Raw genomic sequence first — 50,476 nt, forward strand, 5'->3', positions numbered from 1 at the left:
GAGCTAGGCTGACAACGAGACCTGTTAGCCCCATGTAAAAACCGATTTGGCTGCGCGGAATGCGTTCGACGATAAGGTTAAACATAAGAGGAATAGCAATTCCAGTTGCTGAACCTTGCAAAATGCGTCCTAGCATGAGCAGGGCAAAATTAGGCGCAAGCATCGCCACACCATTTCCGAATGTAAAAATAGCTAGGCTAGTGAAGAGAATTCTACGCTCAGACCAGTTGTGTGCTAATGTAGCTCCGAGCGTAATTGTAATGGAAACAGCAAGTAGATAGCCTGTTGTAATCCATTGCAATGTGCCAAGGTCTGTATGAAAAACTTTCATAAGATGCGGAAAAGTGACATTCATGCTGGTTTCAGAAAGAATCCCAGCAAAAGTAAGTAGAGCGGTGGCAAAAATAGATAGCAACGTTTTTCTTGAAACGGCTTGGTTGTGCTGTGACATAGTACCTCCTAAAAAAACAAATCTCTCTTAATTTTATCATAATTGCTCACAAAAGAGCATAATAGGAGACCTAGAGAAATACTTCTCAGGTCTTCTTTTGTTTATTCAATGTAGGTTAAAAGACACGATAGACATAAGGATTGCCAGGTTTTTCAACCTTCTTGAAACTATCTACTTCAAGAGTTGGCAAACTTTGTCCTAGTTGTTTATGGTAGCGAATAGTAATTTTCCCACTCGCTCTTATCCAGGTATTATTTTCAAAATGCTCCGTATTACCAGTTGTCAGAAGTCCATAAACCCCCGAATCGGCGATACAATGAATAATACCAAAGCGGAACAAAAATTGACTTTTAGCATCGCTTGGGTCGTTGTAGACAAAGCCAGTAAATTCCAAGCGTTTTCCTGCAAATTCATCTGGGTAATCATAGAGGACTTCCATGACTTCCATATAATTCTCGGTCGTAACGGAGATAACATCTTTTTTCAGATATTTTTTTGCAGCTACCCGCATTTCTTTCTCATAAGCACTTTTAGTAAAATAGGTACTGGTATCAGGCTTTAGGTATTGATTGGTAGTGCCTTCATCAGCTTGAATGCTCTTTGAGCTACCGTCAGCCAGCGGGAAATGGTAGCCCTTAGCAGAAACGGTCGTAGAGTCCAAACTGACTGTTGGAAAGAAGAGAGCAACAATCAGTGGCATAATAAGAAAAGCAATACTAGCAAATTTTGCTGAACGACTCGTCAAATGGCTGTGTACTTTCATTTTTTTCATCCAGACAATGAGCTGGACAATGGCTAGCACGAAAGAAAGAACCATTGAAATATATGCTAAATAAGAAAAATGCATGTTGATGTATTGATTGAGCTTGCCAGAAAGTTGCAAATACATGGTGATTTCAAAATAAGCAGCTAAAATTAGAAAACGAATCATAGCACTACCCCCACAAGCCAAGAATAAAGGACAACAACTAAACTAACAATTCCAATAAATTGCCAAATAAAACGTCCTTTGAGGTAATTTTTCATCATGAGGATATTTTTCACATCTAACATTGGTCCAATGACGAGGAAAGCTAGAACTGGCGCTAAACCAAAACTAGAAATGAGCGAACTACCAATAAAGGCGTCTGCTTCACTGCAAAGTGAAAGAAGAAATGCAAGCAACATCATTAGTAAAATAGCCATAAGTGGTGTTGCACTAATGGAAGTCAGAATGCGTGTAGGCACATAGACTTGGACAATACTGGCAAAGAGACAGCCAAAAACTAAGTAACGACCTGTATCGAAAAATTCGTCAATGGATTGCACAAACACTTGAAATACTTTCTGAGCTTGGTTTAAGTGGGAAAAGTCATGCTCATGCCGAATGACTCGATTCTCTTTTTGAATAGTTGCAGTATTGAGAAAGCCAAAGAAAATTCCTAGAACAATTGCTACAACAATAGAGCCGAGAGCTCTGAGCAAAGCCATTTTAAAGGAATTCCCGAAAGCAGAGTAAGTCGCAAAAAGAACAATAGGATTGATAACCGGTGCTGTCACCATAAAAGGCACAGCCGTGTAACTTGGTACTTTCTTTTCCAAAAAGCGATTGATAATAGGGACGATTCCACATTCGCAAGAAGGGAAAATAAAGCCAATAAAAGTACCAAAGAAAATCCGACCCCATTTATTTTTAGGCAGATAGCGATAAACTTTGTCTGGTGTGATATAAACCTCTATAAAACCTGAAATAATGCTCCCAATCAGCACAAAAGGTAGTGCTTCAATAATAATGGAGAGGAAAATCGCACCAGCTTGCAAAACGCTAGGTGGCAGTTGATTAAAAAAGCTCATGACTTTTTAGCCTTCTCCGCTTTTTTAATCTTTTTTTCTTTTTCATCAGGAAATTCTACTTTTTCAATTTTAGGTAACGTTGCAAATTCTTCAAACATTTTGTCCAAATCATCTGAACGTGTAAATTTAATAGCCATAACAGCCTCCTTTTCCTTTTTAACTATTATACTATCATTTTGAAAATTATGGTGAAATAAAGTCATTAGCATAGAGATTAGCTTGTGAAAGAAGGGGAGGAATATGGTATAATAAATAGACTATGTGTGTAAAGGAAGGGTCATGTCTTCAGATAATAATATAAAACTAAAATACTATAATCTGCAACCTTTTACCAAGTGGACGGGCGGGAAGCGGCAACTTTTGAGTGAATTGAGAAGCTATATGCCTGAAAAGTATAAGCGTTATTTTGAGCCTTTTGTAGGCGGAGGTGCTTTATTTTTTGATTTAGCTCCTGAACGAGCTGTTATCAATGATTTTAACGAGGAGTTGATGAATGTTTATCGGCAAATAAAGGAGAAGCCAGCTGACTTGATTGATTTGCTTCTTGAGCATAAGAAAAACAATAGTAAAGACTACTATTTGGAATTGCGTGCGGCAGATCGAGATGGTCGCATAAATCAAATGTCAGAAGTTGAGCGAGCTGCTCGGATCCTTTACATGCTGCGAGTTGACTTTAACGGTCTTTATCGAGTTAATTCTAAAAATCAATTTAACGTTCCTTATGGTCGCTACAAAAATCCTAAGATAGTAGATGTAGATTTAATTCATCAGATTAGTGGCTACCTGAATGAGAACGATGTGGAAATTCTGCAAACAGACTTTGCTGATGCAGTTGCGGGAGCCCAAGCAGAAGATTTTGTCTATTTTGATCCGCCTTACATTCCTTTAAATGAAACGAGTTCATTTACTTCTTATACTCACGAAGGTTTTTCTTATGAAGAACAAGTTCGCTTGAGGGATACCTTTAAGGAATTAACTGACAGAGGAGTTTATGTTATGTTGTCAAATTCTTCCAGTCCTTTGGTGGAAGAACTGTATCAGGGTTTTAACATCCACTTTGTCAAAGCGCAGCGGACTAATGGTGCAAAAAGTTCTAGTCGTAGAAAAATTTTTGAAATTATAGTAACAAATTATGATGAATAGCGAATATAAGTATGGAGGTGTATTGATGACCAAGCCATACTATCATAAAGAAAATACCATTTTAGTTCATGCTGACACTTTTTCTTTTTTAGAAAAAATGAAACCAGAAAGCATGGATATGATCTTTGCTGATCCACCGTACTTTTTGAGTAATGGTGGCTTTTCGAATTCTGGCGGAAATATTGTCTCTGTAGACAAAGGAGACTGGGATAAGGTTTCTAGTCTTGATGAGAAACACGGCTTTAATCGGCGTTGGCTGCGATTGGTTAAACCGATTTTAAAACCTAATGGGAGTATCTGGGTTTCTGGTAGTCTTCATAATATCTATTCAGTTGGAATGGCTCTAGAGCAAGAAGGCTTTAAAATTCTTAACAATATTACTTGGCAAAAGACAAATCCGGCACCGAATCTATCCTGTCGCTATTTTACTCATTCTACTGAAACAATTTTATGGGCTCGTAAGAATGACAAAAGGGCCAAACATTATTACAATTACGATTTGATGAAGGAAATAAACGGTGGCAAACAAATGAAAGATGTTTGGACAGGCTCATTGACAAAAAAAGCTGAAAAATGGGCTGGAAAACATCCGACTCAAAAACCAGAGTATTTATTGGAGCGGATCATTTTAGCTAGTACAAAAGAAGGTGATTACATTTTGGATCCTTTTGTTGGAAGCGGAACTACAGGGGTTGTAGCTAAAAGACTAGGCAGACGGTTCATTGGTATTGATGCAGAACAAGATTATTTAGAAATAGCAAAAAGAAGATTGGAGGCCGAGTGATGAAGAAAGATGGTGTCGGTGGAGCAAATACAAGGACTGGTCTTGTTTTTGAGCTAAAAACGGATTTACCTACTTTTATTGCTAAACAAAAAGGATACATTGTTGAACCAAATGACTATGATGTTAGATGTTTAAAAAATGGGACGATTAGAAAAAAACTTCGGCAAAAACAGGGGAGATGGAAAGTATTTTTTAACTCAGAAGAAGTTGGTGAGATATTTCAGAAATATGGCTTGTATCGATATTTTGATGAATTAGAATTTGATTACAATAAAGTTATTTCAAAAAAACTTTTACCAGATGATTCAATATTTGTAATTAACAATAATACTGTTTTTATTATTGAGAAGAAAACTCAAAGTACTACAGGTAGCGTAGATGAAAAATTACAAACTTGTGATTTTAAGTTAAAGCAGTATAGAAAATTATTTGCCCCACTCAATAAAGAAGTCAAGTACTACTATTTGCTAGATAAAAAATGGTTTGATAAGCCTAGCTATCAAGATACACTAAACTATATTATTGATGTTGGCTGCGGTTATTACTTTAATTATATTCCGTTAGATGCACTAGGGTTACCAATTCCTGAGGAGGAAAAAGAATGAATCTTGAATCTTATTTGCAATTGAACTCTGACGAAAGATTGGGCCATTTTCTCTCCACCCTTTCTGTCACCAACCGTACACCAGGATACTATGTCAACTGGGAGAAAGTAGGAAGAGAGACGAAAAAGTTTGAATTAGAACTGAATACGCTTAATTATTTGATCGGAAAAGATGATATTTACCAAACAGCTCTTAATTTATTTAAGAAGCAACCTGATTTGCTGAAGGCGATTCCAAGTCTGATTGCTAGTAGAGACAAAGTTTTAGATGTTTTGAGTCTGGATGAAGAAGACAACATGTCCTTCCATCAGCTTAATTTTAAAAAAATTGCAACAGAAAAAATAGAAGATTATGTGGAGTTTGTCGATCAGTCTGGCCTGCTTGATTTTCTACAATATGAAGCCAATCGCTCACTGGTGGATTATGTATATGGTGTTGAGGCTGGTTTAGACAGTAACGCTCGGAAAAATCGGAGCGGAACAACTATGGAAGGCATTTTGGAGCGTAGTGTAGAAAAAGTCTGTTTAAAATATGGTTTGGAGTTTAAAGCTCAGGCGACATCGGCTTATATTAGGGAAAATTGGGGAATTACTGTTCCAGTTGATAAATCTGAGAGACGCTTTGATGTAGCCGTTTTTTCTCCCCAAAATAGAAAGTTGTGGTTAATAGAAACGAACTATTATGGTGGTGGTGGCAGCAAGCTGAAAGCTGTTGCGGGGGAATTTACAGAACTAAGCCAATTTGTCGAGAGTTCAACGGATGATGTGTCCTTTGTCTGGGTAACAGATGGACAGGGCTGGAAAACAGCACACTTACCTCTTGCGGAAGCATTTGCTCATATTCCAAATGTATTTAATCTTGAAATGATGAAGCAAGGGTATCTAACTGAATTGTTACAATGATTGGTTAAGTACATAATCTGAGGAATAATTCATCTTTATCAGTGTTTTTAGAGTCCTGCTTGAGGGCTCTTTTACTTTTTAGAATGATAAATTGCACTTGTTCTTGTCATTTATCAAATAAATAAAATAATGGTGAAAGAAGAAAGTAGTTAGGGAGATAATTGTATTTGGACTGCTGTATGAGATATGGTATAATATTTTTCATGGAAACAAATATTATCGAACTATCGCAAAGTTTAAAGATTGGTCAGAAGCAAGTTGAAAAAGTATTGGAACTGACAGCAGAAGGCAACACAATCCCATTTATCGCTCGTTATCGGAAGGAAATGACAGGGAATTTGGATGAGGTAGAGATTAAGGCTATTCTTGATTTGGATAAAAGTCTGACCAACCGTTCAGGCTACTCGACAGCTCAATCAGGATTTTGCAGGCACATTAAATGCGGTCACAAGCGGTTATGGAGCGATTGATATTTTGCAAAAAGGGATCCATAAAGCTTGGGGATTGGAGCAGTTGATGCAAAAATGGGAAATTCAAGAGCAGGAAATCATGGCCTTTGGAGATAGTGAAAATGACATTGAAATGCTACAATTAGCAGGAATTTCCTATGCTATGGAGAATGCGGATCCTAAAACCAAGGCAGTTGCCAATCACCTTGCACCAGCAAATACAGAGGCGGGTGTCCTGACAGTATTAGAGAATTATTTGAGCAAAGGAGATAGTCAATGGCTGTCCAATTATTAGACGAATGGCTTTTGAATGAGCAAGAGCAGATCAGAAAAAAATACCACGATTTGAATCGAATATCCGTCAAAGATCCCGATGTACTTTTTCTGGGAGATTCTATCGTGGAGTATTTCCCCTTACATGAGTTATTTAAAACGTCAAAAACGCTAATAAATCGTGGAATTCGAGGTTATCGATCCGATTTGTTGCTAGAGCATTTAGAATCTCTTTTATTTGGGCAGGCAGTTGATAAGGTCTTTCTCCTCATCGGCACCAATGATATTGGCAAGGAAATTCCGCAGCAAGAAACGATAAAAAATGTGGAAAGTATCATCCAAACGATTGCTAGGAATTATCCCCTTGCAGAAGTTTGCCTTTTGTCTGTCCTACCAGTCAATGAAACCGCTACTTACAAAAAACGCGTTCATCGAAGAAGCAATCAAAAAATTCAAGATCTCAACCGTGCCTATGAAAAGTTAGCTTCTGCTTATATGAATGTGACCTTTGTAAATGTCTATGACAACCTGCTGGATGAAACAGGACAATTAAAAGAAGCATTTACCACCGACGGATTGCATTTGACGGTCGCAGGCTATCAAGTAATGGCAGAGCGAATCGCAGAACAGTTATAATCTTTGGGTCAACTATAGATTGGCAATTTCAGCCTCGTTTCAATAGATATAATATTAAAAAATTATTATTGTCATAAAAATTTAATTTTATATACTTTAACTCATATGATATAATCAAAAATAAATTATAAAATGTTGAAGGAACAGTATGAGTACATTATTAGCTACAAGATTAAAAAGTAAGCGATTGGAATTAGGGTTATCCCAAAAAGAATTAGCAGAAGGGGTATGTGAGCAAGGTCAGATTAGTAGGATGGAAAAAGGCAAGTATATGCCTGGTTCGGATCTGTTATATTCATTGTCAAAAAAAATGAATGTAACAATGAACTATTTTTTTGATGATAGTGTACTTGGTGAGACATCTAAGTTGGTACAATTTAAAGAGCTGGTAGAATCTTTTCTAGTAAAGCGTGAGTATGATTCATTAAAATATTTATACAGTTTAGAAATTGATAAACAACATAGATTGCCACTATCAGACCAAAATTATCTTGAATGGATAGGCGCACTTGTTTCATTTCATTGTGATAATAAAAGAGAAGAGGCTATTAAAAAATTAGAACAAATGCTTGTGCGATTAAATAAAGATGAGTTAATGTACCTTCGTATCTCTAATACCTTGCTTAATTTCTTTTCAGAAGAAAAAAATAATGATGAATTTGAAAAATGTTATCAAGCAGTACTACCTAAACTTCAAAGTATTGACTTTACTCATATAATAGAGCTGAAAATTTATATTAAAATTAGATATAATTTTTGTCGCTATCTTTGGAAAAGCTCTCAGATTGAAAAGGGAATAGAGGAAACGCTTGATGTTATTGAAAAATGTAATAAATACAGTTGTAGTTATTTATTAGCAGATTTATACTGTATATTAGCAAATATTAGCGAGGGTTTTTCTAGCCAAAGTATTGTAAAACAATATTTTACGCTTTCGCAAGTATTATATAAACTAAGCGGCAATGAAAAAATGGCATTGACGCTTGAAAAGTATCTTCGTGATAATTTTCAAACAGTGTAAGTTAAAGATAATTGTAGAAAAACACGAATAATCTTATGTCCAGTTGATTATGGGGATAATTTTATTCGTGTTTTATTTTTTGAACTGCTACCTTAAAACTAAGGGAATATATCCAAATGCAGAAGATAATTATAGTTATAATTATAAAAAAAATGACTATTTTTATAAAAATCTATTGAAATAGTTTATTCAAAGGTATATAATGTGTACCTAGAAAGGAGATTTAATTCTGTGAAAAACATAAAAAATGTTATCAAAATTTTGTTGTTTTTATCAGGAATATGAGAACAAGATAATTGTTACAAATAAATTACAAATATTTCTAAAATATGTTGATTTTTACAAAACAAAGTTATATAATGACTTTGGAATTTAAAGATTCCTGAAAAAGAAAGGAAATACAATGAAAAAATCATGTAAATTAGCAGGTGTAACCATGTTGTGCTCTATGCTCTTACTTGGTGCTTGTCATAAAAACGAAGTCAAAAGTGGGACAAATGGACATTCAGTAAAAACAACGAAAACAACAAAAAGTAGTAGCTCTAAAAAAACAAAAGCTTCTCAAAATAACAAAACGTCTACTAATGATAATAAAACAACTGATAAAGAGCAAGACAATTCGGTTACAAATGCTCAATCATCAGAGATTAGTAACTCAAATAGCCAAAATAGTGCAAGTAGTCAGCAATCTTCGACTCCTTCAATTGTCCAATCTCAAGGAGGAGGTACTCAAGTGACCTCTGGAACTCTTGAACTGTATCAAGACACGCCAGTTTATGCTTCACCAGATAAATCAAGCGAAGTTGCTTACACTTATCCTAAAGGAAATGTTGATTGGGATCAGTATGTTTTTGAAAACGGTGAAAATTGGTATAGTTTTGTAGTTTCTAATGGAGCAGAGTCTAAGCGTTACTACATAGCCTACTCAGATGTAAAACATTAAAGATATTGTTAACCTTTTCTTCTTGGGCAAGATGAATGTTACAAATAAATTACAAATATTTCTAAAATGTGTTGATTTTTACAAAACGAAGTTGTGTAATGACTTTGGAATTTAAAGATTCCTGCAGGCATAGCTGATCCTATTACAGGGCAAGTTTCAAATGCAGATCGGATTTTAAGTGGGCAAGATGAAAATGCCGATGCACATCCCTTTTATAGAAATTAAGATGATAAACATAAATTAGAAAGTAGGACAAGTGATGAAAAAAAGAATGTTTGATTACGAAGAACAACGTTTTTCCATTCGCAAATATTCGTGCGGTGCGGCTTCTGTTTTGATTGGATGCGTCCTCTTTATGGGCGGTCAAACCGTGTCAGCTGACGAACAAGCCACGACTGGGATAATACCTGAAGCGGCTCAAGTTGGCACAGCAAATAAGACTCAAAATACAACTGAATCAACTGATGTATCTTCTCAACCAGCAACAACTCAGACAGAAACTGCTGTAATAACAACTGCACCAGCTAGCTCATCAGCAGATAAAGCTGTTTCTGTAGCTACAGAAACGACACCTTCTCAAACAACGGCTGTTGATGCAGCGACACAGACAGAAGACGAAACAACGACTGTTGATGCAACAACAGACACAGCTACTCCTTCAACAACTGCAAAAGTTGAAAAGAGTCCTGTCGAAAAAGAAGCAGGGAAAGAAGAAATTGATGTTGCGAAATTGATGGATAAAACGCAACCAGTACAACAAGCTCGTCTTGCAGAATCCAAAGCAACGCAAAGTGTACCTTCCTTACCAAATCAGGGCTATTACACTTATACGAAACGTACGGAAGTGAAAAATGAACCGAAAGCGAGTGCAGCATTGCAATTTTATGTGAATGCGGGGGATCGCGTTTTTTACGACCAAGTTTTGATTGCAGATGGATACCAATGGCTAAGTTACCGCTCTTATAGTGGTGTTCGTCGCTATGCGGCTGTGACAAAATTAGTTCAGTCAGAGTCTCAAAAACCAGCTCAAAACAAGGTTACAGGCACGATTCACATTGAAAACAAGACTTCGCAAGGCTTTGACGTGGTGGTAACGAATGTCAGCTCGACCAAGGGTGTTAAAACGGTGAAGTTGCCTGTTTGGTCTAGCCAAGGCGGTCAAGATGACATCATCTGGTACGATGCCGCTAAGCAAAATGACGGCAGCTATAAATTGAGTGTGGATATTCGTCGCCATAAAAACAACTATGGTGACTACAACGTGCACATGTATTACGTTCAGTCGGACGGTAGTTTGCAGGGTGTAACGGGTACAACGACCAAGGTAGAAGAGCCAAAATATAGTGTGACTGGTACGATTCACATTCAAAACAAGACCTCGCAAGGTTTTGATGTGGTGATTACAAATGCGTCAGACAGCAATGGAATTTCTAGAGTGAAAGTTCCTATCTGGACAGATAAGGGCGGTCAAGACGATATTATCTGGTATGATGCCACTAAGCAAAGTGATGGAAATTATAAAGTTTCTGTCAATATTGATAAGCATAAGGGGGAATATGGCGAATATAATATTCACCTTTACTACATTGAATCAAATGGCAAAGTAAGAGGTGTTAGCGGAACTAAGACAACCGTAGCTGAGCCAAGTTCTGCGAGAGAAATCATTCCGTCTCAAGGAGTTTATACTTTTAAAAAAGAGGTTGAAGTCAAAAATAGTCCCGCAATGGCAGCTAAGACTGAATTTACCTTTGCAAAAGGAGAACGAATTCGCTATGATAAGGTATTAGACGCAGATCATCATCAATGGATTAGTTATGTTAGCTACAGTGGTACACGTCGTTATATCCCAATTGCAACCTTAACAAATGAAGAAGCTCCTAAGCCTGTTCAAGTGACAGGCACGATTCACATTGAAAACAAGACTTCGCAGGGCTTTGACGTGGTGGTGACAGATGTCAGCTCCACCAAAGGCGTGAAGACAGTGAAGCTGCCTGTTTGGTCCAGCCAAGGCGGTCAAGATGATGTGATTTGGTACGATGCCGCTAAGCAAACTGATGGTAGCTATAAATTGAGTGTGGATATCCGCCGCCATAAAAACAACTATGGTGAGTACAACGTGCACATGTATTACGTTCAGTCAGACGGTAGTTTGCAAGGTGTGACGGGTACAACAACTAAGGTGGAAGAACCAAAGTATAGCGTGACTGGCACGATTCACATTGAAAACAAGACTTCGCAAGGCTTTGATGTGGTAGTAACAGATGTTAGCTCCACCAAAGGTGTGAAGACGGTGAAGTTGCCTGTTTGGTCTAGCCAAGGCGGTCAAGATGACATCATCTGGTACGATGCCGTTAAGCAAAATGACGGCAGCTATAAATTGAGTGTGGACATCCGCCGCCATAAAAACAACTATGGTGACTACAACGTGCACATGTATTACGTTCAGTCGGACGGTAGTTTGCAAGGCGTGACGGGTACGACAACCAAGGTGGAAGGCTCTCAAATGGGTACAAAAGAAGTACAATATAACGGCTCTTACTACTTTATCCAAGGCAAATATGACGAAATTGTAGTGGCAAATAAAAAGCATCCGATGGCTGCTAACTACAATCCTGGTGAAAATCCAACTGCTAAAGCTGCTTTTCTTCGATTAAGAAATGATATGATTGCGAAAGGCTATAATGTCGGATATGCTTATAGTGGGTTCAGAACTTATGATTATCAAAAAGTTTTATACCAAAATTATGTGAACAAAGATGGTCAAGCTGCTGCGGATCGTTACTCTGCACGTTCGGGTTATAGTGAGCATCAAACAGGTCTTGTCTTTGATTTAACGGATAAAGCGGGCAATCTTTTAGAGGACGCTGCTGCAAGTAATTGGCTGAAAAACAACGCCCACCATTATGGTTTCGTGGTTCGTTACCAACCAGGCAAAGAAGCTTCAACAGGCTATATGCCAGAAGCCTGGCATATTCGTTATATTGGTAAGGAAGCTGATGAGGTTTATCATTCTGGTTTGAGTTTAGAGGAATATTATAGCTTTGAAGGTGGAGACTATGTTTCATCAGCCACACCGTCAAAACCGTCTACTTCGCCTTCTCAAAAGCCAGCTATCCCTGCTCAAGGAGTCTATCGTTTCACAAAACGTTCCTCTATCAAAGCGGAACCTAGAATATCGGCTCCTGAACTAGCCTATTATAATGCTGGACAATCGGTCACTTATGACAAAGTTTTAAATGCAGATGGCGCGACATGGATTTCTTACATTGCTTTTAGTGGCAACAGACGATATATTGCTATCAGCTGATTCAGCAATCTATAAAGCGAGTTTGGCTTTATTGCCAGACTCGTTTTTTTCTATTTACTAAGAAACTAGTGCAAGCAAATGCTAATAATTGGATAGATTAAGTAGTAGTTTCATAAACTTTCTAGCTTTAACAACGTAAGGTATTCTGTAGCATGTCTTCTTCCTCTAAAGCATTGATGTGCTGTACATTTTCTACCAAAATGCAGAGCTGTAGTTTCTTTATGGAATTTGAAATCACGATGCAAATATAAAAAGTGATTTTCTCGTCAGCAAGATTTACGACAATGTGATAATAAAAACAATTTCTTAAAAAATTTCATGATGATTTTCTTTTGAGATTTATAAACCTCTGGATAAATAGATTTCAATTTTGTAAAAATGCAAACAATATGAAAATATAGTTGAAATTTTTCTTCATAATAAACCTTGTTTCAAGCCTTTTCTGAAATCTATTATAAAATACATTGCAGAATTTTGAAAAATTTAGGTATTTTGTTATGTAATAGTTATCAAAGATCTATGAGCATATCCTTATACAAGTCCAGAAAAACGTGCTAAATTGGTAGAGTAAAGTTTATTAAAACGTTTTCATTATATTATCTGAAAATTGTTTTACTGAACAAGAAAACATATATTGAAGGAGAGTTATGATGACTCAAGGGAAAATCACTGCTTCTGCAGCAATGCTCAACGTTTTGAAAACATGGGGTGTGGATACTATCTACGGTATTCCTTCTGGAACCCTCAGCTCACTCATGGATGCTTTGGCTGAAGACCAAGACATCCGCTTCCTGCAGGTGCGCCACGAAGAAACGGGTGCTCTGGCTGCGGTTATGCAAGCAAAATGGGGCGGATCAATTGGTGTAGCGGTTGGTTCAGGTGGACCAGGTGCGACTCACTTGATCAACGGTGTCTACGATGCGGCTATGGACAATACGCCATTTCTGGCGATTCTGGGCTCTCGTCCAGTCAATGAGCTCAACATGGATGCTTTCCAAGAGCTCAACCAAAATCCAATGTACAATGGTATTGCGGTCTACAACAAACGCGTGGCTTACGCAGCGCAATTGCCAAAAGTCATCGATGAAGCCTGCCGTGCTGCTGTTTCTAAGAAGGGCCCTGCAGTTGTCGAAATTCCTGTCAACTTTGGTTTTGAAGAAATCGATGCGGACTCTTACTACGGATCAGGTTCTTACGAGCGCAAATTTATCGCTCCAGCCCTCAACCAAACTGAGATTGACAAGGCTGTTGAAATCCTCAACAATGCGGAACGTCCAGTCATTTATGCTGGTTTCGGTGGTGTCGGTGCTGGTGATGTCATCACAGAATTGTCCCGCAAGATCAAAGCTCCAATCATCACCACTGGTAAAAACTTCGAAGCCTTTGAATGGAACTATGAAGGTCTGACAGGTTCTGCTTACCGTGTTGGTTGGAAACCAGCCAACGAAGTGGTCTTTGAAGCAGATACAGTTCTCTTCCTTGGCTCAAACTTCCCATTTGCAGAAGTTTATGAAGCTTTCAAGAACACTGAAAAATTCATCCAAGTGGACATCGATCCATACAAGCTGGGCAAACGCCATGCTCTTGACGCTTCTATCCTTGGTGACGCTGGTCAAGCCGCTCAAGCTATCCTTGACAAGGTAAACCCAGTTGAGTCAACTCCGTGGTGGCGTGCAAACGTTAAGAACAACCAAAACTGGCGTGATTACATGAACAAGCTCGAAGGTAAAACTGAGGGTGAATTGCAATTGTACCAAGTCTACAATGCTATCAACAAGTACGCTGATGAGAATGCTATCTACTCTATCGATGTCGGCAACTCTACCCAAACTTCAACCCGTCACCTGCACATGACTCCTAAGAACATGTGGCGGACTTCTCCGCTCTTTGCGACTATGGGTATTGCCCTTCCTGGTGGTATCGCTGCTAAGAAAGACAACCCAGATCGCCAAGTTTGGAATATCATGGGCGACGGTGCCTTCAATATGTGCTATCCAGACGTGATCACCAATGTCCAGTATGACCTGCCAGTCATCAACGTGGTCTTCTCAAACGCTGAGTATGCCTTTATCAAGAACAAGTACGAAGATACTAACAAACACTTGTTTGGTGTAGACTTCCCTAACCCTGACTATGCTAAAATCGCAGAAGCTCAAGGTGCGGTTGGCTTTACAGTAGACCGTATCGAAGACATTGATGCAGTTGTCGCAGAAGCTGTCAAACTCAACAAAGAAGGTAAGACAGTGGTCATCGATGCCCGCATCACTCAACACCGTCCATTGCCAGTAGAGGTATTGGAATTGGATCCAAAACAACACTCTGAAGAAGCAATAAAAGCATTCAAAGAAAAATACGAAGCTCAAGAACTGGTGCCATTCCGCTTTTTCTTGGAAGAAGAAGGCTTGCAGTCACGCGCCATTAAATAAGATTTATAAAGGGAGTGAGACAGAACTCATCTTGAAAATTTTTAGTTCGTAGTCTCACCTCGCAAGGTTGCTCAATAGTCTAAGAGGCTATTGCGGTGGTGGATAAAGAAAACGAAGTTTTCGTCAAAAGTACTCTTCCGAGCTTGAAAAGCGAACAGCCTTGAGCCTTGCTTCGAAAGTTCTATCCGCCACCTAAAAGCAATGCTTTGAGCAATCGGCTAGGGTGTTCTTAGTTTATTGCACTGTATACTATGAAGCTGGAGACTTTCGTTCCAGCCTCTTTTATTTAACCAAGAATAGTACCAACATTTGACAGGATTTTATAAGAAACTTTCCTATTTGTTTGTTATAATATAAAGTGTAGAAAACGTTTTATATTACAAGGAGGAAGACATGGTTGAAAAATTGACATTTCCAGATGGTTTCTTGTGGGGCGGAGCGACGGCTGCCAACCAATGTGAGGGGGCTTACGATGTAGACGGCAGAGGTCTTGCCAATGTGGATGTGGTGCCGATTGGTGCGGATCGTTTACCGATTATCACTGGTAAGAAAAAGATGTTTGACTTTGAGGATGGATATTTTTATCCAGCAAAAGAGTCCATCGATATGTACCACCATTTTAAAGAGGACATTGCTCTCTTTGGCGAAATGGGCTTTAAGACTTACCGTCTCTCTATTGCTTGGTCTCGGGTTTTTCCAAAGGGAGACGAGCTGGAGCCCAATGAAGCAGGCCTGAAATTTTATGAAGATCTCTTTAAGGAATGCCACAAGTATGGTATTGAGCCCTTGGTAACTATTACTCACTTTGACTGTCCGATGCACTTGATTGAGGAATACGGGGGCTGGCGCAACCGCAAAATGCTCGAATTTTACGAGCGTCTTTGTCGCACTCTCTTTACCCGCTACAAGGGTTTGGTCAAATACTGGCTGACGTTTAATGAAATCAATATGATCCTTCATGCACCGTTTATGGGAGCAGGACTTTACTTTGAAGAAGGGGAAAATGAATATCAGGTCAAATACCAAGCAGCTCACCATGAATTGGTAGCATCAGCTATTGCGACCAAGTTAGCCCATGAGATTGACCCTGAAAACAAGGTTGGCTGTATGCTGGCAGCGGGTCAGTATTATCCAAATACAGCAAATCCGGCAGATTACTGGGCAGCTTTACAAGAAGACAGAGAAAGCTATTTCTTCATTGATGTACAGTCCAGAGGTGAATATCCAAACTATGCCAAAAAGAAATGGGAACGTTTGGGTATTGAAGTGGAAATGACAGAGGAAGACCTAGAATTGCTGAAAAACTATACGGTTGACTTCATCTCCTTCTCTTACTACTCCAGCCGAGTGGCTTCTGGTGATCCTAAGGTCAATGAAAAAACACAGGGAAATATTTTTGCCTCGCTTAAGAATCCTTATCTGGAAAGCTCTGAATGGGGCTGGCAGATTGACCCGCTGGGCTTGCGAATTACCCTCAATGTTATTTGGGATCGCTATCAAAAACCCATGTTCATCGTAGAAAACGGTCTGGGAGCAGTTGATACACCGGATGAAAATGGCTATGTAGCAGACGATTATCGTATTGACTATCTAGCAGCCCATGTCAAGGCGATGCGTGATGCGATCAATGAAGACGGCGTAGAACTTCTAGGATACACTACTTGGGGCTGTATTGACCTTGTTTCCGCTGGAACTGGTGAGATGAAGAAGCGCTATGGCTTTATCTATGTGGACCGTGACAACGATGGAAACGGAACACTCAAACGTTCCAAGAAGAAATCCTTTAACTGGTATAAGGAAGTCATCGCAACCAATGGAGCAAGTGTGAAATAGAGCAATTGTGGAGTGAGACAGAATTTAAAATCATTTTAATCGGCTTTCTTATTTCAAGAATTCGGTGAGAGTGGGACAGAAATCAGTAGTTTCGTAGAAACTTGATTTCGTCATCCCACTCTCTTTTTGCTTTCCGTTGACTTCCGCCTTTTTCCTTGCTACACTAGGGATAAGAGATTTTGTTGGAAATGGACGTAATATGGCTACTATTTTAATCATTGAAGATAATAACGACATTCATGAACTGTTAAAAGATTTGTTTCAAGTTGAGCACAGAGTTTTTTCAGCTTATTCTGGAACGGAAGGACTGCTTGTTTTTGCACAGGAAAAGATTGATTTGGTGCTACTGGACATTATGCTGCCAGGGAAAAATGGCGATCAGGTCTTGGCAGAAATTCGTAAAAGCAGTCAGGTTCCAGTTGTCATGCTGACAGCTTTGGGAGAAAAGTCGCTGGTCAGTCAGTATTTGCTGGACGGCGCGAATGATTACATCGTCAAACCGTTCGATCTAGACGAGGTTTTTGCGCGTGTGACAGTACAGCTGCGCAACCACCTTTCACAAGAGCAAGCAACGGAAATTCAAGGGATAAAAAATATCCGTCTTTCACCAGATACATTTGAAGTGGTCAATGGTGAGAAACGGGTTCGTTTGGGGAAGAAGGAGTATCAGATATTTCAAACCTTACTTTGTCACCCTAAGAAGATTTACACAAAAGAAGAACTGTTTGAATTGATTTGGGAAGAGACATATTTTCCGGGAGATAATACGCTCAACACTCATCTCAGCAATCTCCGTAAGAAATTGGCACAAGTGGATGATTCAACAGAATATATCGAAACAATTTGGGGACTGGGTGTACGGCTTAAGGAGGACTGAGAGTGCTTGATTTTATACTAATTATGTTCATCAGTCTGCTTGGAATTTTGCTGTTACGTTACCATTTGGCAGTGAAAAATCTGTCGGCACAGATTCGAGAAAAACGAAAAACAAGCAGTGAAATTCGTTTGACACCTCAAAACCATAACCAAACGATTGTTGAATTGGCAGATGAAGTTGAAAAACTCTTTCAAGAAGTAGAGCAGACACGTTTTATCGCTCGTCAGGAAAAGAGAACCTTGGATATGGCCATTAGCAATATTGCTCACGATATTCGCACGCCTCTGACGATAGCAAGCGGCTTTACTCAGCAGCTGATGAAAGAAAAACGTGACGAAAATGAGCAGTTAGCAAAAGTAGCAGAAAACCTCGTCATCGTTTCAAAACGGCTGGAGGCTCTCATGGAATACCGCCGTCTTATGGAAGGTGCAGTTCGACCACAATTTCGGCAAATAGACATTTCCAAACTGGTTGCAAAGCAAATGCTTCCTTATTATAATGCCTTTCAAAAGCAAGGAATTGAGCTACAGGTGAATTTGCAGGAGAGTTTAATGATAGAGTCAGACCCAGAAATTTTGGAGCGGATTGTCCAAAATATGCTGAGTAATGTCCTCAAGCATGGAAAGGAAACTGCCCAGCTGTCTTTAATCCGAAAAGATGTGGCTATTCATTTAAGTGTAAAAAACATTGTCCGTCAGCCCATTCAACATTTGGAAAAATTAACCAATCGCTTTTATTCTGAAAACCTCTCTAACACGGAAGAATCTTCTGGTTTGGGACTTTATATCACTCAACAACTGGTAGATATTCTTGGCGGTGATTTAACCATGAAAGCTAAAGGAAATTGGTTTGAATTGCTTATCCGTTTGTGAATATTTTATACCGAAAAACAGCTAATCTTTGACTAGCTGTTTTCTTTTGTTATAAATCTTTTCTTTTAAACACTTGCAAACCACAAAATGTAAAAAGAAGTGTAATGAGAAGAGCGATGGTCATGGTTTTAAATACCATATCATGCTTAGATGCCATATTTAAATAAAATTGCATATTAAGGTAGTTAAACCAATCAATATCTGGGTAAAAGGTAATTGGCAGACTTAGTAGGGAAATACCGATAAAATAGGTGAAAATAGCAGCTATAATAGAGTTGGTAGCATACAGTACGAAAGAAACAAGACTAACCCAAGCTAGGGTACAAATAAATTGAATCCCTATCGTAATGAGAAAATTAGAAAGGAAATGTTTGGGTGCGGTTCCCATGCCATTGATGAGTGTAGCAGGAATAAATGAGGAATAGGTTAGAATCAATTGAAGTACGATGAGACTTGCCAGAACAAGAAACTTAGATAAATAGAATTCTGTCCGTGAGATACCACTAGTAATAGAATTTTTATATAATTTCTGAGTGAGATCAATTCCAATCAATAAAACAACAAGGATAATAATAAAAATAATAGTATTACTAAAATTACCGGAAATTTTATTGATAGCTTCAAAGCCAGTCCAGCCTCCGTTATCACCCAGTTTTTCTAAAGCTTTTGTATCTGTATGAACCCCGACACTTCCCACAACACCGTATAGCACACCTAATAAGAGTATGGTGATAAAAAGGAATTCTGTAATCCAAAAACCTTTTGAGCGAAAAAGACGATAAAAGTCTGCTTGAATTGTATGAAACATGATAAACCTCCCTATTCTACCAAATCTGTGAAGTATTTTTCTAAATCTTGGCGAGCATAGTAAATTTCGTTAATGGTAACATTCTCTGCCCCTAGCGTTTGAACAATCTTGTTGATTTCGTGCGAGTGAGTGAAGATGTGTATTTCATCTGTCGCATTCACGACTTTGAGACGGTAGCCTAGTTGATCGTGGAGGATTTTGCTTGCTCTAGCAAGGTCACTTGTTTTCAAAACGATATAATCTTCATTTTCTTCTTCAAACTCTGCTTTAGTGATTTCTTTGATAAGTTGACCGTTTTCGATGATACCGAATTTTGTAGCGACCAAGTATAGTTCGCTTAAAATATGACTGGAGATGATGAAGGTCATATTCAATTCTTCATTGAGACGCTGCACCAATTGACGAAATTCTTTAATTCCGACGGGGTCAAGCCCGTTAATCGGTTCATCCAAAATCATTAGATCAGGCTTGGATAGAAGTGCAATGGCAATGCCCAAGCGCTGTTTCATTCCAAGAGAAAAATCTCGAAATTTTTTCTTACCAGTATTGGTTAGTCCGACGTAAGAGAGAGTTTCTCGGATAACCTTGTCCGCATTTGGGATATGCCGTATCTTGCAGCAATAGTTTAAGTTTTCATAGGCCGTCAAATGATTGTAAGCAGCGGGTGCTTCAATGACAGAACCGACTCGCTTGAGAGCGTGCGTCCATTCGGATTTATTAGAAGAGCCAAAGAGCGCAATCGTACCGCTATTGGGCTGAATCATCTGGGTAATCACTTTGATAAGCGTTGTCTTACCAGCTCCATTTTTCCCAATTAGCCCGTAAATTTCCCCTTGCTTCACGGTGAGACTGACATCATCCAAAGCGAGTTGTTGTCCAAATCTCTTGCTGATGTGTTTCACATTTACAACAGTTTCCATAACGTGACCTCCATTTTTTCTATCGTAGAGTTCTCCCTCTTTTCACTATTTAGTATACAAAATGCCTGTCAAATAAGTCTCAAGCAATTCTCAAATATTTCTAAAATTTAAAAAATCTGAGAAAACCTCAGATTTCACAATTTTGTAGGATAAATCTTTCAATCATAGCGGCCATTTCTTGAGGGTGGTCTGTGTTAAGTGTATGATTTCCACCTGAAAGTGTAACAAAATCTGCTTGTGGTAAAGCTGCAACTAATTTTTTAGAGGAAGGCAGGTTAGGCCAATCTTTGCTGCCGCAGATGATGAGGCTGGGAAGTTGTATTGCACTTAATTGATTTGATAAATCTAAATTTTTCAAGTCTTTTAACAGACCAACAAAAGATTTTTTATGAAGCCCCTCTTTTTTAAATAGGGAGTCTGGTAGGCAAGAGAAAATAAGCAGCTGGAGTTTATAGAGTAGATTGGAGCTTAGTTTATATTGAGTTCCTGATAAAACGAGTGCTTGGAGCTGAGGAAATTGTTGCCCCACCTTTAAGGCAAGAGTTCCACCGAGAGACAATCCAACTAGAACAAATGGCTCATTGATGGCTTGAAGTTCCTGACAAAGGTGTTGTTCTAGCTGAGAGACTGTCATGATGTTGTTATTTGTGTAAAAGAGGTCTAAAGCCTCGGTGTCATATTGTGGCAGAAGTTCACGGACTTTATCCCAAGAGTGTTTATCCTGTCCAAGTCCGTGTAAAAAAATGATTTTCATGAGTGATTCCTTTTTATTTTCAGCAAAAGAGATGGGAACGATTGTAAGAGTAAACCTATTAAAATCTATCATAAATTGGCTTACTTGATATCATTATAGCATAAAGACGGTGCTTGTGTTGCGATAGAATTAGACGATGACCGACTTTAAGTGGATAAAAAGGCCTTCTAAAAAGAATAAAATTCAATGAAAACGCTTGCAAATGATTCAAATTTTGTATAGTATGGAAAGTGAAAAAAGAAGAAAGTGAGATGTCTAATGCAAAGAAATGGTAGCATGCTGCCGTGATTTATCAGATTTATCCCAAAAGCTTTATGAATAGCAATGGAGACGGAAAGAATTACAAGTAAATTGGATTACTTGAAGGAACTTGGGATGCTTTCTGTGTGGACATTGAGTAGAAAGTTCGATGAAAATAGATATACAAAAACACTGCGATAAATTTCACAGTGTTTTTTGTATCCAATCTTACTTTGGGATAAAAAGGGTTAAATTGATGATGAGGAAAATCAAGAAACAGACAAGGCTTGCACTTTTTGGGGTTTCCAAATGTCGGCAATAGCTTCGCCTGACAGTCTCATCAAAGCCGTGTGCATACATAGCTTCTACATAGGAATCACGCCAGTTGAAAGCGATAAAAATAGCTTTGATATAAAAGATTGGCGACCAGAAATGTAAGGTTTTACCTCGCAAGAGACTGGCTTCGCGAACTGCTTGAATCTCCTTTTGAATGACTGGAATGGCGTTTAGCACAACGAGCAGTCCGTAGGTAAAATGACTCGGAAGCCCTTTTTGATGTCCATAGCGAAATAGCTGATTGAGATTGACACCGTATAAAAAGGTCATTCCCAAGGCGGCTAAAGCAAAGGAGCGAGTAAATAGGATCATTGCCTGACTGTTGTCACCATGAAGTTGAATGGCCCAGTAGTTTGCCAGTGCCGGCAGTAAGGGCAAGAGCAGGGCCCAGAAAATGCCCCACCATTTTCTAAGGTAAGTAAGGTAGATAAGTGTTCCTGCGACAATAGCGCAGTTGAGCCATGTTGAGCGGACAAAGGAAATTTCTAACGTCAATACAATGAGAAGGAGCAAGAGTGCTAGGACATTTGTTTCTTCTTTTTTCATAGCGCTCTCCTTTCTGTCAGCCCGTGAGATGTCAGCTCTACCAAGTAATCACTAATGCCGTCCAAAGGCTCTAAGCGGTGAGAAATGATAATGAAGCTCTGTCGTGCAGCTTTTTCTTTGATCCAATTAGCAAAAAAATCACAGGCTTTTTTATCTAAGCCAGTAAAGGGCTCGTCCATGAGTATGACAGGGGTTTCCAAGGTCAGGATAGCCAATAATTGAATGATTTTTTTCTGTCCGCCGCTCAAGTGAAAAAGACTAGAATCCATTTTGTCCGCTAAACCAAATAAATCCAAAGCTTCTTGTACCTTTGCTTGGTTTTCACTGGAAAGAGAAGGCAGGTTTAATTCTTCTGCGGGTGTCGTCCGAATGAATTGCTTTTCAGCATCTTGAACAACGGCAGTAATATGGCGATACAATTGCTTGCTCTTCTTAATTTTTCGTCCCTGATAACTCATATTGCCTTTGTACTTTTGTAATTGCAAAATGGCACGAAAGAGAGTTGATTTTCCGGCACCGTTAGCTCCGATGAGAGTCGTAATACCTTGCTGAAAAGTAAAATCCTCAATCGTAAAAAGTATTTTTGAGTCAAATTGACAGGAGACATGCTGCAATTGTAAGAGAGGACTTCGCTGGGGATTTTCACGTGCCAGCTGATAGCTTGGGAGCTCCTTTTTTAAAAAAGCTACATCTCGTTCAAAAAGCTCACCATTTTTTAATTCAACAAGGTGGTCAACATAGTCAGCATAGAGGCTACGATCGTGGTCGCACAGAATCACCGTTTTCCCTATTTTTGTCAAATCTGCTAGTAAATGAATCAAGCGCTTGCGTGCTTCTTGATCGACAGAAGCAAAGGGCTCGTCTAATAGGATAATCTGTGAATCCATAGCCAGCAGAACCGCTAGAGAGACTTGTTGCTTTTCTCCACCAGATAAGGTCAGAAAGTCCCGATGAAGCAGGTGCTCCACTTTGCCCAGAGCAACCGCATGCTGAATTTTTTCGTCAATCTGGTCAGCGGGTGTCTGGAGATTTTCCAATGTAAAAATCAATTCCTCATAGAGAGTTGGCATGGTGAATTGACGACTTGGATTTTGAAACATCATACTGAGGTAGGTGACCCGTTCATGAATAGGTAAATGGGATAGCAGTGTGTCACCTAATTTTACTTCTCCAGAGAAATCTAGTTCATTGAAATTTGTTAAAATCCGGAAAAGGGTTGATTTGCCAACACCAGTATCACCAATCAAGAGCGTCATTTTTCCTGTTTCAAAGGCGAAAGTTAAATCTTCAAAGACATCTCTAAAATAAATGTGCTCTAATGTTAATTTCATATTATTTACCAGCAGCTTGGTTAATCTTGTCGTAAAGATTCATAATAATTTTGACTAGAACAGCACAGAAGAAGAAGACAGAGAGGAAGCGGACAACAAGCAATGCTAAGACAAAACCGGGTTTGAAAGCATAGTAACCAATTTTGAAATATTCATAGGTAAAGCTCAAAAGAGTCGTACCAATGGCGCTGTAAGTCAGCGATAGCCAATCATAGCGTTTGTATCGCGTCACTGCAAAACCAAGCTCACTACCAAACCCTTGAATGAGCCCAGAAATCAAGGTGCTCATGCCAAATTGGCTGCCGTACAGTACCTCGGCGAGGGCTGCAAGGACTTCTCCAATCGTGGCGCTGCCAGCTTTACGAATGAGCATGGCTACCATAGGAGCTGCCATACACCAAAGACCAAATAAAACTTCATTCGCAAAAGGCTCTAAACCGGCTGGTGCTAAAATAGCTGTCAAAATATTGTAAAGGAAGCCTGAACCAACAAAGATTCCTCCAAATAAAATAGCCAAAAGAGCTAAGAGGATAACATCTCGTAAACTCCATTTTTCAAACATAAAAAACTCCTTCTAACAAAGCAGATGAGGAGTTTTGGCACGACAAAATAAAATCTAATCACACAAATGATTAGAACGGTTTGGTCTTTCTTATACATTTCCCTGCGGCAGCATTAACTGCATCAGGTTCTATGGGTATAATCTCAGCCTCAGCACCCCAAATGTTCTTTGCTTTTTATTATGTTGCTATTCTAACATCTATTTTCAAAAATAGCAAGAAAAGGATTTCAAAAGTTTAAATTCGCTGGATTGTCATAGTTTTAAACTATATCAAATCATAAAATGTTAAACGACATGCGATGAAATCAACGTTTAATATATATTTGGAATTCGGTTATAGTTTTGAACTATAGGAAAAACCAAAAAATTCCAATTATACAGGTTTGGAATTTTCTGATAAGATAGGTTCAACAAGAAATTTTGGAGGATGACTATGTCAACTACGATTATTGGTTTCCCGCGTTTGGGAGAATTCCGCGAATTAAAGTTTACCACTGAAAAATACTTTAGAAATGAAATCTCAGCTGAGGAGCTCTTGGAGGCTGCTAAGGAGCTGCGCGCTAAGCACTGGAAGCTGGTCCAAGAAAAGGGAATCTCAGAGATTCCATCCAATGACTTTTCTCACTATGACAATGTTTTGGATGCAGCCTTCCTCTTTAACGTAGTGCCGTCATCTGTGCAAGGTTTGGACCTGACGGACCTGGAGCGTTATTTTGCCCTGGCCCGTGGTTACCAAGGAGAAAAAGGAGATGTCCGTGCCCTGCCGATGAAGAAGTGGTTCAATACCAACTACCATTACATCGTGCCGAAGTTTGAAAAGGATACTCAGGTTAAATTGGCCGGCAGCAAAATCTTTGATGAGTTTGCGGAAGCCAAAGAACTGGACCTCCTGACCCGTCCGGTCGTGGTGGGACCATTCACCCTTCTGCAGGTATCTGACTTTGATGAGGGTGTCGTAGCAGAGGACTTTGTGGATGCTCTGGTAGCGGCCTACCAAGAAGTCTTTGCCAAATTGGCCGAGCTGGGAGCTGAGCGCATCCAGCTGGATGAGCCAAGCCTGGTCAAGGACCTGTCAGCAGCTGAAAAAGCTCTCTTCCTGGACCTTTACAAGAAGCTTCTGGCGGACAAGAAAGGCCTGGAAGTCCTGATCCAAACCTACTTTGGCGATGTTCGTGACATCTATGCTGATCTGGTCGAGCTGCCAGTCGATGCCATCGGTCTGGACTTTGTCGAAGGCAAGAAGACCCTGGAGCTGGTCAAATCTGGTTTCCCAGCGGACAAGACCCTCTATGCCGGTATCGTCAATGGAAAGAACATCTGGCGCAACAACTATGAAAAGAGCCTGGCTGTCCTGGAGCAGGTACCAGCTGAGAAGGTCGTGCTGACCAGCTCTTGCTCTCTCCTGCATGTGCCTTTCACCACAGCCAATGAAGACTTTGAAGAAGCTATCCTCAAGCATTTCGCCTTTGCAGTTGAAAAGCTGGATGAAATTCGTGACCTGGATGCCATCCGCAATGGCGGTGGTGCAGAAGCCCTGGCTGCGAATAAAGCACTCTTTGCTACTGAGCGTGTCGGTCAAAATGCTGAGCTGGCTGCCCGACTGGCTGCTCTGACAGACGCAGACTATACCCGCCTGCCAGCCTTTGCAGAGCGCGAAGCCATCCAAGAAAAAGCCCTCAACCTGCCGCCCCTGCCAACAACGACCATCGGATCCTTCCCTCAAACCAAGGAAGTCCGTGCTAAGCGTTTGGCCTTCCGTAAGGGTGAGCTTTCCCAGGAGGACTATGACAAGTTCCTGGCTGAGCAGATTGACGAATGGATCAAGTGGCAGGAGGAAGTCGGTTTTGACGTCCTGGTCCACGGAGAGTTTGAGCGCAATGACATGGTAGAGTACTTCGGTCAAAACCTGTCTGGCTACCTCTTCTCTAAGAATGGCTGGGTCCAATCCTACGGTATGCGTGGGGTTAAACCGCCAATCATCTGGGGCGATGTAACCCGTCTCAACCCGATTACTGTTAAATGGTCCAGCTATGCTCAAGGCCAGACTGACAAGCCAGTCAAGGGTATGCTGACAGGGCCTGTAACCATCCTCAACTGGTCCTTCCCACGCGAAGACATCTCCATCAAGGATTCTACCCTGCAGATTGCCTTGGCTATCAAGGATGAGGTCCTGGATTTGGAAGCAGCCGGTATCAAGATCATCCAGATCGACGAGGCTGCCCTGCGTGAAAAACTGCCGCTTCGCCGTAGTGACTGGTATGAGGACTATCTGGACTGGGCTATTCCAGCCTTCCGTCTGGTTCACTCGACCGTAGCGCCGAATACCCAGATCCATACCCACATGTGTTATTCAGAATTTACCGATATTATCCCAGCCATTGACAATATGGATGCCGATGTCATTTCCTTTGAAGCCAGCCGCTCCAATCTGGAAATTCTGGACGAACTCAAGGCACAAAACTTCCAAACCGAAGTGGGCCCTGGGGTTTACGATATTCACTCACCGCGCGTGCCAAATGAAGGGGAAATCGACCACACTATCGAAGCAATCCTAGCCAAAGTCCATCTCTCTCATTTGAAGTATTTCCTCCAAATCCAACAGTAGGCAATGAAACAATCATCCCAGCATTGAAAGAGATGCAGGATTTGGCACCACATTTCATCAGTGTTACTGCGAGTAATCGTAAATTTAATATTGAAGAGACAACGGTTCGTTTGGCTGATTTTATTTACAATGATCTGCAGATTCCAACGATTGCTTATTTGCTTGCGGTGTATTTGACCAAGGAGATGGTCTCAGATACGCTAGAAGCTCTTGATAGAGTAGGTGTGCATAAGGTATTGGCACTTCGAGGAGATATTTTTCCAAATATGGAGCCAAAGAAAGATTTTACCTATGCGACGGATTTGATTGAGTATATTAAGGAACAGGCACCGCATTTTGAAATTATTGGTGCTTGCTATCCAGATTCACCAGACCGAGTTTCAGATATCAAGAATCTCAAAAAGAAAGTAGATGCAGGCTGTTCGAGTTTGGTCACTCAACTTTTCTTTGATAATGAGCGTTTTTATGATTTTCAAGAAAGATGTACTCTGGCTGGGATTGAAGTTCCCATTCATGCAGGGATTATGCCGATTCTAAATCGTAATCAAGCCCTGCGTTTGCTTAAAACCTGCGAAAATATTCATTTGCCGAGAAAATTTAAAACGATTTTGGATAAATATGAATATGATCCAGAGTCTCTTAGAGCAGCAGGATTAGCCTATGCGATTGACCAAATTGTTGACTTAGTCACTCAAGATGTGGCGGGTGTTCATCTATATACAATGAACAATTCCAATACTGCTCATCAAATTTATCAGGCGACACATACATTTTTTAATAATAAAGTATCAAGTTAGGGCGTGAGACAGTCTGGGAGACTAAGAAAACAAAGTTTTCGTCAAAGGTAGTCTTCCGAGTTTAAAAAGCGAATAGCATTGAGTCTTGCTTCGCACGCTCTATCTGTAAGTTCAAGCGGTACTTTAAGCAATCAGCCACTACCTCGTGTACTTTGAAGCTGGAGACTTTTGTCCCAGCTTTTTTCATGATCGTGTAAAATGCTCATTTTATAGAAGAGAATAGTATCAGTATTTATGACTATTCTACAAGAAAGGGGTTACAAAAAAGAGTATAATAGAAGTAACGAAAGAACGAGGTGAATGAAATGACAGAAAAACAGTTTCCGAATGGTTTTTTGTGGGGCGGTGCAACTGCTGCTAATCAGTATGAAGGTGGCTGGGATTTAGGTGGTCGCGGTCCGGCTACGTCTGATACAGCCAAAGCTGTACGCCCTGAGGAGCGTCAAAATATGGAAGGTTTTGCCGCACCCATGACCAGAGAAAAAGTAGAAGCTGCTCTTAATGATAAGGAAGGCCTCTATCCTAAGCGCTGGGGCTCTGACTTTTATCATCGTTACAAGGAAGATATTGCTCTTTTTGCGGAAATGGGTTTTAAGACTTTCCGCCTTTCTATCGCTTGGAGTCGGATTTTCCCTAACGGAGACGAGGTGGAGCCTAATGAAGAAGGGCTGGCTTTTTACGATGCGGTCTTTGACGAGCTCTTGAAATATGGCATTGAACCTTTGGTGACCCTGTCGCACTATGAGACACCGATTCATTTGACGTTAGAATATGGTGGCTGGAAAGATCGTCGAGTTATCGGCTTTTTCGAGCACTATGTGCGAACGGTTTTTGAGCGATATAAAAATAAAGTTAAGTACTGGCTGACTTTTAATGAAATCAATGTTATGGGGATTTCTGGCTATGTCGGCGGAGGACTGCTTTTTGAAGACGGTAAACAAAATTTCCAAGATTTGTATCAAGCAGCTCATCATCAGTTTGTAGCCAGCAGTTTAGCAGTCAAGGCAGCACGGGAAATCAATCCAGACTTTAAAGTCGGTATGATGTTGGCGCGTATGCAGTCCTATGCAGCGACTTGCAATCCTTTGGATGTTATGGAAGAAATTCAGCAGGACCATGAAAATCTTTTCTTCTCTGATGTACAGGTGCGCGGAAAATATCCAAGCTATGCTCGACGCTTTTTCAAACAAAATGGTATTGAGTTGAAAATTGAAGACGGGGATTTGGAATTGCTAGCGCAGTATCCGGTGGACTTTATGTCCTTCAGCTATTACATGTCTTCTGTAGCGCGTGCTAAAGGAACAGAAGAAGGTGAAAGAACTGCAGGCAATTTCTCCTTGGGTGAAAAAAATCCTTATCTAGAAGCCTCTGATTGGGGTTGGCAAATTGACCCAGTGGGTCTGCGCATTACCCTCAATAAGCTCTATGACCGCTATCAGGTCCCGCTTTTCATCGTAGAAAATGGATTAGGCGCTTTGGATAAAGTAGAAGCAGATGGCTCTATCCACGACAGCTACCGAATTGACTATCTCAAGGCTCACATTGAGCAAATGTATGAAGCGATTGAGGACGGAGTGGAGCTTATGGGTTACACACCTTGGGGCTGTATTGATTTGGTTTCTGCCTCTACTTCTGAGATGAGCAAGCGCTATGGATTTATCTATGTGGATGCAGACGATGAGGGAAATGGAAGCTATGACCGCTCCCGCAAGGATTCTTTCTTCTGGTATCAGAAAGTGATTGAAACAAACGGCGCAGCGGCCTTGGAAGAATAGAGAGGTAAACAGATGAGCAGAAAAATTATCTTTTTAGATGTAGACGGAACTTTGGTAGACTATGACAACCGCATTCCAGAATCCGCTATCCAGGCTATTCGTCAGGCGCGGGGAAATGGGCATTTAGTCTATGTTTGTACAGGGCGCAGTAAGGCGGAAATGCCAGAGGAAATCTGGGCTATCGGTTTAGACGGTATGATTGGTGGGAATGGTTCTTATGTGGAGCATGAAGGTCAGGTTATCATGCATCAGCTGATTCCTTTAGAAGTAGAAAAGAGAGTTGTAGATTGGTTGCATGAGAGAGGATTGGAATTTTATTTAGAAAGCAACAACGGTCTCTTTGCTAGTGAACATTTTCGTGATGCAGCGCGTCCGGTCATGAAACTTTATGCCAAGAAAAAAGGGAAAACAGATGCAGAAGTTGAACATCAAGAAGTTGAGGATGTGATGCACGGTATGGTCTTTGGCGGCGAGCTTTACCGAGATGATCTAAATAAAATCAGCTTTATTCTCACTTCTTATCAAGATCATTTGGACTCGAAGGATGCTTTTCCAGAGTTGAAAGCTGGTACTTGGGGCGGTCGTGGGGAAGAAGCTCTCTTTGGCGACTTAGGAGTTAAGGATATTACGAAAGCTCATGCGATTGATGTGCTGTTAGAGCATTTGGGGGCGAAAAAAGAAGATACGATTGCTTTTGGAGATGCCAAGATTGACATTCCAATGTTGGAATATTGTCAAGTTGGGGTTTCTATGGGGAATGGTGGTCCAGAAATATTAGCCATGGCGGATATGGTGACAGATGACGTGGCTGAGGACGGTCTCTACAACGCATTTGAAAAATTAGGACTTCTTTAGAGGAACAGTTTATGACAAAAACACTTTATTTGATGCGACACGGGCAAACTTTATTCAATAAACGGCATCGGATTCAAGGGTGGTGTGATGCCCCTTTAACGGACTTAGGAGTGTATCAGGCTCAGGTGGCTGGGTACTATTTCAAAAATGCAGGGATTACGTTTGATGCAGCCTACAGCTCAACATCTGAACGAGCCTGTGATACTTTGGAAATTGTCACAAATCGCAGCCTTCCTTACCAGCGAGTGAAAGGACTAAAGGAATGGGGGTTTGGAACTTTTGAAGGAGAAAGCGAAGATCTCAATCCACCCTTGCCTTATGAAGACTTTTTTGTGACCTACGGTGGGGAATCTCAAGACCAAGTTCGAGAGCGAATGGCAGAGACTATCTTGAAGCTGATGCAGGAAACGGACGGGCAGTCTATTCTCATGGTATCTCACGGTGGTGCTATGGCTAATTTTGCATATGTTTGGGAAGACAACTGGCGGCTGAATAATCTGGGTCACATGCTCAACTGTGGTATTTTGAGATTTTCTTTCGAAGATGATCAATTCTATTTGGAAGAGGTCATCAATCACGATTTTAGTGGCTGGAAAGAAAAATGAAAAAGAGTTTCATTCTTTCTTTAATGATTGAATAAATTGTAAAATTCTATTTCAACTTTGGTCTAAGAGAATGTTTTCTGTCTAAGAAAGGATTATACTGAAGCTATCAAAGATATTTTTACTACTCTTCCGACATCAAGTCAATCCTGACTTTGAGATTTTTGACGAGTCTGGTGTTGATGTTGCTTGAGTATAGAAAAGAAAGAGGGAAAGACGAATGGCAGTTACACAGAAAAAACAGGCTACTCCACCACAAACTCAGCCATATGGAGTAGAGGCTTTTGAAAAAATAGACGGGACGGTGCTTCGTTGGTTGGGTAATTCTGGTCTTCATATCAATCATCGAGGAACCAATATTATGGTCGATCCAGTCTTGGAGGATTTCGACATGCCTCTCTTGATTGACATGCCTTTATCCAGCAAGGAGATTCCTCAGCTAGAGAGTGTCTTTATCACGCATTCTGATAATGATCATTTCTCTAATAGTTTTTTTGAAAATACAAAAGGCAAGGTCGGTTCTTATCATGCCCCTCACTATGTCAAGGATTTGATGAAGGAACGATTTGATATTGACGGTACAGGTCACGATATTCATAGCAGTTTTTCAGTTGGCGATGTACAGGTAACTCTGACACCAGCTGATCATGCTTGGCAAAATGAACGTAAGAAATATGATCGAGTATTCCAATTTGAAGATTTCTGCGGTTTTTGGATTGAAACCAAGGATGGCAAGATTTGGGTGCCTGGTGACTCTCGCTTTTTACCTGAATTTATGGACTTGGACGAACCGGATCTTATCTTCTTTGACTTCTGTAATGATTCTTGGCACATTGGAACGGAAAATGCTATAAAAGTAGCCAATCATTATCCTCAGGCGGATTTGATTTTACAGCACTGGGGAACGGTGGACTCAGATTGGGCGGTCTTTAACGGAGATCCAGCTGTTTTGGAAGGTCGGATTGACAACCCAGAGCGGGTACATATTTTAGCAGCCGGTCAACCTTTTGAACTCAAGAAAAAATGATGGCTTGGCCATCATTTTCTTTCTTTTTCTAAATCTTCCAAGATATGTAAGCGATAACTGTAGTTTTTCCAGTAATTAGACTTGAAATACGCTGCGTAGAGAGCGTTGAGGATAAAGAGAATGGATTCCTCAGTAGAAAAATTACCGATTTTTTTGAAATAGCTTTCGCGGGTACAAATGGTAAAGCAGGTTTCTATCGTTTGTCGGACATAGTTATCTGCTTCTTTGGTCAATCCAATAAGCGCGACTTTCTTTTTTTGCAGAATAGGAAGAATACGGAGGGTCTCACTTTCGGGCGCATTGCCAGAGTAAGAGATGATAAGCGCTAAATCTTCTTTATCCATGCTATTGGCAGTCAGACCAAATTCCCCAGCTTGAGCAATTTCAACAGTCTTGCCGATAGACATCATTTTGCGGCGAAAGACGCTGGCTAAGTAATTGTTAGGACTGAGGCCAAAGATAACGATGCGGGTAGATTTTTCCAGAAGTTGCACAGCCCTTTCTAAGTCTTTCGTCTGCAATTTATCAGCCGTATCTTGAATACTTTCCTTTTCGATAATGGCGATTTTCTGCACCATACTCTCCATTGTATCCTGCTCTGTGAAAGGTAAGTTGTGATCAATGTCAGAATAATGGCTGTCTTCGTAATGTTTTTCTCGGATGAGGACAGGGATGAAGTTCTTCCAGCCTTTAAAATGGAGATGCTGAGCAAAACGAACGAGAGACGGCTTGGAGACATAGGTTTCCTGAGCAATCTCATCCATGGAAAGCTGCTCAATGCTCTCCAAATGCTCCAGAATATAAGAGGCGATGACGCCCTTTGACCCTTTGTCATTTCGTAAGTTGGCAATGTTTTTTAATAGTGTCATCTCTTCCTCCTATTTCAGTTTGTTTCATGATTTTGTCTAATTTTCTGAAGAAAATGAAACCGCATACCAAGTTTACCAAAAAAACTTCTTTTTTTCTACTTCCTTTTTTATAATAAGGTCAAGAAAAATGTTTGACGGAGGAAAAAACATGTCTCAGAAATACGAAGGATTAGCAAAAGATATTATCAGCTGCCTCGGTGGAAAAGAAAATATCAGCGATGTCTATCACTGCCAGACTCGCCTGCGTTTTAAACTGCGGGATGCAGGGCAAGTAAACAAAGAAAAGTTGGAAAATCTTGATGGTGTTACGATGTATTTGGTAAATGCTGGTGTTCACCAAGTCGTTATTGGAACTCATGTTAAGGACGTATTTGAAGAAGTTGCAAAGTATGTAGACCTGACAAATACTGCTGAAGATGCAGATACAAAAGATGAGTCCAGCATTTTTCAAAAGGTGATTGATTTTGTGGCTGGTGTGTTTCAGCCTGTGATTCCAGCTCTTTCTGGCGCTGGTATGATTAAAGCTGTTTTAGCTTTGTTGGTTGTTTTTAAAATTATTTCTACAGATTCGCAGACCTACTATATGTTTAATGTTTTTGCGGACGGTGTATTTTATTTCTTGCCTATGATTTTAGCTTTTACAACGGCTCAGAAATTAAAATGCAATCCCATATTAGCAGTTGGTGTGGCAGCGATGATGCTGCATCCTAATTGGTCAGCTTTGGTAACGGCTGGGAAGGCAGTTCACTTTTTTGAAGTGATTCCTTTTACTCTAGCAAGTTATTCTTCATCGGTGATTCCGATTATTTTGGTGATTTTTGTTCAAGCTTATCTTGAAAAATTCCTAAATCGGGTTATTCCAAAGTCTGTTGAACTAGTCTTTGTTCCCTTGCTTACTTTTCTTGTAATGGGTGTATTGGCTTTCTCCGTCTTAGGACCAATCGGTTCTATCCTCGGTGGGCTTCTAGCTAATGTCTTTAACTATTTAGCCGAGTCTGCTAGTTGGGCGCCAGCTGTCTTAATCGGAAGTTTCTTGCCTATTATGGTCATGTTTGGCATACACAATGGGATTGCGCCTCTTGGCATTATGCAGATGTCTCAGTTAGGGTATGACTCTATCTTTGGACCGGGAGCTCTTTGTTCCAATATGGCTCAAGCGACAGCATCAGCTGTGGTCGCTTTCCGAACGAAGAATGCTAAAACGAAACAAGTAGCGACTTCTGGTGCTATTACAGGATATATGGGAATTACAGAGCCTATCTTATACGGAATTAGCTTACCGAAGAAATATCCGCTCTATGCTTCCATGATTGGTGGTGGTTTGGGTGGTCTCTATGCCGGATTAACCCATGTGCACCGCTTTGCAACAGGTTCATCTGGGCTTCCAGCAGTTCTGCTTTATATTGGAAATAATACGATGGAATTCTTCTGGAATATTATCATTGCCATGGGGATTACGGTTATTTCAACAGCTATTATCACCTATTTCTTATCTTTAAAATACGAAAAAGCGACAGCAACGGCAGAAGCAGTAACGGAAAAAACAATTACGATTGCAGATGCCACTGTTGCCAATCCAATCGGAGGAACGATTATTGAGCTAAGCCAAGTTGAAGACCCAGTCTTTGCTTCTGAAGCGCTTGGGAAAGGCTTTGCGGTTGAACCTAGCGAAGAATTAGTGCTCGCTCCTTTTGATGGGAAAGTGGTAACAGTATTTCCGACTAAACATGCCATTGGACTATTATCTGATACAGGTGTTGAATTGCTGATTCATGTTGGTTTGAATACGGTTGAATTGAACGGTCAATTCTTTGAAACCTATGTCAAAGAAGGAGATAGAGTGAAAAGCGGGCAAAAATTACTAAGTTTTGAGCTGGATGAGATTCAAGCTGCAGGGTATGGAACACAGATACCAGTAATTGTCACCAATACTGCCAATTATCAGACGATTGACTTGCTTGAAAAAGGTCGTCAAGCTGCAGGGCAAATTGTTTTAAAAGCACAAGTATAGAAGGAGAAAATCATGGCATTACCAAAGGAATTTTTATGGGGCGGTGCAACAGCCGCCAACCAAACAGAAGGCGGAATGTTAGAAGGAGGTCGCGGCCTGACTAATACAGATCTCCTGCCGATTGGAGCAGATCGCGCAGCAATTGCTGCAGGAAAATTGAATAATCTGGAACGCAAAGCAGATTATTTTTACCCTTCTGAAAATGCTATTGATATGTACCACCACTATCTAGAAGATATTCAGCTCTTTGCAGAGATGGGCTTTAAAGTTTATCGTATGTCACTTTCTTGGACGCGAATTTTTCCAAATGGGGACGATGAAACACCAAATGAGGCAGGTCTAGTCTTCTATGAAAAGATTTTTCAAGAATTAAAAAAACATAAGATTGAGCCTTTGGTGACTCTAGCTCATTTTGATGTACCAGTTGCTTTGATTAAAAAATACGGTGCTTGGCGTGACAGACGCATGATTGATGCCTATGTGCATTATGCAGAAACAGTCATGACTCGCTTCAAGGGCTTGGTTCGCTACTGGCTGACAGTCAATGAAATCAATATTCTCTTGCACCAGCCCTTTGTTGGAGGAGGCTTGATTTTCTCAGAAGATGAGAATGTCGAAGAAGTCAAATATCAAGCCGCTCATCATCAATTGGTGGCTTCTGCGCGTGTGACGGAATTGGCACATAAAATTGACCCTGAAAATCAAGTTGGCTGTATGTTAGCAGGTGGAAGCCACTATCCTTATACTTGCCGACCAGAAGATTATTTTGAAGCCATTCAGCGTGACCACGGAGAGTACTTTTTCATTGATGTTCAGGCTCGTGGTCGCTATCCGCGCTACGCTTTAAAGAAATTTGAGCGGGAAGGACTTTCGATTCAGATGACGGAGGAAGATTTAAAAGTCTTAGCTGAAAATCCGGTCGACTTTGTTTCTTTCTCTTATTATGCCTCGCGAACAGTCAGTTCTCATCCAGAAGATTATGAAGCAACGACTGGAAACCTTTTCAAATCCATCAAAAACCCTTATTTGCCATCAACCGAGTGGGGTTGGCAGATTGACCCGCAGGGGTTGCGCAATTCCCTCAATCAGCTCTATGACCGCTATCAAAAACCGCTCTTTATCGTAGAAAATGGTCTGGGAGCAAAAGACCAGCCAGATGAGAATGGTTATGTGGATGATGAATACCGCATTGATTATATGCGTGAACATATCAAGGCGTTTAAAGCAGCGGTTGAAGTGGACGGAGTAGAGCTTATGGGTTACACTTCATGGGGCTGTATTGATCTGACAGCAGCTAGCACTGGTCAAATGAGCAAACGCTATGGCTTCATTTATGTAGATTGTGACGATGAAGGAAAGGGCAGCCTTAAACGTAGCAAGAAGAAATCATTCGACTGGTACAAGCAAGTCATCGTGAGCAACGGAGAGGACTTAACCAGTCCGCAATAATAGAGCAGAATGACCCAAGTGCTCTCTCCCAATTGTCTAAAGAAAGAAGATGTGACATTGAGATGAAAAAATACATAACAAAAATTTCTCTTTTATTCGTTTCTCTTTTGGTGATTTCATCAGGAGTCATCCTCCCTTCTCTCCCTGAAATTACAGTAGAATATAGGGAAATGAATGCGACATTTGTTGAGCTTTTAGGGACTCTGCCTGCTCTCTTTACCATGCTGACGGTACTTTTTAGTCCCAGACTGGCTAAGAAAATTGGATATAAACTGACCGTTCAATTAGGTTTGATTCTCCTATTTATTTCTGGAATATTGCCAATTTTTGTTAGTAATTTTTGGATTCTTTTTGCTACTCGGATTGGCTTTGGGATTGGTGTCGGTTTCTTCAATCCCTTGCTTTTCAGTTTTTCAGCTGCCATGTATCAAGACAAAGAATTATCAGATATGATTGGTTATCAGTCAGCATTTGAAGGAATGGGCGGGATTGTGACGTCCTTTCTAGTGGCTTATTTGGTCGTTGGTGGCTGGCGGCATACGCTTTGGACCTATCTGATGGTCATCCCAATTTTTCTGCTCTTCACTTTATTTGTACCAGATTTACAGAATGAAGCGTCGGAGTTGGAGACGACAAAACAAGCAAAAAAGCCGTTTCAGCTGGATTTATCTTTTGTTATTTACCTATTTCTTTTGGTCATTCTCATCACGGTCTATATGTCCATTTCTGTCAAATTGACCTCTCTTTTGACCGAAGGTGGCTTTGGAACTGCGCGTGACAGCAGTAATGCACTGGCTCTAATGGGAATTGGTGCCATGGGAGCGGGTTTTCTATTTGGAAGAGCCGAAGCTTTCTTCAAACAATGGTTGCTACCCTTGGCTTTTAGTCTTTTAGCCCTGTCGCTTTTGGGTCTAGCTCTTACACATCAAGTCTGGCTTATTATGCTCATGTGTTTGTTATCTGGTCTGTCTTTTCGAACCTTCATTCCTTTTCTTCTCAATCGTGCTAATCAAGTCACTGATGGATCAGGAGAACAGCGGACTTCTCTCCTTTTAGCAGGGTTTAACATCGGTTCTGCTTTTGCTCCTGTCAGCGTCCGCCTCTTGCAAAATCTCTTTCAGCTCAAAACCGTTTCTTCTATTTATTTGGTAGAAGCTGGTCTAGTGTTCCTCTTAGCCTTGCTGACACTCATCTTTAGTATAATGACACGTACAAAAAGCCTCCGTTCATAACCATGGAGGCTTTTATTTGCGGAAAAATTTTTTCGGATTTACAAATCTATTATTCCTTTGTTTTGTTTAACATTTCATCTGAATCAGCATCAATGATAAACTGTTTGGCTTGTTTTTCGACCTTGTTGAAGTCCTTTTGATAGGTAACGTAAAAACTATTCTTCTATCACCCACACGCTTCTGGTGAAGATCATGGAGAGCAGAGCTAATCCAGTAAGCACAATTCCTACATACCAGTAGGGGAGATCCATTGTGGTGGAGCGTCCAGACAGGTTGACAATGCCACGAAAGAGCACACCCGTAGTAATGGTTGCGACCGCAGAATTCCAAAGATTGAGACTGAGCCGTGAAAGATTAGGAATCATTTTTTGGAAAATCAGAAGCACCATCCCTCCTATCAGTGGTACTCCAAGGAGATAATGCATATAGACTGAAGTCTCTCCAAAGCTGAAGTGCTCGTAAATACGACTGAAAATGAAGAAAAATACTGTGATTAAGGTGTAAACCACCGCTGTTTTTTTAAAGCGTTTCTTACTTGCTTTAGTAACCGATGTAGACAATGTCACTCACCGCCCTTTCTGAAATCGTTCCGTTTGTCGTTGGTTTATTGACAACTTTTCCATTGAAATAAAGAGTAGACGAACCACCGCCGTCCAGATTGTAGGCTGTTTTCACACCGTAAGACTTCATAACTTCTGCGAGTTCGTAAAGAGAAAGCCCAGCGCTTTCTGAAGTTCGACCGTCTGATACGACGATAATATAATGGTTTTCATCAATAATCCCAATCGCTGTACGTGGATTAGAAGACATGGATTGCCCCACTTCCGAATTGCTTGAAACAGTAATCTTACCATTTTCAACCAAAGTCGGACCAAAGGCAAGAAGATTTACAACACCATTTTTAACCAAGTCTTCAGCAGAAACATCATTTTCGTAAACAATTCCGAAACTCCCATCTTTATAAATTGCTAAATCACCATTGCTAGCATCTTCTCGTACTGTATTTCGATAGACGACACCGTTACGGATAACATAGCCAGTCGTGTTGGCTCCGTAGTAGTCTCCGTTGATAGCAAGAATGGCGTTGTTATTGGCTGCTGTGACAGAAGTCTTAGCAGTCACATTATTTCCATAAGTATTTTACGCTAGAGCGGTTTTGAGATATTCAGACGAGCTGACTGTAATATCTGCAATGTACACTTTCGTGTTGCTGACGGTTTTTGTAGTTAGATTAATAGAAATATTATCATCCTGATAGCTTGTATCAGTCATTGTTGCATTTGTTGCAGTTTTAGCAGTTGTTGTGCTCGTTGAGTTAGAAGAACTTTTGACCGTTGTAATAGCCTCTGACAGGACAAAGGTTTTTAACATTGAGTAGGTAAACGCCCCTGTCAGAAAAATACCAAAGAGACTAGCATAAGCATAGGATTTTTTTAAAAATTTCATGATAAGGTGTGAGTCCTTTCTTTGAAAATAAACTTTTTTTGGACGAGCCAAGATAGGCAAAAAAGTAGAGCGCCGACAATGATTTTAACAATCAGCAAATTGAGACCGAAGATGGCGTAAAAGAGTCTAATCAAAAGGGTGTCAAGGATAAACAAGCCCAAGGCTAATCCGAAATAACCAGTCCCTGTTTTGGCGACACTGTCTTTATTTTTAAAGACCAGTTTTTTATTTGCGGAATAATTGAAAATCGAGCTAGTGACGCGGGCCACTCCGTTTGCTAGTAAAATTTTGAGACTAGTTGGCACCGCAGCAAGCACTAAGAGGGCCAGAGCATAGACGATATAGTCAATCAAAAAACTACTAATTGAAGAAAGAGCAAATTTAAACATGTCTTTGTAGATCATAAGCCCGTCGCGTACGGGTCTAAAGTGAGAAGCTTGATTGTCATTGATATAAACTGTCTCGATTGGAACTTCAATGATAGGATATTCTTTGGAAGCAGCTAGCAACATATTCATTTCATATTCATAACGCTGCCCTTCAATCTCCGACATAAATGGAATCATGTTGGTTGTAAATCCACGAAGTCCTGTTTGGGTGTCTGTTACGGAAACACCAGTCTGTTGCTTAAACAGAAATCGTGTTAATTTATTTCCAAAAGCTGAACGCAAAGGAACGTTGCCAGAAAAAGAACGCGCTCCCATAATCAAGTGATTTGGGTTTTCTTGAGCCTTTTTGCTCACTCGGAAAATATCCCACACTTTGTGTTGACCGTCCGCATCAGCTGTGACCACTGTCCCATATTGACCTAAGGAATCAATATAAGAAAAAGCAGTTTTTAATGCCTGCCCCTTGCCTTGATTGGTCATATAGCTTAGAACCGTAGCGTATTTTTGAGCTTCCTGAAAAATCGAATCATAACTAGTCGGACTGCCGTCATTGGCTACAAAGACTTGCAGTAAACTCTTTGCCTTCACTTTTTGCAAAAGATGAAGGAGATTGAGGTCAGGTTTGTAAGCGGGAATTACTAAATAGTTCATAGGTTTACTCCTTTCTTAGAAGAGTGATAGAAAAGTTACACACTAGTATAGAGAGGCTAGCTTAAAGCTAACTGATATCAGCTTTCTTTAAGGTTTTGAAGTGGAAAATGTAAAGAAAAATATGCTAAAAAAGAAGGTGTTATAAGGCGTTTCAAAAAAACACATACGAATTTTTCTTGCTATTTCTCAGAAAGTTTAGTATAATAGTTATTCGTGAGAAAACCTCACTTACCCCTTGCAATGGCTGGGGGTCATTAGACCAAAAGGAGGAAAAATCAATGGCTAAATACGAAATTCTTTATATTATTCGTCCAAACATTGAAGAAGAAGCAAAAAACGCTTTGGTAGCACGCTTTGACTCTATCTTGACTGACAACGGTGCAACTGTTGTTGAATCAAAAGACTGGGAAAAACGTCGTCTTGCATACGAAATCCAAGATTTCCGTGAAGGACTTTACCACATCGTAAACGTTGAGGCTGAAGACGCTATCGCTTTGAATGAATTTGACCGTCTTTCAAAAATCAACGCTGACATTCTTCGTCACATGATCGTCAAACTTGACGCATAAGAAGGGTTACTATGATAAATAACGTTGTACTTGTGGGTCGGATGACCCGAGATGCCGAACTTCGCTATACTCCGCAAAATCAAGCGGTCGCAACTTTTACTCTTGCTGTCAATCGCAACTTTAAAAATCAAAGTGGCGAGCGAGAAGCAGATTTCATTAACGTTGTGATTTGGCGCCAGCAGGCAGAAAATCTTGCAAATTGGGCTAAAAAAGGAGCTCTTATCGGAATTACTGGTCGGATTCAGACGCGTAACTACGAAAATCAGCAAGGTCAACGTGTCTATGTGACAGAAGTCGTAGCGGATAATTTCCAACTACTAGAAAGCCGTGCCAGTCGTGAAGGTCAATCTTCTGGTGGCTATGCTTCTAATAACTTCGGAAATTCATCTTCCAATTTTGGGAACTCAACTTCTGCCAATCAAGTACCCAACTTTTCTCGTGATGAAAATCCATTTGGAAATACCAATCCAATGGACATCTCAGATGACGATCTACCATTTTAATGGACAAACAGAATAAATATATAAAGGAGAAAGAACATGGCTCAACAACGTCGTGGCGGATTTAAACGCCGTAAAAAAGTTGATTACATTGCAGCAAACAAGATTGAATATGTTGATTACAAAGATACTGAGCTTCTTAGCCGTTTCGTTTCAGAACGTGGGAAAATCCTTCCTCGTCGTGTAACCGGAACTTCAGCTAAAAACCAACGTAAAGTAACAACAGCAATCAAACGCGCTCGCGTGATGGCTTTGATGCCTTTCGTAAATGAAGACTAAAAAATTAAAAAGAACATGGTTTCCATAAATCCATGCTCTTTTTTTAAAAAATTCAATTCGGCAACTGAAATAGGTTGCTTTTCTTATGCTCAAAATATTAAAAGGTACGTTTTTGACTTAAAAACTCATTTTTCAGCGGTTTTCAGAAATAAATACAGGTAAAAAATTGATATTGATGAAGACTTTTGCTAGAATGAACGTAATTTATTTTTTGAAATAGAGAAACATGATGAAAGATATTAAGGATTTAAATGTTGTACTCGTTAGTTGTGAGAATAAAGAGAGATTATTAGATACAGTCTTTCAGTTTACTTTTTACACTAGGAAACAAGCTACAGGTGTAACTGAAGTTAGGCAAGGCGAGTTAATAAAGCAATAAAAAAGGCAGCGCTGTTTTCGCTTTTGCGAGTTTACAGATGTGTGGTTGCCTTTAGGTATAAATTGAATGACTATAACTGTAATAATCCATTCTCACCTAAGCTTGGTATCTTAGCCTACCTAGCAGAACTTAATTCAAAAATAATTTTTATCTAGTGGTGCAACCTATAATTTATTAGAAAGTAGAAGTTGAAAAATGAATAATCTGGAGAAACGAGTAGAGTTTATTAAAGAACTAGAAAAATTAAAGTCAGTAACGAGATTCAATAGAACTATTGATGGAAGATTTGAAAATAGTGCTGAACATTCTTGGCAAACTGCATTAGCATCGATTATTCTTCAAGACTACTATCCCGAAAAATTGAATATGGAAAAGGTAATTTCCATGTTATTGATTCATGATTTAGGTGAGATTTATGCAGGAGATACCTGGGTTTTTGATGATAAAAAAAGAGAGTGTTCTCATGATAGAGAGCTAGAATCTATCAAAAAAACAATGAGTATCCTTCCGAAGGATCAATACTTAAATATGAAAAAATCTTGGCTTGAATTTGAAAAAGGAAATAGTGCTGAAGCAAGATATGCAAGAGTCGTTGATGCCTTGGTACCACTTATAAACCATTTAGCAGTTTCAGAGATAAATTATAACCCTGATAATATTAGTTCAAAAATGGTATTAGAAAAGAAAAAATTTATCGAAGGTGAGTCTATAGCGTTATGGAAACTGGTTGAGGAATTAGTTGAGGAAAGTGTGAAGAAGGGACTATATGAGAGTGAGACAGAAATCAGTAATTTCGTAAAATCTTGATTTCTCATTGCTGACCTAAAACGGTCTATTCCTAGACCATTTTTGACACTTACTTTCGTAAGGTTCATTTCCCGATTTTAAAGGTTCGGAGAACCTTTAGAATCCACTCAACTACTGCGATTGTCATTATAGCTACATAAAAAATGAAGCGGAGCACTTTTGTCTCAGATTCAATTTCAAATTACTAAAATAAATAAAACTGTAGCTTTAAATGATATTGTTTGCGATAGTTACCCAAAATGTCTGCTGTATTTTATTCAAAACATCCGCTTGTTGAAACAAGCGGATGTTTTAATAAGAATATGACTAAAGTTGTCTTGGGGCGGTTAAAGCACTGCGGATATTGAATTTCTTTTTGAGATAGAAACGAAATGCCAAAGTTCCTCCACCAAACACAAGGATAAATAAGTTCGGCAGTTTTGGATTTAAAACTGCTGGCAACAGGAAGGTTGTGCCGTAAAGAACAACAGCCCACAAAATCGTAGCAGCTGAAATGATAAGAAGCGATTTGAAAAATGGTGGTTTTTGACTTTGGTCTTGGTCAGCATAATAAAAACGATAAATAAAGTAGTACATTCCGTAAAATACGAGTGCCCCCACCGCGCTACCAAGCACAATCGTCACAATACCATAATTGCTAGGATTTTTGGAGAATAAGTTAACACTACTATTTAAAATAGCAAACAAACTAAAGACAAATAAGAAAGCGTCCATAATCATGAGATAAGGGTTGGTATTTTCTTGAACAGTTTGAGCTTCTTTTTGTTTTGCTTCTGAAAAATTCGCTGCCCAAACAGTTGGTGCACCATAAAGCCCGCGAGCGGTGATGCCTTTTGCTTGATTTTCAAGAATGGTCGGCAAAATCTCCATTAACAAGGTTTTGATTTCTTCGTCTGTCTTTCCGTCTTTGATGAGTTGGTGGGTTGCGATACGGATAAATTCTTGATTTTTTTTGCTGAGTTTATCCAAAGAAACTTGTGTCATAAGATCTCCTTTTAATTAGAATAATTTTTTGTGAATGAGGTAGACTGTCAAGGAAACACTTATCGCAAAGGCGATAAAAATAATAATCCAAAAAGCGTGAGGTTCCCCATTGAGTGGTAAGTCATTGTTTTTGAAGTTCATCCCATAGGCTGAGAAAATCATGGTTGGAATGGACATGACAATCGTCACCAAAGCCAGAGCTTTCATGATGTTATTTTGATTATTTGAAATGATAGAAGCAAATGTATCGGTCATGCTGTGCAAGATATTTCCATAAATATCTGCCATCTCAATCGCCTGCTGGGTCTCGATGAGTGTATCTTCCAGCAAGTCCTCATCTTCCAAATATTTCTTAATATTGCTTGTAGCGCTAGTTAATTTTTTAATCACGCGCTCATTGGTTTTTAAGGATGCTTTGAAATAGACAATCGTTTTTTCAAGCTCCATGAGTTCAATCAATTCTTCATTGCGAGTGGATTTGTGCAGTTGACTTTCGATTTGTTCGCTTTTACGGTCAATGGAACGAAGTGCTGTCAGATAAAGCTCGGCATTGCGGTAAAGAATTTGGAAAATAAAGCGCGAACGCATGAAAGTATAAAAATTACGCAAACGTCGATTGATAAAAATATCCAACAAAGGAAGTTTTTCCAAACAGGTGGTAATAATCGCATCTTCGGTAATGATAATTCCCAGAGGGATGGTCACATAGTAAGTTTGATTGTTTCGTTCTTCTGTAATCGGAACGTCCACGATAATCAGGGTGTACTCATCTTCAATGGTAACCCGAGACATTTCTTCTGCGTCAAGCGGTGCTCGCAAGTCTGTAATATCAATGTCAAAGGCATTGGCAATTTCAGTAGACTCGCTTTGAGAAGGGTTGACCAAATTGATCCAAGTCCCCGACTCAAGCGTATCAATTTCTTTAAATTCAGTTGTTGTCGATAGAAAGACTTGTTTCATATTTTCCTCCTTCAGTTATTTGCACACCGTATTATTATACTACAAAATTCCGAGTTTTTGGGTAAAAGATTGCAGAAAATTTTGTTATAATAAAAAGAAGTTTAAAATAAAGTGTGGTAAGAATGCAGGATAAAATTATCATTCATGGAGCGCGAGCTCATAATTTAAAAAATATTGATGTCACGATTCCGCGAGACAAGCTGGTTGTCGTGACTGGTTTGTCTGGTTCAGGCAAATCTAGCTTAGCTTTTGACACTCTCTATGCAGAGGGGCAACGACGCTATGTAGAAAGTCTGTCGGCTTATGCTCGTCAATTTTTGGGCAATATGGAAAAACCAGATGTGGACTCTATTGACGGTCTTAGTCCAGCCATTTCTATTGATCAAAAAACGACCAGCAAGAATCCGCGGTCAACGGTTGGAACAGCAACGGAAATCAACGATTACCTTCGTTTGCTCTATGCACGTGTGGGCACTCCTTACTGTATCAATGGACATGGACCCATTACCGCTTCTTCTGTGGAACAAATCGTCAATCAAGTTTTGGAATTACCCGAACGTCAGCGGTTGCAAGTCCTAGCACCCATTGTTCGCAAGAAAAAAGGGCAGCACAAGACAATTTTTGAGAAAATTCAGAAAGACGGATACGTGCGTGTGCGCGTGGAGGGAGACATTTATGATGTCACAGAAGTTCCAGAGCTTTCTAAAACGAAAAAGCACGATATCGAAGTAGTGGTGGACCGAATTGTTATTAAGGACGGCGTGCGTAGTCGGTTGTTTGATTCGATTGAAGCAGCCTTAAGAATTGCGGACGGTTACGTAGTGATTGATACGATGGACGGCAAAGAATTACTCTTTTCCGAGCATTATGCTTGTCCAGTCTGTGGCTTTACGGTACCTGAGTTGGAGCCTCGTCTCTTTTCTTTCAATGCACCATTTGGCTCTTGTCCTGATTGTGACGGTCTGGGTGTGAAGCTGGAAGTGGACTTGGATATGGTGGTTCCTGACAGTAGTAAAACCTTGCGGGAAGGCGCCTTAGCTCCGTGGAATCCTATTTCTTCAAATTACTATCCTCAAATGCTAGAACAGGCAATGACGGAATTTGGGATTGATATGGATAAGCCATTTGAGGAACTGACAGAAGACGAGCAGCAACTGATTTTTTTTGGCTCTGAAGGGCGAGAATTTCATTTCCATTATGAAAATGAATTTGGTGGTGTGCGAGATATCGACATTCCTTTTGAAGGAGTGGTGACCAATATCAACCGTCGTTACCATGAGACCAATAGTGATTTTACCCGTACTCAAATGCGGCTTTATATGAATGAACTGACTTGCGCAAGCTGCCATGGTTATCGACTGAATCCACAAGCCTTATCTGTTAAAGTAGGCGGCGAAGGTGGTCTCAATATTGGTCAAGTGTCTGATTTGTCTATTGCGGATCATTTAGAATTGCTTTCTCATCTGACATTGACTGAAAACGAGGTGACCATTGCAACGCCGATTATCAAAGAAATCCGAGATCGCTTGACTTTTCTTAATAATGTTGGACTTAATTATCTAACCCTATCACGTTCGGCAGGCACGCTGTCGGGTGGTGAAAGTCAGCGGATTCGCTTGGCGACTCAAATTGGCTCTAATCTCAGCGGTGTTCTTTATATCTTAGATGAGCCTTCTATTGGTCTTCATCAGCGCGATAATAATCGCTTGATTGCCAGTCTCAAAAAAATGAGGGATTTGGGCAATACCCTCATCGTAGTTGAACATGATGAGGATACCATGCGTGAAGCGGATTGGTTGATTGATGTGGGACCTGGAGCTGGTGTTTTCGGTGGCGAAATTGTTGCGGCAGGAACTCCAGATCAAGTTGCGAAAAACAAAAAATCGATTACAGGTCAATACTTGTCAGGCAAGCGTAAGATTGAAGTTCCATTAGAACGCCGAGTTGGAAATGGTCGCTTTATCGAAATCACAGGTGCGCAAGAGCACAATTTGCAAAATATCACTGCTCGTTTCCCTCTAGGAAAATTCATCGCTGTGACGGGTGTTTCTGGCTCTGGAAAGTCTACTCTGGTCAACTCAATTTTGAAAAAGGCGATTGCGCAAAAGCTCAATCGAAATTCGGATAAACCGGGGAAATTTAAAAAGATTTCAGGAATTGAGCATATCGATCGTTTGATCGATATTGACCAAAGTCCAATTGGACGGACTCCGCGCTCCAATCCTGCGACTTATACGGGAGTCTTTGATGATATTCGTGATCTCTTTGCTAAGACCAATGAAGCGAAAATTCGCGGCTATAAAAAAGGACGCTTTAGTTTCAATGTCAAAGGTGGCCGCTGTGAAGCCTGTTCTGGAGATGGGATTATCAAAATTGAAATGCACTTCTTGCCTGATGTCTACGTTCCTTGTGAAGTTTGCCACGGCACTCGCTACAATAGTGAAACTCTGGAAGTGCATTATAAGGAAAAGAATATCGCACAAGTTTTGGATATGACCGTCAATGATGCAGTCGAATTTTTCAAACATATTCCGAAAATCGAGCGCAAATTACAAACGATTAAAGATGTTGGGCTAGGTTATGTGACCTTGGGACAACCTGCGACAACCCTTTCTGGTGGAGAAGCTCAGCGCATGAAGCTAGCCAGCGAACTCCACAAACGTTCGACCGGCAAGTCCTTCTATATCTTAGATGAACCAACAACGGGTCTTCACACAGAAGATATTGCTAAACTCCTAAAAGTTTTAGCTCGTTTTGTAGATGATGGCAATACCGTTCTCGTCATCGAACACAATTTAGACGTAATTAAAATGGCAGACCACATCATTGATCTTGGTCCTGAAGGTGGTGTTGGTGGCGGCACGATTATCGCAACTGGCACACCAGAAGAAGTAGCTGAAAATCCAGAAAGCTTTACAGGACAATATTTGAAAGAAAAGTTGAACTGAAAAGTTTAACACGTTACTGATATATTCAACGATAAAGAAAAGATTGTGCTTCTCTATCTAGAGGGCACGGTTGTTTTTTTTGCTTCTTTAATTCAATGTCTTCTAATAATACCATGCTATTTACAGCTTTTTTTGGTATAATAATCTTAATCATTTTACGGAGGGATTCTCATGTTATCAAGAGTAAAAAAATTAGAAGCAGCACTTGAACAAACAGATTGTGATGCTGTCCTTGTGACCAATCTTAAAAACATCTATTATTTGACAGGTTTTAGCGGAACAGAAGCAACTGTTTTTATCAGTAACAATCGCCGAATTTTTCTGACCGACTCACGTTACACCTTGATTGCCAAAGGTGTGGTAAAAGGTTTTGATATTGTCGAAACACGTGATGCTTTGTCAGAAATTGCGAAGATCATTGCAAATGATAAAATAGAAACTATTGGATTTGATGATGAAATTTCTTATCATTATTTCAGAACTCTCAAAGAGCTTTTTTCAGATTATAAGCTGACAGCAATGACCGCTTTCATTGAAAATCTACGCATGATCAAAGACGAAGAAGAAATTGCCACGATTCGAAAAGCTTGTCAAATCTCAGATCAAGCTTTTCTAGATGTTTTGGAGTTTATCAAACCCGGTCAAACAACGGAGCTACAAGTCATGAACTTTTTAGATGCTCGCATGCGGCAGCTAGGCGCATCAGGGGCTTCTTTTGACTTTATTATTGCGTCAGGTTATCGCTCTGCTATGCCTCATGGAGTGGCTAGTGAGAAGGTCATCCAAACAGGTGAAACCTTGACAATGGATTTTGGTTGTTATTACAATCACTATGTTAGCGATATGACACGAACCATTCATGTTGGTCATGTGACGGATGAGGAGCGTGAGATTTACGATATCGTATTGCGAAGCAATCAAGCTCTGATTGAAGTGGCGAAAGCTGGTATGAGTTGCATTGAGTTTGATCAAGTACCACGTAAAGTAATCAATGATGCGGGTTATGGTCAATATTTCACGCACGGGATTGGGCATGGGATTGGTCTTGATATTCATGAGATTCCTTACTTTGGCAAATCCAGTGAGCCGATCGAAGCGGGTATGGTCTTGACTGATGAGCCAGGCATTTATTTGGACGGAAAATACGGTGTGCGGATCGAAGATGACATTCTCATCACAGACACAGGCTGCGAGCTCCTAACGCTCGCACCAAAAGAGTTAATTGTTATTTGAGAATTGTCAATGTTTATGATAAAATAAAGAGAAATCTATTTTAAAAGAGGTAATAATAATGATTGAAGCAAGTAAGCTGAAAGCTGGTATGACGTTTGAAACAACGGATGGGAAATTGATTCGCGTCCTTGAAGCAAGCCACCATAAACCAGGTAAAGGGAATACTGTTATGCGTATGAAATTACGGGATGTACGCACAGGTTCAACTTTTGACACAACTTACCGCCCAGAAGAAAAATTTGAACAAGCGATTATCGAAACTCGCCCAGCACAATACTTGTACCAAATGGATGATACAGCCTATTTCATGGATACAGAGTCATTTGAGCAATATGAAATCCCAGTAGCGAATGTAGAGCAAGAATTGAAATTTATTCTTGAAAATTCAGAAGTGAAAATTCAATTCTACGGAAGCGAAGTTATCGGTGTTACGGTTCCAACTACTGTAGAATTAGTTGTAACAGATACACAACCTTCTATTAAAGGAGCAACGGTGACTGGTTCTGGCAAGCCTGCTACTCTTGAAACAGGTCTGGTAGTAAACGTGCCTGACTTTATCGAAGTGGGGCAAAAATTGGTTATCAATACGCAAGAAGGAACCTACGTTTCTCGTGCATAATTTACACTAAGAACTAGAAGTTCTTAAATTACTATCAAACTCAGACTGAGAGACTGACAAATATTGCGCAGACTCCTTGAATGTCTTTGAGTCTTAAGAAAGGACAAGTTATGGCAACTGAACAATTAGGCGAAATCGTTATCGCACCGCGTGTCTTAGAAAAAATTATTGCCATTGCAACAGCTAAAGTGGAAGGTGTTTACTCTTTCGCAAATAAAAGCATGTCTGACAGCCTTGCAAAACGTTCTTTGGGACGTGGCGTCTATCTTCATACCGCCAGTGATGGTGAAGTAACTGTTGACATTTATTTATACTTAGAATACGGCGTAGGGGTTCCAGCAGTAGCTGTTGCTATTCAGAAAGCAGTTAAAAGTGCTGTTTCTGATATGGCAGAAGTTGAATTATCTGCAGTGAACATTCATGTAGCTGGCATTGTACCAGAAAAAACACCAAAACCAGATTTAAAAGATCTGTTTGATGAGGATTTTCTCAATGACTGATGTACAGCTGGAAATGAGAAGAGACCTACGTGAGCGAGCTTTCCAAGCTTTATTGAGTTTAGAATATGAAAAAGATGTGATAGAAGCCTGTCGCTTTGCATATCTTTATGACAAAGATATGGCAAATGATTCTGATGAGGAAATTCCTGCATTTTTATTGAACCTTGTCATGGGTGTTGAACGGTCTAAAAGTGAATTGGATGAGAAAATAAGTCAATATCTAAAAGAAGGATGGACCTTAGGACGTCTTACATTGGTAGAAAAAAATATTCTTCGCTTGGGATTGTTTGAGATGACAGAGTTTGATACACCTCAGCTAGTCGCAATCAATGAAGCAATTGAGTTATCTAAAAAGTTCTCAGATGAGAAATCGAGCAAGTTTATCAATGGTATATTGAGTAAATTTATCACAGAATAAAATTTTAAGAAGAAATGAATATAAGAATGAGAGAGCAGTAGCTCTCTCATTTTGCTTGTTTTCACTCTGAAACGACAGGGAGTCTTCCAAGAGGGTCAGAAGGGAGCCAATACAGGAAAGAATAGGGATTAGCAGTCTACAGCTTCTTCGTTCATGATATTCTAAAGAGGTAAGAACAAGGAAGGAGAAGGAAATGGAGTTCAAGGAGTTGTATGGGAAGGTAAGGGGGATTGTGCTGAAGTGTCGAAGAGAATATTATGTCCACCTATGGGAGTTAAGCGATTGGGACCAAGAGGGCATGCTAGTCCTCTATCAGTTGGTGAGTCGCTATCCGCAACTGGTAGAGGCAGAAAGTCGGCTCTATATTTACTATAAGACCAAGTTCCGAAATCACATCAAGGACATCCTCCGCAAACAAGAAAGCCAAAAGCGCAAGCTGGACCGTCAAGCCTATGAGGAAGTGAGCGAGATTGGTCACAAGCTCAGTCTGAAAGAGTTGTATCTGGATGAACTGGTGATTCTCCGAGACCAATTAAAGAGCTACCAATCCCAATTGAGTCCAGAGAAACAAGAGCAGTACGAGCGTTTACTAGCAGACGAACGGTTTCAAGGTCGGCAAGCGATGATTCGGGAGTTAAGGGAATACCTATCAGAGTACAGAGGGTAGGAAGAAGGCGGTAGAAAAAAAGTGTAAGAAAATAAAAAAAGATGAAAAAAAGT

45 protein-coding genes, 5 pseudogenes and 1 riboswitch (1 of these 51 running past the window's edge) are annotated in these 50,476 nt (G+C 40.1%); of the genes and pseudogenes, 34 read left to right on the forward strand and 16 right to left on the reverse strand.

Features of this window, described 5'->3' with window-relative positions; genetic code table 11:
- From FQ204_RS09250 to FQ204_RS09265, 4 genes are all read right to left on the reverse strand, one after another.
- On the reverse strand, positions 1-451 hold the start of the coding sequence (locus FQ204_RS09250) for an MFS transporter (RefSeq protein WP_144210914.1). Its footprint begins 908 nt before the window's first position; the window shows 451 of its 1,359 coding nt (coding positions 1-451); it begins with the start codon at positions 449-451; its stop codon lies beyond the left edge, outside the window.
- Between the two features lie 115 nt (positions 452-566).
- A complete protein-coding gene (locus FQ204_RS09255; RefSeq protein ID WP_144210916.1) occupies positions 567-1,382 on the reverse strand; it encodes a TIGR03943 family putative permease subunit in 816 nt (271 codons plus the stop codon).
- Positions 1,379-2,284 (reverse strand): permease, encoded by a 906-nt coding sequence (locus FQ204_RS09260; RefSeq protein WP_144210918.1) that lies wholly within the window; start codon positions 2,282-2,284, stop codon positions 1,379-1,381. The genes FQ204_RS09255 and FQ204_RS09260 overlap by 4 nt, the downstream gene beginning before the upstream one ends.
- Positions 2,281-2,421 carry an SPJ_0845 family protein gene (locus tag FQ204_RS09265; protein WP_144210920.1) on the reverse strand — a complete coding sequence of 47 codons (141 nt, stop codon included), beginning with the start codon at positions 2,419-2,421 and terminating at the stop codon, positions 2,281-2,283. The genes FQ204_RS09260 and FQ204_RS09265 overlap by 4 nt, the downstream gene beginning before the upstream one ends.
- Positions 2,422-2,563: 142 nt before the next feature.
- Here FQ204_RS09265 and FQ204_RS09270 point away from each other — a divergent pair, with 142 nt between their 5' ends.
- The 14 genes and pseudogenes from FQ204_RS09270 to FQ204_RS09340 all read left to right on the forward strand — a co-directional run bounded on the left by FQ204_RS09270 (position 2,564) and on the right by FQ204_RS09340 (position 18,355).
- Positions 2,564-3,427, forward strand: a complete 864-nt coding sequence (locus FQ204_RS09270) for a DNA adenine methylase (protein ID WP_144210922.1) — start codon at positions 2,564-2,566, stop codon at positions 3,425-3,427.
- Complete coding sequence (locus FQ204_RS09275) at positions 3,417-4,211, forward strand: DNA-methyltransferase (RefSeq protein ID WP_144210924.1); 795 nt, start codon at positions 3,417-3,419, stop codon at positions 4,209-4,211. The genes FQ204_RS09270 and FQ204_RS09275 overlap by 11 nt, the downstream gene beginning before the upstream one ends.
- Positions 4,211-4,816: a hypothetical protein gene (locus tag FQ204_RS09280; RefSeq protein WP_144210927.1), complete on the forward strand. Its 606-nt coding sequence runs from the start codon at positions 4,211-4,213 to the stop codon at positions 4,814-4,816. The genes FQ204_RS09275 and FQ204_RS09280 overlap by 1 nt, the downstream gene beginning before the upstream one ends.
- Entirely contained in the window at positions 4,813-5,718 is a 906-nt protein-coding gene (locus tag FQ204_RS09285; RefSeq protein ID WP_144210929.1) for a type II restriction endonuclease, read from the forward strand. The genes FQ204_RS09280 and FQ204_RS09285 overlap by 4 nt, the downstream gene beginning before the upstream one ends.
- A gap of 203 nt (positions 5,719-5,921) precedes the next feature.
- Positions 5,922-6,107: pseudogene (locus FQ204_RS09290) on the forward strand (Tex-like N-terminal domain-containing protein); the annotation flags it as partial.
- A gap of 16 nt (positions 6,108-6,123) precedes the next feature.
- Positions 6,124-6,462, forward strand: a pseudogene (locus FQ204_RS09295) (HAD-IIB family hydrolase); the annotation flags it as partial.
- A complete protein-coding gene (locus tag FQ204_RS09300; protein ID WP_144210930.1) occupies positions 6,444-7,076 on the forward strand; it encodes an SGNH/GDSL hydrolase family protein in 633 nt (210 codons plus the stop codon). The pseudogene FQ204_RS09295 and the gene FQ204_RS09300, both read left to right, overlap by 19 nt.
- Before the next feature lie 148 nt (positions 7,077-7,224).
- Positions 7,225-8,097, forward strand: a complete 873-nt coding sequence (locus FQ204_RS09305) for a helix-turn-helix domain-containing protein (protein ID WP_144210932.1) — start codon at positions 7,225-7,227, stop codon at positions 8,095-8,097.
- A gap of 403 nt (positions 8,098-8,500) precedes the next feature.
- Positions 8,501-9,040: an SH3 domain-containing protein gene (locus tag FQ204_RS09310; RefSeq protein ID WP_144210935.1), complete on the forward strand. Its 540-nt coding sequence runs from the start codon at positions 8,501-8,503 to the stop codon at positions 9,038-9,040.
- A 259-nt stretch (positions 9,041-9,299) separates the two neighbouring features.
- Entirely contained in the window at positions 9,300-12,347 is a 3,048-nt protein-coding gene (gene ldcB, locus FQ204_RS09315; protein ID WP_144210937.1) for an LD-carboxypeptidase LdcB/DacB, read from the forward strand.
- A gap of 650 nt (positions 12,348-12,997) precedes the next feature.
- On the forward strand, positions 12,998-14,773 hold the full coding sequence (gene spxB, locus FQ204_RS09320; protein ID WP_144210939.1) for a pyruvate oxidase: 1,776 nt from the start codon (positions 12,998-13,000) through the stop codon (positions 14,771-14,773).
- A 393-nt stretch (positions 14,774-15,166) separates the two neighbouring features.
- Positions 15,167-16,606: a 6-phospho-beta-glucosidase gene (locus FQ204_RS09330; protein WP_144210941.1), complete on the forward strand. Its 1,440-nt coding sequence runs from the start codon at positions 15,167-15,169 to the stop codon at positions 16,604-16,606.
- A gap of 199 nt (positions 16,607-16,805) precedes the next feature.
- Complete coding sequence (locus FQ204_RS09335; protein WP_144210943.1) at positions 16,806-17,483, forward strand: response regulator transcription factor; 678 nt, start codon at positions 16,806-16,808, stop codon at positions 17,481-17,483.
- Positions 17,484-17,506: 23 nt separating this feature from the next.
- A complete protein-coding gene (locus FQ204_RS09340; protein WP_186286784.1) occupies positions 17,507-18,355 on the forward strand; it encodes a sensor histidine kinase in 849 nt (282 codons plus the stop codon).
- A gap of 49 nt (positions 18,356-18,404) precedes the next feature.
- On the opposite strand, the gene FQ204_RS09345 is transcribed toward FQ204_RS09340, so the two are convergent.
- The 6 genes from FQ204_RS09345 to FQ204_RS09375 form a co-directional block, all read right to left on the reverse strand.
- Positions 18,405-19,163 carry an ABC transporter permease gene (locus FQ204_RS09345; protein ID WP_144210947.1) on the reverse strand — a complete coding sequence of 253 codons (759 nt, stop codon included), beginning with the start codon at positions 19,161-19,163 and terminating at the stop codon, positions 18,405-18,407.
- Positions 19,164-19,174: 11 nt separating this feature from the next.
- On the reverse strand, positions 19,175-20,083 hold the full coding sequence (locus FQ204_RS09350) for an ATP-binding cassette domain-containing protein (protein ID WP_144210949.1): 909 nt from the start codon (positions 20,081-20,083) through the stop codon (positions 19,175-19,177).
- Between the two features lie 127 nt (positions 20,084-20,210).
- Positions 20,211-20,837, reverse strand: coding sequence for an alpha/beta fold hydrolase (locus FQ204_RS09355; RefSeq protein WP_144210951.1), 627 nt, complete (start codon positions 20,835-20,837; stop codon positions 20,211-20,213).
- Between the two features lie 468 nt (positions 20,838-21,305).
- On the reverse strand, positions 21,306-21,959 hold the full coding sequence (locus FQ204_RS09365) for an energy-coupling factor transporter transmembrane component T (protein WP_144210953.1): 654 nt from the start codon (positions 21,957-21,959) through the stop codon (positions 21,306-21,308).
- Entirely contained in the window at positions 21,956-23,290 is a 1,335-nt protein-coding gene (locus FQ204_RS09370; protein WP_144210955.1) for an ATP-binding cassette domain-containing protein, read from the reverse strand. Before FQ204_RS09370 ends, FQ204_RS09365 begins: the two co-directional genes overlap by 4 nt.
- 1 nt (position 23,291) lies before the next feature.
- The gene (locus tag FQ204_RS09375; protein ID WP_144210957.1) at positions 23,292-23,852 is read right to left on the reverse strand and encodes an ECF transporter S component; all 561 of its coding nucleotides are present in this window, start codon (positions 23,850-23,852) and stop codon (positions 23,292-23,294) included.
- Between the two features lie 82 nt (positions 23,853-23,934).
- Positions 23,935-24,022, reverse strand: a riboswitch (TPP riboswitch).
- A 263-nt stretch (positions 24,023-24,285) separates the two neighbouring features.
- On the opposite strand from FQ204_RS09375, the pseudogene metE reads away from it, so the two are divergent.
- From metE to FQ204_RS09405, 6 genes and pseudogenes are all read left to right on the forward strand, one after another.
- A pseudogene (gene metE, locus FQ204_RS09380) lies at positions 24,286-26,415 on the forward strand (5-methyltetrahydropteroyltriglutamate--homocysteine S-methyltransferase); the annotation flags it as partial.
- Positions 26,412-27,254: pseudogene (gene metF, locus FQ204_RS09385) on the forward strand (methylenetetrahydrofolate reductase [NAD(P)H]); the annotation flags it as partial. The pseudogenes metE and metF, both read left to right, overlap by 4 nt.
- Positions 27,255-27,559: 305 nt before the next feature.
- Positions 27,560-29,029: a glycoside hydrolase family 1 protein gene (locus FQ204_RS09390; protein ID WP_144210959.1), complete on the forward strand. Its 1,470-nt coding sequence runs from the start codon at positions 27,560-27,562 to the stop codon at positions 29,027-29,029.
- Positions 29,030-29,041: 12 nt separating this feature from the next.
- Positions 29,042-29,884 carry a Cof-type HAD-IIB family hydrolase gene (locus FQ204_RS09395; protein ID WP_144210961.1) on the forward strand — a complete coding sequence of 281 codons (843 nt, stop codon included), beginning with the start codon at positions 29,042-29,044 and terminating at the stop codon, positions 29,882-29,884.
- 11 nt (positions 29,885-29,895) lie between these two features.
- On the forward strand, positions 29,896-30,489 hold the full coding sequence (locus FQ204_RS09400) for a histidine phosphatase family protein (protein WP_144210962.1): 594 nt from the start codon (positions 29,896-29,898) through the stop codon (positions 30,487-30,489).
- 217 nt (positions 30,490-30,706) lie between these two features.
- Positions 30,707-31,513, forward strand: a complete 807-nt coding sequence (locus tag FQ204_RS09405) for an MBL fold metallo-hydrolase (protein WP_144210964.1) — start codon at positions 30,707-30,709, stop codon at positions 31,511-31,513.
- An 11-nt stretch (positions 31,514-31,524) separates the two neighbouring features.
- On the opposite strand, the gene FQ204_RS09410 is transcribed toward FQ204_RS09405, so the two are convergent.
- Positions 31,525-32,382, reverse strand: coding sequence for a MurR/RpiR family transcriptional regulator (locus FQ204_RS09410; protein ID WP_144210967.1), 858 nt, complete (start codon positions 32,380-32,382; stop codon positions 31,525-31,527).
- Between the two features lie 148 nt (positions 32,383-32,530).
- On the opposite strand from FQ204_RS09410, the gene FQ204_RS09415 reads away from it, so the two are divergent.
- The 3 genes from FQ204_RS09415 to FQ204_RS09425 all read left to right on the forward strand — a co-directional run bounded on the left by FQ204_RS09415 (position 32,531) and on the right by FQ204_RS09425 (position 37,074).
- Positions 32,531-34,393, forward strand: coding sequence for a beta-glucoside-specific PTS transporter subunit IIABC (locus FQ204_RS09415; RefSeq protein WP_144210968.1), 1,863 nt, complete (start codon positions 32,531-32,533; stop codon positions 34,391-34,393).
- 12 nt (positions 34,394-34,405) lie between these two features.
- Positions 34,406-35,842: a 6-phospho-beta-glucosidase gene (locus FQ204_RS09420; RefSeq protein WP_144210970.1), complete on the forward strand. Its 1,437-nt coding sequence runs from the start codon at positions 34,406-34,408 to the stop codon at positions 35,840-35,842.
- A 62-nt stretch (positions 35,843-35,904) separates the two neighbouring features.
- The gene (locus tag FQ204_RS09425) at positions 35,905-37,074 is read left to right on the forward strand and encodes an MFS transporter (RefSeq protein WP_144210973.1); all 1,170 of its coding nucleotides are present in this window, start codon (positions 35,905-35,907) and stop codon (positions 37,072-37,074) included.
- Positions 37,075-37,229: 155 nt separating this feature from the next.
- On the opposite strand, the gene FQ204_RS09430 is transcribed toward FQ204_RS09425, so the two are convergent.
- The 3 genes and pseudogenes from FQ204_RS09430 to FQ204_RS09440 form a co-directional block, all read right to left on the reverse strand.
- Complete coding sequence (locus FQ204_RS09430) at positions 37,230-37,640, reverse strand: hypothetical protein (protein WP_144210976.1); 411 nt, start codon at positions 37,638-37,640, stop codon at positions 37,230-37,232.
- Positions 37,615-38,520 (reverse strand): annotated as a pseudogene (locus FQ204_RS09435) (phosphodiester glycosidase family protein). The gene FQ204_RS09430 and the pseudogene FQ204_RS09435 overlap by 26 nt, the downstream one beginning before the upstream one ends.
- Positions 38,517-39,560 carry a bifunctional glycosyltransferase family 2/GtrA family protein gene (locus FQ204_RS09440; protein ID WP_144210978.1) on the reverse strand — a complete coding sequence of 348 codons (1,044 nt, stop codon included), beginning with the start codon at positions 39,558-39,560 and terminating at the stop codon, positions 38,517-38,519. The pseudogene FQ204_RS09435 and the gene FQ204_RS09440 overlap by 4 nt, the downstream one beginning before the upstream one ends.
- Before the next feature lie 278 nt (positions 39,561-39,838).
- On the opposite strand from FQ204_RS09440, the gene rpsF reads away from it, so the two are divergent.
- From rpsF to FQ204_RS09460, 5 genes are all read left to right on the forward strand, one after another.
- The gene (gene rpsF / locus FQ204_RS09445) at positions 39,839-40,129 is read left to right on the forward strand and encodes a 30S ribosomal protein S6 (RefSeq protein WP_144210980.1); all 291 of its coding nucleotides are present in this window, start codon (positions 39,839-39,841) and stop codon (positions 40,127-40,129) included.
- Positions 40,130-40,140: 11 nt separating this feature from the next.
- Positions 40,141-40,632 (forward strand): single-stranded DNA-binding protein, encoded by a 492-nt coding sequence (locus FQ204_RS09450; protein ID WP_144210982.1) that lies wholly within the window; start codon positions 40,141-40,143, stop codon positions 40,630-40,632.
- A 36-nt stretch (positions 40,633-40,668) separates the two neighbouring features.
- A complete protein-coding gene (gene rpsR / locus FQ204_RS09455; protein WP_000068664.1) occupies positions 40,669-40,908 on the forward strand; it encodes a 30S ribosomal protein S18 in 240 nt (79 codons plus the stop codon).
- A gap of 229 nt (positions 40,909-41,137) precedes the next feature.
- On the forward strand, positions 41,138-41,287 hold the full coding sequence (locus FQ204_RS10550) for a hypothetical protein (protein ID WP_186289954.1): 150 nt from the start codon (positions 41,138-41,140) through the stop codon (positions 41,285-41,287).
- A gap of 195 nt (positions 41,288-41,482) precedes the next feature.
- Positions 41,483-42,094, forward strand: coding sequence for an HD domain-containing protein (locus FQ204_RS09460; RefSeq protein WP_144210984.1), 612 nt, complete (start codon positions 41,483-41,485; stop codon positions 42,092-42,094).
- 306 nt (positions 42,095-42,400) lie between these two features.
- Here FQ204_RS09460 and FQ204_RS09465 read toward each other — a convergent pair whose 3' ends face one another.
- On the reverse strand, positions 42,401-43,078 hold the full coding sequence (locus tag FQ204_RS09465; RefSeq protein ID WP_144210986.1) for a DUF1129 domain-containing protein: 678 nt from the start codon (positions 43,076-43,078) through the stop codon (positions 42,401-42,403).
- Between the two features lie 15 nt (positions 43,079-43,093).
- Positions 43,094-44,038 carry a magnesium transporter CorA family protein gene (locus tag FQ204_RS09470; protein ID WP_106383967.1) on the reverse strand — a complete coding sequence of 315 codons (945 nt, stop codon included), beginning with the start codon at positions 44,036-44,038 and terminating at the stop codon, positions 43,094-43,096.
- A gap of 122 nt (positions 44,039-44,160) precedes the next feature.
- Here FQ204_RS09470 and uvrA point away from each other — a divergent pair, with 122 nt between their 5' ends.
- The 6 genes from uvrA (at position 44,161) to FQ204_RS09500 (ending at position 50,423) form a co-directional block, all read left to right on the forward strand.
- Entirely contained in the window at positions 44,161-46,986 is a 2,826-nt protein-coding gene (uvrA, locus tag FQ204_RS09475; protein WP_144210988.1) for an excinuclease ABC subunit UvrA, read from the forward strand.
- Between the two features lie 171 nt (positions 46,987-47,157).
- On the forward strand, positions 47,158-48,219 hold the full coding sequence (locus FQ204_RS09480) for a M24 family metallopeptidase (protein WP_144210990.1): 1,062 nt from the start codon (positions 47,158-47,160) through the stop codon (positions 48,217-48,219).
- Between the two features lie 58 nt (positions 48,220-48,277).
- Positions 48,278-48,838 (forward strand): elongation factor P, encoded by a 561-nt coding sequence (gene efp / locus FQ204_RS09485; RefSeq protein ID WP_144210992.1) that lies wholly within the window; start codon positions 48,278-48,280, stop codon positions 48,836-48,838.
- Positions 48,839-48,948: 110 nt separating this feature from the next.
- Complete coding sequence (locus tag FQ204_RS09490) at positions 48,949-49,338, forward strand: Asp23/Gls24 family envelope stress response protein (protein ID WP_144210994.1); 390 nt, start codon at positions 48,949-48,951, stop codon at positions 49,336-49,338.
- Entirely contained in the window at positions 49,331-49,756 is a 426-nt protein-coding gene (gene nusB, locus FQ204_RS09495; protein ID WP_186286782.1) for a transcription antitermination factor NusB, read from the forward strand. The genes FQ204_RS09490 and nusB overlap by 8 nt, the downstream gene beginning before the upstream one ends.
- A 193-nt stretch (positions 49,757-49,949) precedes the next feature.
- Positions 49,950-50,423 (forward strand): sigma-70 family RNA polymerase sigma factor, encoded by a 474-nt coding sequence (locus tag FQ204_RS09500; RefSeq protein ID WP_144210998.1) that lies wholly within the window; start codon positions 49,950-49,952, stop codon positions 50,421-50,423.
- Positions 50,424-50,476 lie beyond the last annotated feature (53 nt).

Origin of the sequence: Streptococcus constellatus, assembly GCF_902167705.1 — a bacterium.
GTDB lineage: Bacteria > Bacillota > Bacilli > Lactobacillales > Streptococcaceae > Streptococcus > Streptococcus constellatus_A.

Coding starts and splice junctions, on each gene's coding strand:
- FQ204_RS09335 (WP_144210943.1), top strand. CDS start 16,806: ATGGCTACTATTTTAATCATTGAAGATAATAACGACATTCATGAACTG.
- FQ204_RS09450 (WP_144210982.1), top strand. CDS start 40,141: ATGATAAATAACGTTGTACTTGTGGGTCGGATGACCCGAGATGCCGAA.
- FQ204_RS10550 (WP_186289954.1), top strand. CDS start 41,138: ATGAAAGATATTAAGGATTTAAATGTTGTACTCGTTAGTTGTGAGAAT.
- FQ204_RS09310 (WP_144210935.1), top strand. CDS start 8,501: ATGAAAAAATCATGTAAATTAGCAGGTGTAACCATGTTGTGCTCTATG.
- FQ204_RS09480 (WP_144210990.1), top strand. CDS start 47,158: ATGTTATCAAGAGTAAAAAAATTAGAAGCAGCACTTGAACAAACAGAT.
- ldcB (WP_144210937.1), top strand. CDS start 9,300: ATGAAAAAAAGAATGTTTGATTACGAAGAACAACGTTTTTCCATTCGC.
- FQ204_RS09285 (WP_144210929.1), top strand. CDS start 4,813: ATGAATCTTGAATCTTATTTGCAATTGAACTCTGACGAAAGATTGGGC.
- FQ204_RS09300 (WP_144210930.1), top strand. CDS start 6,444: ATGGCTGTCCAATTATTAGACGAATGGCTTTTGAATGAGCAAGAGCAG.
- efp (WP_144210992.1), top strand. CDS start 48,278: ATGATTGAAGCAAGTAAGCTGAAAGCTGGTATGACGTTTGAAACAACG.
- FQ204_RS09425 (WP_144210973.1), top strand. CDS start 35,905: ATGAAAAAATACATAACAAAAATTTCTCTTTTATTCGTTTCTCTTTTG.
- FQ204_RS09460 (WP_144210984.1), top strand. CDS start 41,483: ATGAATAATCTGGAGAAACGAGTAGAGTTTATTAAAGAACTAGAAAAA.
- FQ204_RS09255 (WP_144210916.1), bottom strand. CDS start 1,382: ATGATTCGTTTTCTAATTTTAGCTGCTTATTTTGAAATCACCATGTAT.
- FQ204_RS09350 (WP_144210949.1), bottom strand. CDS start 20,083: ATGGAAACTGTTGTAAATGTGAAACACATCAGCAAGAGATTTGGACAA.
- rpsF (WP_144210980.1), top strand. CDS start 39,839: ATGGCTAAATACGAAATTCTTTATATTATTCGTCCAAACATTGAAGAA.
- FQ204_RS09265 (WP_144210920.1), bottom strand. CDS start 2,421: ATGGCTATTAAATTTACACGTTCAGATGATTTGGACAAAATGTTTGAA.
- nusB (WP_186286782.1), top strand. CDS start 49,331: ATGACTGATGTACAGCTGGAAATGAGAAGAGACCTACGTGAGCGAGCT.
- FQ204_RS09490 (WP_144210994.1), top strand. CDS start 48,949: ATGGCAACTGAACAATTAGGCGAAATCGTTATCGCACCGCGTGTCTTA.
- FQ204_RS09280 (WP_144210927.1), top strand. CDS start 4,211: ATGAAGAAAGATGGTGTCGGTGGAGCAAATACAAGGACTGGTCTTGTT.
- FQ204_RS09340 (WP_186286784.1), top strand. CDS start 17,507: ATGTTCATCAGTCTGCTTGGAATTTTGCTGTTACGTTACCATTTGGCA.
- FQ204_RS09330 (WP_144210941.1), top strand. CDS start 15,167: ATGGTTGAAAAATTGACATTTCCAGATGGTTTCTTGTGGGGCGGAGCG.
- rpsR (WP_000068664.1), top strand. CDS start 40,669: ATGGCTCAACAACGTCGTGGCGGATTTAAACGCCGTAAAAAAGTTGAT.
- FQ204_RS09470 (WP_106383967.1), bottom strand. CDS start 44,038: ATGAAACAAGTCTTTCTATCGACAACAACTGAATTTAAAGAAATTGAT.
- FQ204_RS09415 (WP_144210968.1), top strand. CDS start 32,531: ATGTCTCAGAAATACGAAGGATTAGCAAAAGATATTATCAGCTGCCTC.
- FQ204_RS09440 (WP_144210978.1), bottom strand. CDS start 39,560: ATGAACTATTTAGTAATTCCCGCTTACAAACCTGACCTCAATCTCCTT.
- spxB (WP_144210939.1), top strand. CDS start 12,998: ATGACTCAAGGGAAAATCACTGCTTCTGCAGCAATGCTCAACGTTTTG.
- FQ204_RS09375 (WP_144210957.1), bottom strand. CDS start 23,852: ATGTTTGAAAAATGGAGTTTACGAGATGTTATCCTCTTAGCTCTTTTG.
- uvrA (WP_144210988.1), top strand. CDS start 44,161: ATGCAGGATAAAATTATCATTCATGGAGCGCGAGCTCATAATTTAAAA.
- FQ204_RS09410 (WP_144210967.1), bottom strand. CDS start 32,382: ATGACACTATTAAAAAACATTGCCAACTTACGAAATGACAAAGGGTCA.
- FQ204_RS09355 (WP_144210951.1), bottom strand. CDS start 20,837: ATGAAAATCATTTTTTTACACGGACTTGGACAGGATAAACACTCTTGG.
- FQ204_RS09390 (WP_144210959.1), top strand. CDS start 27,560: ATGACAGAAAAACAGTTTCCGAATGGTTTTTTGTGGGGCGGTGCAACT.
- FQ204_RS09370 (WP_144210955.1), bottom strand. CDS start 23,290: ATGAAATTAACATTAGAGCACATTTATTTTAGAGATGTCTTTGAAGAT.
- FQ204_RS09345 (WP_144210947.1), bottom strand. CDS start 19,163: ATGTTTCATACAATTCAAGCAGACTTTTATCGTCTTTTTCGCTCAAAA.
- FQ204_RS09500 (WP_144210998.1), top strand. CDS start 49,950: ATGGAGTTCAAGGAGTTGTATGGGAAGGTAAGGGGGATTGTGCTGAAG.
- FQ204_RS09465 (WP_144210986.1), bottom strand. CDS start 43,078: ATGACACAAGTTTCTTTGGATAAACTCAGCAAAAAAAATCAAGAATTT.
- FQ204_RS09400 (WP_144210962.1), top strand. CDS start 29,896: ATGACAAAAACACTTTATTTGATGCGACACGGGCAAACTTTATTCAAT.
- FQ204_RS09270 (WP_144210922.1), top strand. CDS start 2,564: ATGTCTTCAGATAATAATATAAAACTAAAATACTATAATCTGCAACCT.
- FQ204_RS09405 (WP_144210964.1), top strand. CDS start 30,707: ATGGCAGTTACACAGAAAAAACAGGCTACTCCACCACAAACTCAGCCA.
- FQ204_RS09365 (WP_144210953.1), bottom strand. CDS start 21,959: ATGAAAAAAGAAGAAACAAATGTCCTAGCACTCTTGCTCCTTCTCATT.
- FQ204_RS09305 (WP_144210932.1), top strand. CDS start 7,225: ATGAGTACATTATTAGCTACAAGATTAAAAAGTAAGCGATTGGAATTA.
- FQ204_RS09260 (WP_144210918.1), bottom strand. CDS start 2,284: ATGAGCTTTTTTAATCAACTGCCACCTAGCGTTTTGCAAGCTGGTGCG.
- FQ204_RS09395 (WP_144210961.1), top strand. CDS start 29,042: ATGAGCAGAAAAATTATCTTTTTAGATGTAGACGGAACTTTGGTAGAC.
- FQ204_RS09420 (WP_144210970.1), top strand. CDS start 34,406: ATGGCATTACCAAAGGAATTTTTATGGGGCGGTGCAACAGCCGCCAAC.
- FQ204_RS09275 (WP_144210924.1), top strand. CDS start 3,417: ATGATGAATAGCGAATATAAGTATGGAGGTGTATTGATGACCAAGCCA.